The 55,957-nt window shown below is 68.5% G+C and carries 52 protein-coding genes, 8 tRNA genes, 1 other RNA gene and 1 pseudogene (1 of these 62 cut by a window edge); 35 read left to right on the top strand and 27 right to left on the bottom strand.

What is annotated here, in order from left to right:
• Positions 1 to 693, top strand: the 3' portion of a protein-coding gene (locus ACFQ7F_RS19810) for a toll/interleukin-1 receptor domain-containing protein (RefSeq protein ID WP_383272041.1). Its footprint begins 126 nt before the window's first position; 693 of the gene's 819 nt are visible here — the last part of the coding sequence; the start codon falls outside the window, past its left edge; its stop codon occupies positions 691 to 693.
• 39 nt (positions 694 to 732) lie between these two features.
• Here the strand turns inward: ACFQ7F_RS19810 and ACFQ7F_RS19805 are convergent, their stop codons facing one another.
• The 6 genes from ACFQ7F_RS19805 to ACFQ7F_RS19780 all read right to left on the bottom strand — a co-directional run bounded on the left by ACFQ7F_RS19805 (position 733) and on the right by ACFQ7F_RS19780 (position 5,076).
• The gene (locus ACFQ7F_RS19805) at positions 733 to 1,164 is read right to left on the bottom strand and encodes an HIT family protein (protein ID WP_383272039.1); all 432 of its coding nucleotides are present in this window, start codon (positions 1,162 to 1,164) and stop codon (positions 733 to 735) included.
• A 2-nt stretch (positions 1,165 to 1,166) separates the two neighbouring features.
• A complete protein-coding gene (locus tag ACFQ7F_RS19800; protein WP_383272037.1) occupies positions 1,167 to 2,021 on the bottom strand; it encodes a macro domain-containing protein in 855 nt (284 codons plus the stop codon).
• Between the two features lie 2 nt (positions 2,022 to 2,023).
• Positions 2,024 to 2,527, bottom strand: a complete 504-nt coding sequence (locus ACFQ7F_RS19795; protein ID WP_383272035.1) for a TIR domain-containing protein — start codon at positions 2,525 to 2,527, stop codon at positions 2,024 to 2,026.
• Positions 2,528 to 3,208: 681 nt separating this feature from the next.
• Positions 3,209 to 3,796 (bottom strand): hypothetical protein, encoded by a 588-nt coding sequence (locus ACFQ7F_RS19790; protein ID WP_383272033.1) that lies wholly within the window; start codon positions 3,794 to 3,796, stop codon positions 3,209 to 3,211.
• 397 nt (positions 3,797 to 4,193) lie between these two features.
• Complete coding sequence (locus tag ACFQ7F_RS19785; protein WP_383272031.1) at positions 4,194 to 4,622, bottom strand: ATP-binding protein; 429 nt, start codon at positions 4,620 to 4,622, stop codon at positions 4,194 to 4,196.
• A 46-nt stretch (positions 4,623 to 4,668) separates the two neighbouring features.
• Positions 4,669 to 5,076: an NUDIX hydrolase gene (locus tag ACFQ7F_RS19780; RefSeq protein WP_383272055.1), complete on the bottom strand. Its 408-nt coding sequence runs from the start codon at positions 5,074 to 5,076 to the stop codon at positions 4,669 to 4,671.
• A gap of 107 nt (positions 5,077 to 5,183) precedes the next feature.
• Between ACFQ7F_RS19780 and ACFQ7F_RS19775 the strand changes: the two genes are divergently transcribed.
• From ACFQ7F_RS19775 to ACFQ7F_RS19730, 10 genes are all read left to right on the top strand, one after another.
• Positions 5,184 to 5,969, top strand: a complete 786-nt coding sequence (locus ACFQ7F_RS19775) for a GntR family transcriptional regulator (protein WP_383272029.1) — start codon at positions 5,184 to 5,186, stop codon at positions 5,967 to 5,969.
• Positions 5,970 to 6,134: 165 nt separating this feature from the next.
• Positions 6,135 to 6,491, top strand: a complete 357-nt coding sequence (locus tag ACFQ7F_RS19770) for a hypothetical protein (protein ID WP_383272053.1) — start codon at positions 6,135 to 6,137, stop codon at positions 6,489 to 6,491.
• Positions 6,491 to 7,867, top strand: coding sequence for an FtsK/SpoIIIE domain-containing protein (locus ACFQ7F_RS19765; RefSeq protein WP_383272027.1), 1,377 nt, complete (start codon positions 6,491 to 6,493; stop codon positions 7,865 to 7,867). The genes ACFQ7F_RS19770 and ACFQ7F_RS19765 overlap by 1 nt, the downstream gene beginning before the upstream one ends.
• An 80-nt stretch (positions 7,868 to 7,947) precedes the next feature.
• Positions 7,948 to 8,598: a DUF2637 domain-containing protein gene (locus ACFQ7F_RS19760; protein ID WP_383272025.1), complete on the top strand. Its 651-nt coding sequence runs from the start codon at positions 7,948 to 7,950 to the stop codon at positions 8,596 to 8,598.
• Between the two features lie 12 nt (positions 8,599 to 8,610).
• Complete coding sequence (locus ACFQ7F_RS19755; RefSeq protein WP_383272023.1) at positions 8,611 to 8,802, top strand: mobile element transfer protein; 192 nt, start codon at positions 8,611 to 8,613, stop codon at positions 8,800 to 8,802.
• 14 nt (positions 8,803 to 8,816) lie between these two features.
• The gene (locus tag ACFQ7F_RS19750; RefSeq protein WP_383272021.1) at positions 8,817 to 9,011 is read left to right on the top strand and encodes a hypothetical protein; all 195 of its coding nucleotides are present in this window, start codon (positions 8,817 to 8,819) and stop codon (positions 9,009 to 9,011) included.
• A gap of 25 nt (positions 9,012 to 9,036) precedes the next feature.
• Positions 9,037 to 9,282 carry a SpdD protein gene (locus ACFQ7F_RS19745; RefSeq protein WP_383272051.1) on the top strand — a complete coding sequence of 82 codons (246 nt, stop codon included), beginning with the start codon at positions 9,037 to 9,039 and terminating at the stop codon, positions 9,280 to 9,282.
• A 162-nt stretch (positions 9,283 to 9,444) separates the two neighbouring features.
• Positions 9,445 to 10,761, top strand: coding sequence for a replication initiator (locus tag ACFQ7F_RS19740; RefSeq protein WP_383272019.1), 1,317 nt, complete (start codon positions 9,445 to 9,447; stop codon positions 10,759 to 10,761).
• Entirely contained in the window at positions 10,754 to 10,987 is a 234-nt protein-coding gene (locus ACFQ7F_RS19735; protein WP_383272017.1) for an excisionase family DNA-binding protein, read from the top strand. The genes ACFQ7F_RS19740 and ACFQ7F_RS19735 overlap by 8 nt, the downstream gene beginning before the upstream one ends.
• Before the next feature lie 11 nt (positions 10,988 to 10,998).
• A complete protein-coding gene (locus ACFQ7F_RS19730; protein ID WP_383272015.1) occupies positions 10,999 to 12,249 on the top strand; it encodes a tyrosine-type recombinase/integrase in 1,251 nt (416 codons plus the stop codon).
• A gap of 79 nt (positions 12,250 to 12,328) precedes the next feature.
• Here the strand turns inward: ACFQ7F_RS19730 and ACFQ7F_RS19725 are convergent.
• Positions 12,329 to 12,416 (bottom strand) — tRNA-Ser (locus ACFQ7F_RS19725).
• Between the two features lie 164 nt (positions 12,417 to 12,580).
• Between ACFQ7F_RS19725 and ffs the strand changes: the two genes are divergently transcribed.
• The 6 genes from ffs to ACFQ7F_RS19695 all read left to right on the top strand — a co-directional run bounded on the left by ffs (position 12,581) and on the right by ACFQ7F_RS19695 (position 21,544).
• Positions 12,581 to 12,679, top strand: an RNA gene (gene ffs / locus ACFQ7F_RS19720) — signal recognition particle sRNA small type.
• 42 nt (positions 12,680 to 12,721) lie between these two features.
• Positions 12,722 to 15,070, top strand: coding sequence for a DNA polymerase III subunit gamma and tau (locus tag ACFQ7F_RS19715; RefSeq protein ID WP_383272013.1), 2,349 nt, complete (start codon positions 12,722 to 12,724; stop codon positions 15,068 to 15,070).
• 149 nt (positions 15,071 to 15,219) lie between these two features.
• Positions 15,220 to 16,473, top strand: a complete 1,254-nt coding sequence (purD, locus tag ACFQ7F_RS19710; protein ID WP_383272011.1) for a phosphoribosylamine--glycine ligase — start codon at positions 15,220 to 15,222, stop codon at positions 16,471 to 16,473.
• A gap of 407 nt (positions 16,474 to 16,880) precedes the next feature.
• Positions 16,881 to 18,758 carry a hypothetical protein gene (locus ACFQ7F_RS19705; RefSeq protein ID WP_383272009.1) on the top strand — a complete coding sequence of 626 codons (1,878 nt, stop codon included), beginning with the start codon at positions 16,881 to 16,883 and terminating at the stop codon, positions 18,756 to 18,758.
• A 299-nt stretch (positions 18,759 to 19,057) separates the two neighbouring features.
• The gene (locus tag ACFQ7F_RS19700) at positions 19,058 to 20,551 is read left to right on the top strand and encodes a N,N-dimethylformamidase beta subunit family domain-containing protein (protein ID WP_383272007.1); all 1,494 of its coding nucleotides are present in this window, start codon (positions 19,058 to 19,060) and stop codon (positions 20,549 to 20,551) included.
• A gap of 96 nt (positions 20,552 to 20,647) precedes the next feature.
• Positions 20,648 to 21,544, top strand: coding sequence for a phosphoribosylaminoimidazolesuccinocarboxamide synthase (locus ACFQ7F_RS19695; protein WP_383272006.1), 897 nt, complete (start codon positions 20,648 to 20,650; stop codon positions 21,542 to 21,544).
• 69 nt (positions 21,545 to 21,613) lie between these two features.
• On the opposite strand, the gene ACFQ7F_RS19690 is transcribed toward ACFQ7F_RS19695, so the two are convergent.
• The 8 genes from ACFQ7F_RS19690 to ACFQ7F_RS19655 form a co-directional block, all read right to left on the bottom strand.
• A tRNA-Gly gene (locus tag ACFQ7F_RS19690) sits at positions 21,614 to 21,689 on the bottom strand.
• 23 nt (positions 21,690 to 21,712) lie between these two features.
• On the bottom strand, positions 21,713 to 22,321 hold the full coding sequence (locus ACFQ7F_RS19685; RefSeq protein ID WP_383272005.1) for a response regulator: 609 nt from the start codon (positions 22,319 to 22,321) through the stop codon (positions 21,713 to 21,715).
• The gene (locus ACFQ7F_RS19680; protein WP_383272003.1) at positions 22,318 to 23,670 is read right to left on the bottom strand and encodes a sensor histidine kinase; all 1,353 of its coding nucleotides are present in this window, start codon (positions 23,668 to 23,670) and stop codon (positions 22,318 to 22,320) included. The genes ACFQ7F_RS19685 and ACFQ7F_RS19680 overlap by 4 nt, the downstream gene beginning before the upstream one ends.
• On the bottom strand, positions 23,667 to 24,470 hold the full coding sequence (locus tag ACFQ7F_RS19675; protein WP_383272001.1) for an ABC transporter permease: 804 nt from the start codon (positions 24,468 to 24,470) through the stop codon (positions 23,667 to 23,669). The genes ACFQ7F_RS19680 and ACFQ7F_RS19675 overlap by 4 nt, the downstream gene beginning before the upstream one ends.
• Positions 24,467 to 25,432 (bottom strand): ABC transporter ATP-binding protein, encoded by a 966-nt coding sequence (locus ACFQ7F_RS19670; RefSeq protein WP_383271999.1) that lies wholly within the window; start codon positions 25,430 to 25,432, stop codon positions 24,467 to 24,469. The genes ACFQ7F_RS19675 and ACFQ7F_RS19670 overlap by 4 nt, the downstream gene beginning before the upstream one ends.
• A 145-nt stretch (positions 25,433 to 25,577) precedes the next feature.
• Positions 25,578 to 25,653, bottom strand: a tRNA-Gly gene (locus ACFQ7F_RS19665).
• 79 nt (positions 25,654 to 25,732) lie between these two features.
• Positions 25,733 to 25,804 (bottom strand) — tRNA-Gly (locus ACFQ7F_RS19660).
• 146 nt (positions 25,805 to 25,950) lie between these two features.
• Positions 25,951 to 26,268, bottom strand: coding sequence for an Lsr2 family protein (locus tag ACFQ7F_RS19655; RefSeq protein WP_383271997.1), 318 nt, complete (start codon positions 26,266 to 26,268; stop codon positions 25,951 to 25,953).
• A 345-nt stretch (positions 26,269 to 26,613) separates the two neighbouring features.
• On the opposite strand from ACFQ7F_RS19655, the gene purS reads away from it, so the two are divergent.
• The 3 genes from purS to purL are packed head-to-tail and all read left to right on the top strand — an operon-like array spanning position 26,614 to position 29,806.
• On the top strand, positions 26,614 to 26,865 hold the full coding sequence (gene purS, locus ACFQ7F_RS19650) for a phosphoribosylformylglycinamidine synthase subunit PurS (RefSeq protein ID WP_135332092.1): 252 nt from the start codon (positions 26,614 to 26,616) through the stop codon (positions 26,863 to 26,865).
• Positions 26,862 to 27,542, top strand: coding sequence for a phosphoribosylformylglycinamidine synthase subunit PurQ (gene purQ / locus ACFQ7F_RS19645; protein WP_383271994.1), 681 nt, complete (start codon positions 26,862 to 26,864; stop codon positions 27,540 to 27,542). The genes purS and purQ overlap by 4 nt, the downstream gene beginning before the upstream one ends.
• Positions 27,542 to 29,806: a phosphoribosylformylglycinamidine synthase subunit PurL gene (gene purL / locus ACFQ7F_RS19640; RefSeq protein WP_383271992.1), complete on the top strand. Its 2,265-nt coding sequence runs from the start codon at positions 27,542 to 27,544 to the stop codon at positions 29,804 to 29,806. Before purQ ends, purL begins: the two co-directional genes overlap by 1 nt.
• Positions 29,807 to 29,881: 75 nt before the next feature.
• On the opposite strand, the gene ACFQ7F_RS19635 is transcribed toward purL, so the two are convergent.
• Entirely contained in the window at positions 29,882 to 30,478 is a 597-nt protein-coding gene (locus tag ACFQ7F_RS19635; RefSeq protein WP_383271990.1) for a Uma2 family endonuclease, read from the bottom strand.
• Between the two features lie 217 nt (positions 30,479 to 30,695).
• Between ACFQ7F_RS19635 and ACFQ7F_RS19630 the strand changes: the two are divergent.
• From ACFQ7F_RS19630 to ACFQ7F_RS19615, 4 genes and pseudogenes are all read left to right on the top strand, one after another.
• Positions 30,696 to 30,941 (top strand): annotated as a pseudogene (locus tag ACFQ7F_RS19630) (M23 family metallopeptidase); the annotation flags it as partial.
• Between the two features lie 5 nt (positions 30,942 to 30,946).
• The gene (locus tag ACFQ7F_RS19625) at positions 30,947 to 31,585 is read left to right on the top strand and encodes a TetR/AcrR family transcriptional regulator (protein ID WP_383271988.1); all 639 of its coding nucleotides are present in this window, start codon (positions 30,947 to 30,949) and stop codon (positions 31,583 to 31,585) included.
• A gap of 9 nt (positions 31,586 to 31,594) precedes the next feature.
• On the top strand, positions 31,595 to 32,389 hold the full coding sequence (locus ACFQ7F_RS19620) for a sterol carrier family protein (RefSeq protein WP_383271986.1): 795 nt from the start codon (positions 31,595 to 31,597) through the stop codon (positions 32,387 to 32,389).
• A gap of 60 nt (positions 32,390 to 32,449) precedes the next feature.
• Positions 32,450 to 33,274 carry an META domain-containing protein gene (locus ACFQ7F_RS19615; protein ID WP_383271984.1) on the top strand — a complete coding sequence of 275 codons (825 nt, stop codon included), beginning with the start codon at positions 32,450 to 32,452 and terminating at the stop codon, positions 33,272 to 33,274.
• Between the two features lie 51 nt (positions 33,275 to 33,325).
• Here ACFQ7F_RS19615 and ACFQ7F_RS19610 read toward each other — a convergent pair whose 3' ends face one another.
• Positions 33,326 to 34,765, bottom strand: coding sequence for a sulfatase (locus ACFQ7F_RS19610; RefSeq protein WP_383271982.1), 1,440 nt, complete (start codon positions 34,763 to 34,765; stop codon positions 33,326 to 33,328).
• Between the two features lie 88 nt (positions 34,766 to 34,853).
• The gene (locus ACFQ7F_RS19605; protein ID WP_383271980.1) at positions 34,854 to 34,955 is read right to left on the bottom strand and encodes a putative leader peptide; all 102 of its coding nucleotides are present in this window, start codon (positions 34,953 to 34,955) and stop codon (positions 34,854 to 34,856) included.
• A 175-nt stretch (positions 34,956 to 35,130) separates the two neighbouring features.
• On the opposite strand from ACFQ7F_RS19605, the gene purF reads away from it, so the two are divergent.
• Both purF and purM read left to right on the top strand, forming a co-directional pair.
• Positions 35,131 to 36,657, top strand: a complete 1,527-nt coding sequence (gene purF, locus ACFQ7F_RS19600; RefSeq protein WP_383271978.1) for an amidophosphoribosyltransferase — start codon at positions 35,131 to 35,133, stop codon at positions 36,655 to 36,657.
• A gap of 35 nt (positions 36,658 to 36,692) precedes the next feature.
• Positions 36,693 to 37,781 carry a phosphoribosylformylglycinamidine cyclo-ligase gene (purM, locus tag ACFQ7F_RS19595; RefSeq protein ID WP_383271976.1) on the top strand — a complete coding sequence of 363 codons (1,089 nt, stop codon included), beginning with the start codon at positions 36,693 to 36,695 and terminating at the stop codon, positions 37,779 to 37,781.
• Between the two features lie 132 nt (positions 37,782 to 37,913).
• On the opposite strand, the gene ACFQ7F_RS19590 is transcribed toward purM, so the two are convergent.
• Positions 37,914 to 38,174, bottom strand: a complete 261-nt coding sequence (locus ACFQ7F_RS19590) for a DUF3073 domain-containing protein (RefSeq protein ID WP_383271974.1) — start codon at positions 38,172 to 38,174, stop codon at positions 37,914 to 37,916.
• Between the two features lie 290 nt (positions 38,175 to 38,464).
• Complete coding sequence (locus tag ACFQ7F_RS19585; protein WP_383271972.1) at positions 38,465 to 39,547, bottom strand: Leu/Phe/Val dehydrogenase; 1,083 nt, start codon at positions 39,545 to 39,547, stop codon at positions 38,465 to 38,467.
• Between the two features lie 209 nt (positions 39,548 to 39,756).
• On the opposite strand from ACFQ7F_RS19585, the gene ACFQ7F_RS19580 reads away from it, so the two are divergent.
• Both ACFQ7F_RS19580 and bldC read left to right on the top strand, forming a co-directional pair.
• Complete coding sequence (locus ACFQ7F_RS19580) at positions 39,757 to 40,635, top strand: hypothetical protein (protein ID WP_383271970.1); 879 nt, start codon at positions 39,757 to 39,759, stop codon at positions 40,633 to 40,635.
• 501 nt (positions 40,636 to 41,136) lie between these two features.
• Positions 41,137 to 41,343: a developmental transcriptional regulator BldC gene (gene bldC / locus ACFQ7F_RS19575; RefSeq protein WP_003949541.1), complete on the top strand. Its 207-nt coding sequence runs from the start codon at positions 41,137 to 41,139 to the stop codon at positions 41,341 to 41,343.
• Positions 41,344 to 41,922: 579 nt separating this feature from the next.
• On the opposite strand, the gene ACFQ7F_RS19570 is transcribed toward bldC, so the two are convergent.
• The 3 genes from ACFQ7F_RS19570 to hrpA all read right to left on the bottom strand — a co-directional run bounded on the left by ACFQ7F_RS19570 (position 41,923) and on the right by hrpA (position 46,663).
• Complete coding sequence (locus ACFQ7F_RS19570; protein WP_383271968.1) at positions 41,923 to 42,132, bottom strand: DUF6274 family protein; 210 nt, start codon at positions 42,130 to 42,132, stop codon at positions 41,923 to 41,925.
• 392 nt (positions 42,133 to 42,524) lie between these two features.
• Positions 42,525 to 42,599, bottom strand: a tRNA-Asp gene (locus ACFQ7F_RS19565).
• Between the two features lie 95 nt (positions 42,600 to 42,694).
• On the bottom strand, positions 42,695 to 46,663 hold the full coding sequence (gene hrpA / locus ACFQ7F_RS19560; protein ID WP_383271966.1) for an ATP-dependent RNA helicase HrpA: 3,969 nt from the start codon (positions 46,661 to 46,663) through the stop codon (positions 42,695 to 42,697).
• An 83-nt stretch (positions 46,664 to 46,746) separates the two neighbouring features.
• On the opposite strand from hrpA, the gene ACFQ7F_RS19555 reads away from it, so the two are divergent.
• The 4 genes from ACFQ7F_RS19555 to ACFQ7F_RS19540 are packed head-to-tail and all read left to right on the top strand — an operon-like array spanning position 46,747 to position 49,984.
• Positions 46,747 to 47,124, top strand: coding sequence for a hypothetical protein (locus tag ACFQ7F_RS19555; RefSeq protein WP_383271964.1), 378 nt, complete (start codon positions 46,747 to 46,749; stop codon positions 47,122 to 47,124).
• 54 nt (positions 47,125 to 47,178) lie between these two features.
• A complete protein-coding gene (locus ACFQ7F_RS19550) occupies positions 47,179 to 47,940 on the top strand; it encodes a DsbA family protein (protein ID WP_383271962.1) in 762 nt (253 codons plus the stop codon).
• Complete coding sequence (locus ACFQ7F_RS19545) at positions 47,937 to 48,785, top strand: cytochrome c biogenesis CcdA family protein (RefSeq protein WP_383271960.1); 849 nt, start codon at positions 47,937 to 47,939, stop codon at positions 48,783 to 48,785. The genes ACFQ7F_RS19550 and ACFQ7F_RS19545 overlap by 4 nt, the downstream gene beginning before the upstream one ends.
• A gap of 29 nt (positions 48,786 to 48,814) precedes the next feature.
• Positions 48,815 to 49,984, top strand: a complete 1,170-nt coding sequence (locus ACFQ7F_RS19540; RefSeq protein WP_383271958.1) for an ABC transporter permease — start codon at positions 48,815 to 48,817, stop codon at positions 49,982 to 49,984.
• Between the two features lie 101 nt (positions 49,985 to 50,085).
• On the opposite strand, the gene ACFQ7F_RS19535 is transcribed toward ACFQ7F_RS19540, so the two are convergent.
• The 4 genes from ACFQ7F_RS19535 to ACFQ7F_RS19520 form a co-directional block, all read right to left on the bottom strand.
• Positions 50,086 to 50,159, bottom strand: a tRNA-Phe gene (locus ACFQ7F_RS19535).
• A gap of 22 nt (positions 50,160 to 50,181) precedes the next feature.
• Positions 50,182 to 50,256 (bottom strand) — tRNA-Asp (locus ACFQ7F_RS19530).
• A gap of 39 nt (positions 50,257 to 50,295) precedes the next feature.
• A tRNA-Glu gene (locus ACFQ7F_RS19525) sits at positions 50,296 to 50,368 on the bottom strand.
• Positions 50,369 to 50,447: 79 nt separating this feature from the next.
• Positions 50,448 to 51,998, bottom strand: a complete 1,551-nt coding sequence (locus ACFQ7F_RS19520) for a metallophosphoesterase (RefSeq protein ID WP_383271956.1) — start codon at positions 51,996 to 51,998, stop codon at positions 50,448 to 50,450.
• Positions 51,999 to 52,057: 59 nt separating this feature from the next.
• Between ACFQ7F_RS19520 and ACFQ7F_RS19515 the strand changes: the two genes are divergently transcribed.
• The 3 genes from ACFQ7F_RS19515 (at position 52,058) to ACFQ7F_RS19505 (ending at position 55,786) form a co-directional block, all read left to right on the top strand.
• The gene (locus ACFQ7F_RS19515) at positions 52,058 to 52,408 is read left to right on the top strand and encodes a metallopeptidase family protein (RefSeq protein ID WP_361828642.1); all 351 of its coding nucleotides are present in this window, start codon (positions 52,058 to 52,060) and stop codon (positions 52,406 to 52,408) included.
• Between the two features lie 100 nt (positions 52,409 to 52,508).
• Positions 52,509 to 53,081, top strand: a complete 573-nt coding sequence (locus ACFQ7F_RS19510) for a hypothetical protein (protein ID WP_383271954.1) — start codon at positions 52,509 to 52,511, stop codon at positions 53,079 to 53,081.
• A gap of 308 nt (positions 53,082 to 53,389) precedes the next feature.
• A complete protein-coding gene (locus ACFQ7F_RS19505) occupies positions 53,390 to 55,786 on the top strand; it encodes a DEAD/DEAH box helicase (protein ID WP_383271952.1) in 2,397 nt (798 codons plus the stop codon).
• Positions 55,787 to 55,957: the final 171 nt, after the last annotated feature.

The raw sequence follows: 55,957 nt of genomic DNA, 5'->3' as shown, positions 1-55,957 counted from the left end.
CGGATGGCCAGCAAGAAATCTAAGATCAATTCTGCGATCCGAGCGGCCGAGACGCAGGGAAGAATCGATCTAGTCCTGAGTGCCGCAGTAGATCGTTTCCGGCTGACACTAGATGGATATTCGGCACAGAGTGCCGCGGAATTCGCTGCCGTTCCACCATCAAGCAACGAGATGAATTCCGGAAAGTCTATCTTCATTAGCCATGCATCGGCAGACCGCGACTTGGCTTCTGCTTTGAAGGATCATCTAATTCTCGGCGGCGTCCCAAACGGCAAAATCTTCTTCTCTTCAGAAAACTCTACCGGAATTCCAGCTGGTCAAAATGTGCATCATCACCTTCAACAAACTTTGGCTAATTCGGCCGTGGTGATTGAGTTAATCAGCGAGACCTTCTTGACTAGACCGTACTGCCTAATGGAACTTGGCGCAGCATGGGTACTGAACAAGCCCACATACCCTTTGGTAGTCCCCCCACTAAGCATCCTTGATGCCACTAGGGCAGTCGGAAACGTAAAAATGCGTCTACTTGGGACAGATGCCGAAGCGGATGCTGTCTTCGATGAGCTACACGAAATGCTTTCCGACGTCGGCCTGATTCTCCCCTTGCGCTTTTGGAATGAAGCGGTGCAAAAATTTAATAAGACCACGCGTGGAATGTTTCAGGCAGCTGATATTGGAGAGGCGCGAGCCTAATCTGCTCACGAGTCATCCCCGATCCGTTGCCAGCAGCGCCTAGAACTTCAAGCGCAACCGCTCGGCGATGCGATCTGTTTCAGCGATGCTCAGTTCAGGGACCTTATTCCAGTTGGTGCTGCCACCTTCCACTGTGCCAGCCACATGAAAGTGGAAATGTGGAATTGCCTGGTGCGCGTCCACTCCGTTATTTTGCCACACGCTGATCCCTGGGCGCCGATCAGTCGAATCAATGGCCCTAGATGCTCTCTGGAGCAAATCCATGACTGCGTGCGCCTCGGCCTCATAAAGGTCGAGAAGCGTTGGAGCGTGACGCGTCGTTACCACCAGCAAGTGGGAAATGCCGCGCTGTTCTCGCGGGACAAGGATAGCGGCCATGCTTTCTCGATGGAGAATTGTGAACGGGCGATTACCTGTCAGGTAATCGCAGAATGCGCATGGATATGTGTCAGGAACTACAAGATGGCTCATCTTTAGGACCTTTTCAGCGATTGCAGAAAGTCCTGTATCTCTAGCATGTCAATCCGTTTCTCGTCCTGCGGGCGAATGACAATAATCAACTCTTCGCATACTCTCTGATGCCGAGATGCGAACATGAATGAAAGAATGAGGAATCGGATAGCGTCCTGAATTGGCAAAATTGCAGACATGCCGGATTGGCCAAGACCGATGATCGGTGCGGCGACAGCTTCGCCGTTGGAGCGCGACCGCACGTCGCTCCATAGTTTTTCCAACGCCTCCCAAAGGGTGCCGATGGAAGTCGAGACATTGTTATTTTGATCCATGGCCGTGTAAGCAACACAGAAGTAGTGCGTACGATTGCGGCGAATGCAGGCTACGGTGCCGAGCGGGTACCGGGTTGACTTACCTGGTTTTACAACACCCGTATCTGCTGGTGTCTTGCCGGCCAGAGCCGAATCTAGGTCGGAGTTGAGTGCTGACACGTCATGCCGGTACACATGAGCAAGGAGCTGCCCCTGCACGCTGTTCTCGGCGATAATGTGTGGAGTCTCGACATCAAAGAAATCTGACATCCCGATGACGAGATTTGTGTCCTGTTCAAACAGATTACCTGTGATCAGCCTAACCTTCGTATCTGGAGAGGAATAGTGCTGCTCTACCGGGTGCGGCCAGGACTTCCAGATAGCGTAAACAAGAGCTACTGCTGGCAGAATTAGGATTTCCGGCAGATTGAGCTTTCCTAGCGTGTTCGGCGAGAAAAGATCAAACAAGCTCAACCCGACGGAGAAAAATCCGAGGGAGGCGAGACCGCTAGTTGCCAGACCGCGCCAGAATCGAGGATTGCGAAGATCTCGTGTTGGCTGCATCGCTAAAGCCTGTCGTAGATGCTCTGCTTGTACTGATGCGGGCCGCTTTTGTCGCTTGACGCAAAATCAACCGCATAATTGTCCAGGGCGTACCTGATAATTGCTGGGCTAAATGCAACTGAGAGAGTGTAGTAATCTGCGTCGAGAAGTGGCTTGGGAATGAAGCTCTGGTCGACTGTTTTGTCGCCATCGTGGTTTGCGATGACGATCGGAAGGTTGAACTCTAGCGTTACTGCGATTTCGTAAGCCAAAAATGAACTTCCATCTCCTCCCTTTCTTTTAGCATCCGGGGTGCCGATCAGAACAATCTGCTTGGCGTTGCTCATCCGCTGGCGAAGATTGCGCTTAATTGTCGTAGGTAGGCTAGTGTCACGTGAAATGTAGAGGTCGTGTGCGTCGTAGAAGTTGAAGTCGATGTTCTTGTTCTCGCGCCATGCTTCCATGAGGCGATACAACTCGATATTTTCGCTGGCGAACGCCACGTATGTTTTGTTGCGATAGCTCACGGTTCTCCTTAGCCCCAACGAGCAAGTGTGCGGATTCTAGGCACAGCTACGACCCCGACACGGCTGAATCGGGAAAAATTTCTTGGTGACGCCACGCGGACGGTTTCACTATGCCCGCCGCTGTGGCTGCGATTCTTCCGCCTCAACCACTCGAGGCCCCGGCTCCCATCCCGTCCGCCGTCGACCCACACACCGTGGAGCGGGCGTGGTTCATGGCGTCCAGGTGGAGCGCGCCACTGTACGAACGACCTGGACGCCATGGGCCGCGTCTGCTCGGCTCTGCCTGGGTCGATGGTGGTCGGGATGGGAGCCCCCAACGCTCGCCACGATGGGCCCGCAGTCGCGCCCGGCGCCCCCTCCATCCCAGAGTCAGAGCGCCCCCGCCGGAGGCATTGCCTTGTCCCGGCCGGATTCGTGCGGTGCTCTACTGTCGGGCCGTGACTTGCTTGCGGCCACTGGGTCGGGCCCTGCGCCGAAGGCGTGTGGGGCCCGGCCCAAGGGGCCAGCCCGCGCTTGCGCGGGCCCTTGAACCAGTAGAGAAAGTTGTAACTCACTGGGTGGCATAGGCCTTTGTCATGTCTCGGTTGATGCTTGGTTGCGCCCGTCCCCTCGGTAGGAGGGTTGGGGAACTGACCACTGAACGACGGGTCTGGAGTGTCCAGGGGCGACGTGGAAAAGAACCTAAAGGTAGGGCCCGAAGTTACCGGACCTTATTGATTCGGGCGGCGAATCTGGATTGGTGCCCTGGACGTCCAGCGGGGTCGCGCCCAAACCTGTTGGAGAGATCTGCAAAGCCACTTCGAGTTGACCTGCGAAAATGGCTCTCCTCTTTCTTAATAACTCTTCGAGGGCAGATTTCATGAGTTCCGAGTTGCTGTACGCGTACTGAGCGGCTGCAAGATGCGCGTCTGCTTCCAATACGCGCCAGGCACTCTTGTGCATGTTGTTGCCTATCGCGCGAATATCGCAACGCAGGAATGTTGATGTGGCTGTCAACGCTGCTGAAATGAGCGCTAGTAGGGCAGCGGGGATGCGAGCCTGGTCAGAGGCTAGTCCTGTTGCCCCAGAAACTGCGGCAAGGAGCGCGGTAGGTAGACCTAAAGAAAGATAGGCCGCGTTCCAAAAGAGAGCCAGCTTGCGAGCATGTCTGGCCTGCTCATCAGCCTCGACAGCCACTTCTGCAATCTCGTTGCGTAGATGCTTTCCCTCGGCGTCAGTGGCGTCGTCCATGAACTCTATGCGCCGACGGTAGCCCCCGTTGGTTGCCATAGCCCAATAATGCCGGAAGCTGAGTTTCTGTGTCTTCCATTGAAGTTGTATCTGCAGGTGGGGAGTTCGGCGTCCTTGCAGTGCGCGAGAGGAAGGAAAAGTACGGGATGAATCGTCCAGGTGATGCGGGTGCTGGCCCGGGTGACTGATGCCTCGCACGGGTCGGCGCACATGAGGGCCTTCCTCGTTGCTACGCGGCCGTCGTACAGCCAGGTCCATGCTTCCTGGGGCGCTTCGGCGTCGAGTGCTGGTGAGAGGGTGCGGAGCGCTACAGCGATCCAACGGTCTTCCTGGGCGGCGTTGTACGCATCGAACGATGCTCGGACTGCCGGCCGCGTCTCGTCGGTGAGGCCTTCAGTCCAGCATTTGCACCAGTAGGCCCACTGTGGCTTGTCCATCAGCACGGGTAGCCTCCCGGTCGCTGGTCCGTGAAGAGCTCCACGGTGACGGTGTGGCCGTTGTCGCTGTCGTGGACCAAGACCCGATGAGCAATGACGCTGACCATGCCCAACCCTCTGCCGTGCTCCGCCTCCTGGTCCTGGTGCTCGACCTTCGGGGCCGTGTTCGTGTCTCCCTCGTCCGTCACCGACAGGGCAATCACCCGCGAGGAGATCGCGAGTTTCAGGTGGAAGCTGCCGCAGCCCCGGCCGCTGGCCGTATGCAGGATCGCGTTCGCGCTCAGCTCGCTCACGATCAGTTCGGCGTCCTCCACCAGGGGCGAGCCCCGGAGGATGTCCCGCGTCCAGCGTCGGGCCCGGCTGACCTCTTCAGGGAAACCTGGGCAAGTGAGGCCCCAGACTCGGATAGTGCTCGTATACTCGTGCATACAAGTTCCTTCATGCTGGTAGGCCGCCATGTGCAGCGGGTTCGAGCTAGACGAGTTTCACGCCGTCGTGGGCGCGGATGGCCGGTGGGGAAGCCGCGTCGAGTGCGTCCAGGACGCGGATCGCGTATGCCTCGTCGGCGAGTTCTGCGACTTCGTCGCGGGTGGCCCAGCGCAGAGCTCGGGTCTCGTCGCCGGTAGTGGGCGTGCCGTCGGCGGCCTCGCAGCGGAAGACCATGGAGACGATCAAGCCCGTCATGTTCTTGTAGATGCCGGTGAGAGTCGCGGGAAGCGCGATCTTGATGCCGGTTTCTTCGAGGACTTCGCGTTGCAGGGCCTCGGGGATGGTTTCCTCACGTTCGAGGATGCCGCCCGGGGGTTCCCAATGGCCGTTGTCGCGGCGCTTGATCAGAAGGGCCCGGCCCTGGTCGTCGACGATGACTCCGGCAACGCTCACGGAGTGCGGACGGTCAGTGCTCAAGGTCCTCGGCCCTCCCGGATGGCTAGGCTTTCCACCGTAGCAACAACACTCGCCCACTCGTCTAGATACCTAAAGGAGTACACGTGACGTCTCTCCCGAGCCTGCTCGGCGACATCGACCCCACGAGCGATCGTGCGGTCTTTCGACAGATCGCCGACCAGCTGCGCGAGGCCATCGACCGTGGGCGATTCAAGGAAGGCGAGAAGCTGCCCTCCGAAGCTGAACTCGTCGAGCATTACGGCGTCTCTCGGATGACCGTTCGGAACTCCTTCTCGGTGCTCACGGGCGAGGGCCTGGTCCATGCCGAGCACGGAAAAGGCGTCTTCGTGCGACCACGGCCACCCGTCCGCCGCCTGGCCTCCGACCGCTTCGCCCGGCGCCACCGTGATCAAGGTAAGTCCGCCTTCATCGTCGAGGCTGACGCTGCGGGCAGTCATCCCCAGGTCGACAGCCTGGAGGTCAAGGAGGAGAAGGCCAGTCAGGACATCTCCACCCGTCTCGGCTCTGTACGGCGCGTGCTCGCTCGTCGGCGCCGGTACCTGCTCGACGGTCGGCCGGTCGAGTTCGCCACCTCTTATCTCCCGCTCGACATCGCGCGCGGAACGCAGATCGCCGAACCCAACCCCGGTCCCGGCGGCATTTACGCCCGCCTCGAAGAGCTGGGGCATCACCTCGACCACTTCGAAGAGGAGATCCGGGCCCGGATGCCCGCGCCGCCAGAAGTGAAGACTCTCCGGCTGGCCTCTGGTGTGCCCGTGATCCACCTGATCCGCACCGCGTATGACACCGAAGGGCGGGCCGTGGAGGTGTGCGACACCGTCATGGCGGCGGACGCGTACGTCCTGTCGTACCAGCTCCCGGCCACGTAAGGGCCTGACGGCCGTGGTGTGCGGTGGTCCGCTCCCCCGAACTCGTACATCCCAACAGGCATACTCGTATAGACGAGTGGGCAAGTTGTGTGGCAACGTGGTCGTCGTTCCCGAAGATCGGGTTCGAAGACTGCATCTTGTATAGACGAGTAGATGGGAAGAATTTTGCGAACCATCCGTGTGGAGGCCTCCGCCGCGACGATCCTGCTCACCGAGGCGCCCGTGCCCAAGGTCCGCGACCGGCAGACGGGCGAGATCGCCAAGGACGTCAACAGCGGCGAAGCCCTGATGACGATCGGCGTCGTCTACATCGAGGAGGGGGAGTCGTCCCTGATCAAGGTGACCATCCCGGAGAGCGGAGTGTCTGAGGGGCTGACGCTCGGTGCGCCGGTCTCGCTTCCGGGGCTCGTGGCCCGGCCGTGGGAGAGCGTGTTCAACGGCCAGCAGCGCCACGGAATCGCTTACCGCTGCGCCGCCGTTACTCCGGCAGCCTTCCCGGCCGCCGTGGGGGCCTCGGCCTGATGACCGACCTGACGACGCTTCTGGAGGTGGGTGGTCCTGTCGCCGCACTCGGCGGCGGGGCTGCCTACACCCGGGCCAAGCACCCGGGGGTCTACTGGTCTGCGGTCGGCCTGCCGATGTCCACGGCCCGACTGCTCAGCTCGTACGGCTCGGTCATGGAGGCCTGCGGTCTGACCGTGACGCCGTCTCGACTGCGGGTCCTGGCGGTCAAGGCCACCACCCGTGGGGAGATCCGGCCCGTACCGCCTCGTCGCGGGATCATCCGCCCGACCACGACCGGATTGCGGCTCCGTCTGCGGCTCGCGCCGGGCCAAGAACCCGCCGATGTGGCGGCCTCGGCCGAACGCCTGCGGCATGCCTGGGGAGTCCACGCTGTCTACGTGACCACGGTCAAGCCTGGTGTGGTCGACCTGCGACTCGTCGGCTATGACGTGCTGCGCAAGGTCCGTATGCCGCGCAAACCGGTGGGCGGGTTCCTGCAAGTGCCCGTAGCGCTGCGGGAAGACGCGACGCCTTTCGTACGTGACTACCGCGTCGTACCGCACGGCCTCTGCCTTGGTGCCACCCTGTCGGGCAAGTCCATGTACCTGCGGCACCTCGTTGCCGGACTCGCGCGGCAGTCCGTCGCTCTGGTCGGCATCGACTGCAAACGTGGTGTGGAGTTGGCGCCCTTCGCCTCGCGACTGTCAGCGCTCGCCACTGACCCCGATCAGGCCGCCGAGTTGTTGCCCGTGCTCATCAAGGAGATGGAGGACCGGTACGACCTGATCAAGGCGCGCCAGGGGGTCGCCCCGAGCACACCGGACGAGGAGATCACCTCCGACATATGGGGGCTCCCCGAGCAGGAACGACCTGTTCCCGTGGTGCTGTTCGTCGACGAGGTGGCGGAACTCTTCCTCGTCGCCACGAAGAAGGAGGAAGAGCGGCGGGACGAGATGGTCACTCAGCTCATCCGGCTTGCTCAGCTCGGCCGCGCGGCCGGTATCTACCTGGAGGTGTGCGGGCAGCGATTCGGCGCCGAGCTCGGCAAGGGCGCCACGATGCTCCGAGCCCAGCTGACCGGTCGCGTCTGCCACCGCGTGAACGACGAAGCCTCCGCGAAAATGGCGCTTGGCGACATCGCCCCCGAAGCGGTCTCCGCCGCCTGCGCCGTCCCTGCGGAACAACCCGGTCTCGCCGTTGCCGGTGACACCTCCGGCGGCTGGTCCCGTATCCGAACGCCGTATCTCTCCCTGGCCGACGCCGCCGAGACCTGCCGCGCGACGGCCCACATGGTCCCCGACCTGCCCGCGCTGAAGCCCTTCCGGCCCTCCGTGACCGAGCAGCCGGTCGAGTCCCCGGCCCCGGCCGTACGGCCGCGACCGGTAACTGGCTGATCCTCCCCACCCCGGTCGGCGTGACCGCCTCGCGCCAAGCCCCTACCCCTCCCATGCCTGAATCCGGAAGGAGCCGCAGCATGCGCGCCCAACTGGCCCGTATCGATGCGGTACTCGTCCAAGCCGTCATCGCCGCCGCCCTGTCCTTCGCCCACCTGCACGACGTCGCCTCGGCGGCAGGACAGGACGGGTGGAAAGCGTGGGCCTATCCGATCTCGGTCGACCTGCTGCTCGTCGCCGCCTGGCGTCGACTGCGGACCGGTGACGCCAAAGCCGCGGGCTGGTGCTGGTTCGTCATCGCGCTCGCGGCCTCTCTGGGCGCGAATGTCGCCACCGCCGGTCTGCTCGACCTGAACCATGTGCCGGCCTGGCTCCGCATCCTCGTCGCGGGATGGCCTGCGGTCGCCTTCCTCGGCGGAACTCTCCTCGCTCACTCGGCACCGACCCGGCACGTGGCGACCGAGGAGGACAGCCGAGAACCCGAGCACATCGACGACCAGGAGGACGCGCCCGATCCCGTGCCGGAGCTCCCGCCGACACCGGCCACCGAGCCCGCGCCCACCTCGACTCCTCCAACTGCCGTCTCCATCCCGGCGGCCCTGGTCGAGCACGCCCGCAAAGTCGCCACCGAGCACCACACCCGCACCGGAACAGCCATCGACACCACGACCCTGCGCGCCCGCCTCGGCGTCCCGATGCCGATGGCCGACGCCATCGCCGCTCAGCTCTGAAGGGAGATCCACATGAGCGCCAACCGCCGATTCCGCTCCGTCGCCCGCATCGGTCCCGTCCAGGTCGGTACGTCGTACGGCGGCCGTGGCCGCGAGGAGCACACCGCTGCCTGCACGGCCCCGCGCTGCGGCTTCTCCGCCGACTACGACAGCCGTGCCGCCGCCGAGCTGGCTGCCCGTACCCACCGCTGCCCCGTCCGCTGAAAGGACCCGCCTCCGTGACCGTCAGCCTGCCGCTCGTGCTCGTCCTCGGCCTCATCGCCTGGGGAGCGATCAAGTTTCTCGGCGTCCGCACGTGGATCGTCGTGGTGATCGCCCTGTTCGGCTTCTGGCTCTCGCACACCTTCATGGCCCCGGCCATCGAATCCGGCACGCGCTCCGGCGTGGACGTCGTAAACGGCTCACATGACTAGACGAGTAGGTAAGGAGAGCTTCGCCGTGTTCCTGCCCAAGTACCCCGACAGCCCGACGCCGCCGCCCGTACACGCCCACACCGTGGCCAACCCGGCCCCCGTGCAGCGCCCGGCGCCTCAGATATCCGTCACCACCGGGGCGGTCGCGGCCGTCCTCGTCGGCGGCGTCGTGCTGACCGCACTCCTGGCCGCCGTCGCCGTCACGGCCATCTCCGTCGCGGTGTGCGCCGTGGTCATTCGCTCGATGCTCCGCGACCAGCGGCGGCGCTAGGCGCCAGCACTGCCAGACCCCCGGGGCGGCCCTGATACCGCCAAGCATCCGCCGCCCCGGGGGCCCTGTCCCTCCTAGCCGAAGCCAGAAGGAGAACCCATCATTACGCGCGCCACCCCGCCCCCGCTCCGCGAACTCGGTCAACTGGCCGCCCTTGGCACGATGCCCGCGCTCCTGCGGCAACTCTCCGGACTCGGCGGCTGTACGCACCCGATCCGCCTCGACGGCCACCGCACCGAGCACGCCGTGAACACCCGTACCGGCGAGATCGGCAACGTCCTCCACCACCTCGACTCCGCAGGCCTCCCGGCCGGTCACCTGCTCGTCCGCTGCAACAACCGCCGTACGACCCGCTGTGCGGCCTGCGCAGAGGTCTACCGCCGCGACACCTTTCACCTGATCACCTCCGGCCTGCGCGGCGGCAAGGGCGTCCCCGAACAGGTCGTCGCACACCCTCGCGTCTTCGCCACCTTCACCGCCCCGGGCTTCGGCCCGGTCCACAACCGCCCCACCGGCCCGGCTCGAACAGTCCGCCCCTGCCGCTGCGGCATCGTCCACGACCAGGAGGACACCGATCTCGGCACTCCGTTGAACCCCGACGCGTACGACTACGAAGCGGCCGTGCTCTGGAACGCGCATGCCGGGGCGCTGTGGAGGCGCTTCTCCACGTACCTCCGCCGGGAAGTCGCCAAGCGCGCCGGACTCTCACAGCGAGTCTTCCGCGAGTACGCCCGGGTGTCCTTCGCCAAGGTCGCCGAGTATCAGAAGCGCGGTGCGGTCCACTTCCACGCGGTCATCCGTATCGACGGCCCGGCGGGTGGTGACACCCCGCCTCCCGCCTGGGCGACCGCCGAGCTGCTGACCGATGCCATTCGAGCCGCCGCGACCGCCGCCCGCGTGGACGGCCCGGTCATCGACGGACGCGCCCACGCCTTCACCTTCGGCCGCCAGCTCGACGTACGTACGATCCGCTCGGCCGATTTCGACGGTGGCCAGGAGCTGACCGAACGGGCTGTCGCCGCGTACATCGCCAAGTACGCGACCAAGGGCGCGGAGACTGCCACGGGAGCTCTGGACCGCCCCCTCAAGTTCATCGCCGAACTCGCCCAGCTCGACATCAGCGACCACGCCCGCCGCATGATCCGCACCGCCTGGGCCCTCGGCGCCCGCAAGGACCTGGCGGAACTCCGGCTCCGGGCATGGGCCCACATGCTCGGCTTCCGCGGCCACTTCTCGACGAAGTCCCGCCGCTACTCGACCACCCTTGGCGCGCTCCGCGACGCCCGTGCCGAATGGCGCGCAGCCCAAGCCGCATCGGTCACCAGCGGCCAGACCACCTCCGAAATTTTCGGGAGCGCCCCAACCCTCGTCCTCGCCCACTGGGTCTACGCCGGAACCGGCCTCACCGACACCGAAGCGTGGCTTGCCGAAACCATCGAACCCGCCCTGGGAACGGAAGGAGAACCGACCCGTGACTGAGTCCAGTTCCGCTGTCGCCGTCCTGGAGGCGGTCGATTCCGCTTTGGTGCTGCTGACTGTCGAGGAGGCGGCTCGGCGACTGCGTATCGGACGCACGACGGCCTTCCGGCTCGTCCTGGCGGGAGAGATCGAATCGGTGACCGTTGGACGGCTGCGCAGGGTTCCCGCCGACGCTCTGCCCGCCTTCGTGGCGAAGCTGCGTCACCGCTCCGCAGAAGCGGCCTGAGGAGGGGCGACATGGCAGAGCAGAAGCGCAGTCGTCAGCCCAACGGGGCCTCGTCCATCTACTTCGGCAAGGACGGGAAATGGCACGGCCGAGTCACCGTCGGGGTCCGTGACAACGGCAAGCCGGATCGCCGTCACATCGAGCGGAAGACCCGCCCCGAAGTCACCAAGGCAGTACGCCAGATGGAGCGGGACCGCGACGCCAAGAAGCTCCGGAAGCCGGGGCAGAGCTGGACCGTGCAGAGCTGGCTTGAGCACTGGGTCGAGAACATCGCCAAGCCGTACGTCTCCGAGAACACGTACGACGGGTACGAGGTCGACGTCCGCGTCCACATCGTCCCCGGCCTGGGTGCCCACAAGCTCGGCAAGGTGGAGCCCGAGCACCTGGAGCGCTTCTACCGGAAGATGCAGCAATCCGGGAGCTCGGCCGGCACCGCCCACCACGTTCACCGGACCGTCCGGGTCGCCCTCGGCGAGGCCGTGAGGCGCGGGCACGTCGCTACGAACGTCGCCGAGATCGCCAAGGCCCCTCGCCTCGAAGAGGAGGACATCGAACCGTTCACCATCGAAGAGGTGCAGAGCCTGCTGGTGGAGGCGGCCAAGCTGCGCAACAGCTCCCGTTGGGTCGTCGCCCTGGCGCTCGGCCTCCGGCAAGGAGAAGCGCTTGGGCTGCACTGGGAGGACGTCGACCTGGACGCGGGCTACGCCCGTATCCGTAAGAACCGGCTGCGGCCGAAGTACGCGCACGGCTGCGGCGCCAAGCCTTGTGGCCGGAAGCCTGGCTACTGCCCGCACCGCGAACAGATCCGCCGTGAGCACAAGAGCACCAAGTCGCGCGCCGGACGGCGCACGATCGGACTGCCCGATCCGCTCATCAAGCTCTTGCGCCAGCACCAGGAGGAGCAGGACAGGGAGCGGACCGTCGCAGGGTCCGACTGGGAGGGCAAGGGGTACGTGTTCGCGTCTCCGCTCGGTGGACCGCTGAACCCCAACACCGACTTCCACGTGTGGAAGCGGCTGCTTCGGGACGCGGGCGTACGAGACGGCCGACTGCATGACGCACGCCACACGGCCGCGACCGTGCTCCTGCTCCTCGGCGTCCCGGATGTCGTCGTCGACTCGATCATGGGATGGGAGCCCGGGGGAGCGGCCCGGATGCGGGCTCGGTACATGCACATCACCGGTCCGATGCTGCGGAAGGTCGCGCAGCAGGTTGGCGATGCCCTCTGGGAGCCGCCTCCGGCAGCCCCGGAACCCAACTGAGACGGAAACTGAGACGGACAACGGAGAAGGGCCCCACCGCAAGCGGTGGGGCCCTTCAACATCGTGCCCGGTGAGGCACTGGCGGAGGATACGAGATTCGAACTCGTGAGGGGTTGCCCCCAACACGCTTTCCAAGCGTGCGCCCTAGGCCACTAGGCGAATCCTCCGCCGCAAACAATACAAGACGTTGGGGAGTGCTCGCGAACATGATCCGGCTCCGGACGCCTCCGGACCCGAGATCGCTTCCGAGTTCGTCCGGAGATCGATCCGAGGCGGGTGCCCGGGGCCGGACCGACGTGGCTTCCGGTCCTGGGGATCCGCTAAGGTGGGCGTCAGCCCCTCACGTGGCGCTATCTGACTGAACTCCCCCAGGGCCGGAAGGCAGCAAGGGTAGGTTGGCTCTGGCGGGTGCGTGGGGGGCGCTTTGCGTTCGCGGTATGTGTTGTCAGTGGGCGCCTATAACCTCGTATGTGTGTCGTCTCTCGCGTTGTACCGCCGCTATCGCCCGGAGTCGTTCGCCGAGGTCATCGGGCAGGAGCATGTAACCGACCCGCTGCAGCAGGCGCTGCGCAACAACCGGGTCAATCACGCCTACCTGTTCAGTGGTCCGCGCGGCTGCGGCAAGACGACCAGCGCGCGCATCCTGGCCCGCTGTCTCAACTGTGAGCAAGGTCCCACTCCGACGCCCTGCGGCGAGTGCCAGTCCTGCCAGGACCTGGCGAGGAACGGCCCGGGGTCGATCGACGTCATCGAGATCGACGCCGCTTCGCACGGTGGCGTGGACGATGCGCGTGACCTGCGTGAGAAGGCCTTCTTCGGCCCGGCCAGCAGTCGCTACAAGATCTACATCATCGACGAGGCGCACATGGTCACCTCGGCGGGCTTCAACGCCCTGCTGAAGGTGGTCGAGGAGCCGCCGGAGCATCTCAAGTTCATCTTCGCGACCACGGAGCCCGAGAAGGTCATCGGGACGATCCGCTCGCGTACGCACCACTATCCGTTCAGGCTCGTGCCGCCGGGGACGCTCCGGGAGTATCTGGCGGACGTGTGCGGCCGTGAGGAGATGGCGGTCGAGGACGGCGTCTTTCCGCTGGTGGTGCGCGCCGGTGCCGGGTCCGTGCGTGACTCGATGTCCGTCATGGACCAGCTCCTCGCCAGCGCGAAGGAGGACGGTGTCACGTATGCCATGGCGACCTCCCTCCTCGGTTACACGGACGGGTCGCTGCTCGACTCCGTGGTGGAGGCCTTCGCCTCGGGGGACGGGGCTGCGGCCTTCGAAATCGTCGACACCGTCATCGAGCGCGGCAACGACCCGCGGCGCTTCGTCGCCGACCTCCTGGAGCGGCTGCGGGACCTGGTGATCCTCGCGGCGGTTCCGGACGCGGCGGAGAAGGGGCTCATCGACGCCCCGTCGGACGTCGTGGAGCGGATGCAGGCGCAGGCGGGCGTCTTCGGCGGCGCCGAGCTCAGCCGCGCGGCCGACCTCGTCAACGAGGGCCTCACAGAGATGCGGGGGGCGACATCGCCCCGGCTGCAGCTGGAGCTGATCTGCGCCCGCGTGCTGCTTCCGGCCGCGTACGACGACGAGCGTTCGCTCATGGCCCGCCTCGACCGGCTCGAGCGCGGCGGCAACTTCATGGCAGGCCCGCAGGGCGGTGGCCCCGGTCCCGCTATGGCGTACGTTCCTGGGCCCGAGGCTCATGCCGGGGGGCAGCAGCCGGGGGCGTCGATGCCGCCGAGCCCTGCTGAGCAGCAGGTTTCGCCTGGGGGCGGGGCTGCGGCGGCGCGGGCGGCTGTGCGGGGTGGGGGGCAGGGGCCCGTTTCTCCGGGGCCTGCTTCTCCGGGGCCTGCATCTTCGGGTCCCGAGCCCTCTGCTCCGGCTTCTCCTGCCTCTCCTGCTTCTCCGGCTCCTGAGCCTGCGGCTCCGGCAGCTCCGCAGGCCGCCCCGCCGGTGCAGGCGGCTCCGGCACCGGCTCCGGCGGCTGCTTCCGCGCCGTCCGGCGAGCGCCGTCCCGGTGGGTGGCCCACGGCTTCGGCGCCGGGCAGCGGCCCTGCGCAGCCCGCGGCTCCCGGCGCTTCTGCTTCTGCTTCCGCTTCCCATCCCGCTTCTGCTCCTCCGGAGGCTCCTCGCCCGGGTGGCTGGCCCACGGCCGCGTCCGCGGGTGGCGGTGCCCCGGCTCCGCAGCAGCCCGCGCAGGCGGCGCCCGCTCCAGCGGCCACTCCGACCCCGGCTCAGGCCCCGGCCCAGGCGGCTGCGGTGGGCGGGCCCGACCCGCGTTCCCTGTGGCCGAACATCCTCGACGCGGTGAAGGGCCGCCGCCGCTTCACCTGGATCCTGCTGAGCCAGAACGCCCAGGTGGCGGGCTTCGACGGGACGACACTGCAGATCGGCTTCGTCAACGCGGGGGCGCGGGACAACTTCGCCAGCAGCGGCAGTGAGGATGTGCTGCGGCAGGCGCTGTCCGAGCAGTTCGGGGTGCAGTGGAAGGTCGAGGCGATCGTCGATCCCTCGGGCGGTTCGGCGCCGCCGCCTGCGGCGGGCAACTTCGGGGGCAGTGCGCCGCCTCCGCCGTCACGCCAGGCTCCGCCGCCGCAGCAGCAGTCGCCGACCCCGCCGTCGGCACCGTCGGCACCGAGCCCGACTCCCACCCCGGCCCCGGCTCCCACCCCGGAACGTCGTGTTCCGGATCACGTCTCGCCGGAGGACGACACCTGGGCGGACGATGACCCCGAGCTGGTCGAGTCGGCCCTGTCAGGCCATGACCTGATCGTCCGCGAGCTGGGCGCGACGATCGTCGAGGAATACAACAACGAACCCTGAGCCATCGGCCCTGGTCGCCAGCCCGGCCCGGGGCCAAGGCCAGGGAGAGGAGAAGAGCCCTCGGCCTGGAGGAACGTACAACCGCCGGAGGCCCCGCCTCTGGGGCTCCCGTACGAACGCACCGGCCCGCGCCAGCTAGGCTGGCGCCCGTGAAGGTCCTCGTCATCGGCAGTGGTGCCCGCGAACACGCCCTGTGCCGCTCTCTGTCCCTCGACCCCGACGTCTCCGCCCTGTACTGCGCCCCCGGCAACGCCGGCATCGCGGACGTGGCCGAGCTGTACCCGGTCGACGCCCTCGACGGCAGCGCGGTGGCCGCCCTCGCCACCACCCTCGGCGCCGGTCTGGTGATCGTGGGCCCCGAGGCGCCCCTGGTCGCCGGAGTCGCCGATGCCGTACGCGGCGCCGGAATCCCCTGCTTCGGGCCCTCCGAGGAGGCCGCCCAGCTTGAGGGCTCCAAGGCCTTCGCCAAGGACGTGATGGCGGGCGCCCAGGTGCCCACCGCGCGGTCCTACGTCTGCACGGCCGCGGAGGAGATCGACAAGGCGCTCGACGCCTTCGGAGCGCCGTACGTCGTCAAGGACGACGGGCTCGCCGCCGGCAAGGGCGTCGTCGTGACCGACGACATCGAGGCCGCCCGCGCCCACGCCCTCGCCTGCGACCGCGTCGTCATCGAGGAGTTCCTCGACGGCCCCGAGGTCTCCCTCTTCGCCATCACGGACGGCGTCACCGTCGTCCCGCTCCAGCCCGCGCAGGACTTCAAGCGCGCGCTCGACGGCGACGAAGGCCCGAACACGGGCGGCATGGGCGCGTACTCGCCCCTCCCCTGGGCCGACCCGAAGCTGGTCGACGAGGTCATGCAGAGCGTGCTCCAGCCGACCGTCGACGAGCTGCGGCGGCGCGGCACCCCGTTCGCGGGGCTGCTGTACGCGGGCCTGGCGATCACCAGCCGTGGCGTACGCGTCATCGAGTTCAACGCCCGCTTCGGCGACCCCGAGACGCAGGTCGTCCTCGCCCGCCTGAAGACCCCGCTCGCCGGAGTCCTGCTGGCCGCCGCGAACGGCACCCTCATCGACCTGCCCCCGCTGCGCTGGAGCGACGACGCCGCGGTGACCGTGGTCATCGCCTCGCACAACTATCCGGAGACGCCGCGCACCGGCGACCCGATCGAGGGACTCGGCGACGTCGCGGCACAGGATGCCCCGGATGCGTACGTCCTGCATGCGGGGACGAAGCGCGACGGCGACGCCGTGGTGAGCGCGGGCGGCCGTGTGCTCTCCGTGACGGCCACCGGCACGGATCTGACCGCGGCGCGCGAGCGCGCGTACGCGGCGCTGTCCCGCATCCGCCTCGACGGCTCCCAGCACCGCACGGACATCGCGGCGAAGGCGGCATCGGAGGCGTAACCAAGGCCTCGGCCAAGGTCATGGCCAAGGCCCCGGCCGAGGTCATCGCCATGGTCACCTTCGCGCCGCCCACGAACGGCTCACGAACGGCTCACGAACGGCTCACAGGCCCCGGATCCGACACTGGATCCGGGGCCTGACCGTCTTGCAACCGCCATACACCTCTACCCAAAGCCATTCGATCGAGTGACCGCTGGCCCATCCGGCTGACGATGCCCTGCGCCCCAACTAGGGTGCGGCGCAAGCGGTTCAGGTGCCCAGAGCCAAACAGACCACCGGCATTGCGATGTCGGTGGCGGGTGCCACAGTGGGGGAGTGAGCAAATCCATCGGCGGCTGCCGTCCGCCCACCGTCCCGGCCCATGGCCGGACAGTAGGCGGCACAGGCAGCAGGGGGTGACATCGGTCGTGTCAGGTACGGGTGTGGAAGTGGGCGTGCAGTCCGCACGTTCCCAGGCGCTCGCCGTGCTGCGCATCCGCAGCAGGGCCCTTGCCGTCGCACTGCTGCCCGCGGCCGTCGCCGTCGTACTGATAGCGGGCGGTGCCACGGGCCATATGACCGGCGGGAGTTGGGACGTCGTGCGCGTCGTCGTGACCGCCGTCGCCGCCGCCGTGCTGCTCGCAGCCGCGGCCATCGCGCTCGTGGTCGCGCGCTCCAGGCCCGCCGTCAGCCCGACCGTCCCGATCACCGAGAGCTCGGCCCCCGATCTGTACCGCCTGGTGCGGGACCTCGCCGACCGCCTCGATGTGCCGGCGCCGTCGGCGATAGCGCTCACCCCGGACTGCGACAGCTGGCTCGAGGACCGCACACATCCGGCGCACGGCCCGCCCGCCGAGGCCTCCGCCCCGGAATCGGCGGACGCCAAGAGCAATGACGCCAAGAGCAATGGCGTACGGGACGGCGGCCCCGCCCCGCGCCGCCAGGCCCCCGTGGCTCCGGTGCTCGTCATCGGCTCCCCGTTCCTGTGGTGGATGCGGGTCGGCGAGCTGCGCGCGGTGCTCGCCCCGGTCGTGGCAGGCACAGGCCCATCGGCGCATCCGGACATAGCTGCGGCCCGGCGCTTCATCCGCGGCCTCGACGCCGCGGTCGCGGTCACGTCCGCTCAGGGACGCGGTCCGCTCGTGCGCGCGGCCCTGAGCGGCGCCGGCTGGGTGACGCGGCTGCTCCTGCGCAGCTGCCGTGGGCATGCCGGTGAGATGGAGCGCGGGGTGGCGGCAGCCGCCGCCGAGCGCGCCCAGGCCGTGGACTACGGCGTACGGATCGTCGCCCAGGAGCAGGTGGGCCTGGCGTATGCCGGGTGGGACCGGCTCCTGACCAAGGTCGCGCTGCCCGCGTGGCGGATGGGGCGCTGGCCCTCGCGCCTTGACGCGGGTGTCGTCTCCGCCCTCACCGAGCTCTCCCGCAGGGACCGACTTGCCGAGGGCTTCACGTCCCGCCTGGGGGAGCGCCCCGCCTGTGACCTCCTGGAGGAGCCGGGTTCGGTGGACGAGGCGGCTTCGCTGCTCGCCGCCCGTCTCTTCCACGGCGGCCCCGCCGAGCAGGGTCCGGACTGGGCGCCGGTGGCGTGGCAGGACTATCCGGACGAGGTGGTCGACCGCAGGTGGCGCATGGACGCCGCCCGTCTCCACCGCGTCCTGGACTCCCTGGGCGTCAGCCACTCCGCCGACCCGACGCGCCCCGACTCCAAGGGGCCGACGCTGGGCCGCGTACTGGACCATCTGACGACGGAGGCCACCGGCTTCGACGGGACGCCCCCCATCGATCCCACTGACCTCACCGTCGCCCACACCGAGGCCGGCCTCGAAGCCGGCCCCGACGGCATCCCCGCCCAGGCCCACGAGCCGGACCTCACCCCCGACGAGAGCGACGAGGAAGAAGAGTCCATCGACGGCCCCGGCGGACTCCTCGCCGCGGGCCTCACCGCGGAGCTCGCCCGCGAGGAAGCCGCCGCCCCGCCACGCCCCGCACCCACGGGACAGGGCCCGGACGACGCGCTCTGGGACGACGGCATGCTGCCGCTGTTCCCGCTCCAGCCGCCGCGTACGGGGCGGGAGTTGCTCGCCGACCACGTCACGGCCCTGGTCTGCTGCGCGGCCGTGGACACGGCGGGCGCGGCCCCCGGCCTCGACTGGCTGGACGGCCCCTCCCTCCTGGTCGACGGCGAGCGCGCGAAGGACCTCACGCCGCACGTCCTGAGCCTCGTGGAGGACGGCGACCCCATCCCGCTGCGCGGCTGGCTGGCCCGCCTCGGTGTCCGCCCGGAGAAGCCGGTCCGGCTGGTCTGAGTCGCCCCCTCAGCCTCACCCTGCGCTCGGCCCCCACCCGTCCGCCCCCCACTACCCGGAACGCTTCCTTCCGTTCTCGTCGATTAGCGACGAACGGTGACGGAGTGCGTGCGTAATGTGATGTGCTGGGACCGGCCGCCGTACGGGACATGCCAGCAGCGCCCCCATACGGGCAACGCGCAACGACACACAGGCAACTCGGGCAACAGGGCAACGCACCAGCACACACGGGCATCGGAGCAACCCGCACCGCACAGCGCAGAGCAATCTCGGGGGAGCAGCAAGGGAGGGGTACACACATGGGGTCGGAGCAGATCCGCAGATGGGAATCGGGCGCCTTGGCGCACGCCGTGACCGACCCCTTCGGGCAGGGGCCCCTGCCCTGGCTCCGAGGCGCCGAGCACTACTTCGACGACACCGGCCAGGTCGTCCCCTGGTACGTCGATCAGGCCTCGGCCCCCGGCGCGCAGAACATCCCCGCGCCCCGCCATCGGGTCCGTACGAACGGCCCCCGCACCGCCGACGACGTGCACGGTCAGATCAAGGGCTTCGCCTCCACCGGCGCCGCGGCTCCCGGCGAGGCGATCGACTTCCACGTGACGGTGGACCCGCCCCAGCAGTTCAGCGTCGACATCTACCGCATCGGGCACTACGGCGGCGACGGCGCCAGCAAGATCAGCACAAGCCCCCGTCTCTCCGGCATCGTCCAGCCGCCCCCGCTCACCGCCGACCGCACGGTCTCCTGCCACCACTGGTGGCTCTCCTGGCGTCTGCAGATCCCGAGTTTCTGGAGCGTCGGGGCGTACGTGGCGGTCCTCACCACGGTCGACGGCTACCGCTCGCACGTCCCGTTCACGGTCCGCGACGACAACCGCGCCGACCTGCTCCTGCTCCTGCCGGACATCACCTGGCAGGCCTACAACCTCTACCCCGAGGACGGCCGCACGGGCGCCAGCCTCTACCACGCGTGGGACGAGAAGGGCCGCCTCCTGGGCGAGAGTGAGGCCGCACACACGGTCTCCTTCGACCGTCCGTACGCGGGCGCGGGCCTGCCCCTGCACGTCGGCCACGCCTACGACTTCATCCGCTGGGCCGAGCGGTACGGCTACGACCTCGCGTACGCCGACACCCGCGACCTGCACGCGGGACGCATCGATCCGACTCGCTACCGAGGCCTGGTCTTCCCCGGCCACGACGAGTACTGGTCGTCGAACATGCGCCGCACCACGGAGGAGGCCCGCGAGCACGGCACATCGCTCGTCTTCCTCTCGGCCAACACCATGTACTGGCAGGTGGAGTTGAGCCCTTCCCCCTCCGGCGTGGAGGACCGCCTGCTCACCTGCCGCAAGCGGCAGGGCCCCGGCAAACCGGCCCTCTGGCGGGAGCAGGACAGGGCCGAGCAGCAACTCCTCGGCATCCAGTACGCGGGCCGGGTCCCGGAGCCCGCCCCCCTCGTCGTGCGCAACGCCGACCACTGGCTGTGGGAGGCGACCGGCGCGCACGAAGGGGACGAGCTGGAGGGCCTCGTCGCGGGCGAGGCGGACCGCTATTTCCCGCGCACCGCGCTTCCGGAGCACCAGGACCGCATGCTCCTCGCCCACTCCCCGTACGAGGACTCCGAGGGCGTCAAACGCCACCAGGAGTCGTCCCTCTACCGCGCCCCGTCCGGCGCCCTGGTCTTCGCCTCGGGCACCTTCGCCTGGTCCCCGGCGCTCGACCGCCCCGGCCATGTGGACACCCGCGTCCAACGCGCCACGGCCAACCTCCTGGACCGCATCTGCAAACGGGACTGAGGGCGGCCCGCCCGCTTTCGGGACAACCCCTGGCCAAAAGCTGCCTCCCCATGCGGGAGAATCAGCAGCACTCAGTCAGAACCACGGGGAGGAACCGTGTCCGGATTCGTAGAAAAGCCCGAGCCGCTTCAGGTGCCGGGCCTGGTGCATGTGCACACCGGAAAGGTGCGCGACCTGTATCAGAACGAGGCGGGCGACCTCGTGATGGTCGCGAGCGACCGTATGTCCGCCTACGACTGGGTGCTGCCCACGGAGATCCCTGACAAGGGCAGGGTCCTCACGCAGCTCTCCCTGTGGTGGTTCGACCAGCTCGCCGACCTCGTCCCCAACCACGTCATCTCCACCGACCTGCCGCCCGGCGCCCCCGCCGACTGGGAGGGCCGCACCACGGTCTGCAAGTCCCTGCAGATGGTTCCGGTCGAGTGCGTCGCCCGCGGCTATCTCACGGGCTCGGGCCTGGTCGAGTACAACGAGTCGCGCACCGTCTGCGGCCTCGCCCTGCCCGACGGCCTGAGCGACGGCTCGGAGCTGCCCGCGGCGATCTTCACGCCCGCCACGAAGGCGGAGGTCGGCGAACACGACGAGAACGTGAACTACGAGGAAGTGGCCCGCCAGGTGGGCGCCGACACGGCGGCCCAGCTGCGTCAGGCGACCCTCGCGGTCTACAGCCGGGCCCGTGACATCGCCCGCGACCGGGGCGTCATCCTCGCCGACACGAAGTTCGAGTTCGGCTTCGACGGCGATGACCTCGTCATCGCGGACGAGGTCCTGACCCCGGACTCGTCCCGCTTCTGGCCTGCGGACAGCTGGCAGCCGGGCCGCTCCCAGCCGTCGTTCGACAAGCAGTTCGTCCGCGACTGGCTGACCTCGCCGGCCTCCGGCTGGGACCGCAAGAGCGAGCAGCCGCCGCCCCCGCTCCCGCAGGACGTGGTGGACGCCACCCGCGCCAAGTACATCGAGGCGTACGAGCGTCTGACGGGCCTGCCCTGGTAGCGGAACCGCAGAACTGCACAGCGACAGACGGAAGAACCCCCGGCGCCGAGGCACCGGGGGTTCTTTCTGTGGAGCGGACGACCAGGTTCGAACTGGCGACCTCAACCTTGGCAAGGTTGCGCTCTACCAACTGAGCTACGTCCGCGCTGCGCCGAAGCGCGACGCCAACTATACCCAACCTCGCTCGCGTGCGAGACGCACCGCGGCATGACGGTTCTCCGCCCCGGTCTTCGTGACGGCCGAAGAGAGGTAGTTGCGGACGGTCCCCTGGGACAGCGCTGCCCGCTCGGCGATCTCCGCGACGGGCGCCCCGTCGGCGGCCAGTTCGAGCACTTCGGCCTCGCGAGCGGTCAGCGGCGAGTCTCCGGCGGAGATCGCGTCGGCGGCCAACTCCGGGTCCACATAGCGGTTACCTGCGTGAACGGTTCGGATGATCTCGGCGAGGCGCTGCGCGCTCACGGTCTTCGGCACGAAGCCCCGTACCCCCACCGCGAGTGCCCGTTTGAGATGCCCCGGTCTGCCATGACTCGTCACGATCATGGTGCGGCAGAGCGGCAGTTCGTCCCGAAGGGATGTGGCGACACTCACACCGTCGGCACCCGGCATCTCTAGATCGAGCACGGCCACATCGGGCCGGTGCGCCCGTGCCATGGCGAGCGCCTCGGGCCCCGTGGCGGCCTCGGCGACCACGACAAGATCGTCCTCGAGCGCGAGGAGCGCGGCGAGAGCGCCGCGGATGAGGTGCTCGTCATCGGCGAGCAGCACACGCAGGCTCATGGGGTGACCCTTTCGGTGTCCTGCTGCTGATACTGATGACCGCCCTGCTGATGCTGCTGACGGTCGTCCTGTTGATCGTCGTCCCGCGGGTGCCCGCGGTCGTCCCGCGGGACGACCAGCGGTACCTCCGCGGCAAGGCGGAAGTGCCCGTCCTTGGACGCGAAGTCCAGCGTCCCGTCCACCGCGGCGAGCCGCTCCCGGAGCCCGGCGAGGCCGGAGCCCTTCCTGCCCTCCGGCGGGGCGTCGGGCACCCCGTCGTTCTCGACGACAAGGGACGTACGTTCATCGGTGATCGTCAAGGTGATGTCGCACCGTTGCGCATCCCCGTGCCGCAGCACATTGGTGGTCGCCTCCCGTACGACCCACCCCAGCGCCGACTGCACGGGAATGGAAAGGCCTGCCGACGACCCGCTCACCCGGCAGTCGATACCCGCCGCCTCGAGGACTCCTTGCGCACCGGCGAGTTCCACCGCGAGGTCGGCCTCCCGATACCCCCGGACCACTTCCCGCACCTCCCGCTGCGACTCCTGCGCGATCCGCTGCACCTCGACCATCTGGTCGACCGCCTCGGGCCGCCCGCGCCTCGCCAACTGCACCGCCAACTCGCTCTTCAGCGCGATGACCGCGAGATTGCGCCCCATCACGTCGTGCAGGTCCCGCCCGAACCGCAGCCGCTCCTCGGCCACCGCGAGCCGTGCCTCGACCTCCCGGGCCCGGACGGACTCCCACATCACGGAGAGCGTCCAGGCGCCGCAGCGCGAGGACATCAGGGTCAGGAGGCCGGCGAAGGCGATGACCACGGCGAGCCCGACGAGCTGTACGCCGCGTAGCCCGGCGGCGGCGTACGCCCCCACGACCACGACGTCCAGTACGGCGAAATGGACGAGGAAGGAGCGGACCGGCACGGCGAAGGCGAGCGCCTGGCCGTACGGGACGGCGAAGAAAAGCGTCGCGAAGCTGAGCATCTCCTCCTTGGCGCCGCCGATCGCGGCCAGCGCGATGGCGAGAGCCACCGCGGTGCCCATGAGGGCGCGCGCCACGGCCAGATCGCGGCGTGGCATCTCCGCGCGCTTCAGGTAGTGGTCGACCGACCGCCGCACCGTGCGGTTGGCGTGCACGCACTGTGCGGCGGCCACCGCGATCAGGGACCAGCCCAGGACCAGCGGCACGGGCTCGTGCCGCAGGGTCAGGCCCAGCGGCAGCGAACCCCAGCTGAGGAAGAAGATCCACGGCATGACGTGCCACATGACCATGCTCTGGAGCTCGACCTTCTCGATCTTGCTCCCCTCACGCCACTTCCGCTGCCACCCCCGCACCCGGCCGCCGATCACGCCTGACCCCTTCCTCAACGCCGCGGCTCCCAGCGGAACCACCGGCGTACAGCAAACACCGAGACCACGGTCCAGGCCACCGCGGTGGCGAGGGTGCCCAGGGTCTCGGCCCCGGAGAGATCCCCGGTCCAGCCGCCGCGCACCAGCTCGATCACCGGTGAGAGCGGAAGGAACTCGCAGATCGAGGCGACCTTGTCGGGCATGACCTCGAAGGGGATGAAGAGGCCCGAGCCGAACATCGAAGCGAACGTCAGGGGCAGCGCTATGACCTGCGCGGACTCCACCGACCTGCTGAAGCTCGCGGTGACCGCGGCGAGGGCGGTGAACATCACCAGGCCGAGCAGTACGCCGAGCACGGCGAGATGGGGTGCGCTCGGCGCCCCGGCGTCGAGGAGCACCGTGCAGCCGATCGTGAGGACGACGCACTGCGTCAGACCGATGGCGACCGAGGGCAGCGCGGCCCCGGCGAGGATCTCCGGGTCCCGCAGCTCTCCGGTGCGCAGCCGCTTGAGGACCAGTTCCTCGCGGCGGGCGGCGAAGACCGTGGTCAGCGCCGAGTAGACGGCGAAGAGCAGGGAGATGCCGATGGCGCCGGGCACCACGACGGCGCCGATCGAGAGACCGTTGGCCTTCAGATCCATGCCGCCCGCGACCTGGCGCAGGCTGAACGGCATCACGAGCGGCACGAAGAGCGCCCCGAGCAACGTTCCCTTGCTGCGCCCGAGCAACGTCAGCTCGGCCCGCGCGAGCGCGCGCATCCGCCCCGCGGGGGTCGTCGTCGCGGCCCTGGTCACCGTCGCCGTACTGATGCCGCTCATGCCACCGTCTCCTTCTGCGCCGCAACAGCGGCTCCACCAGCCGCACCTTCGGCGTGCCGCGCGATACGCAGGAACGCCTCCTCCAACGAAGCCGCGCGCACGTCGAGCCTGCCGAGCGAGATGTCGGCGTCCCGCGCCCACAGCAGCAGCCCCGTGGCCGCCCGCTGCAACTCATGCGTACGCAGGTGGATCCGGCCGCCGACCACCTCGTGCTCGCTCACCCCGAGCTCGCCGAGCGGCGGCAGATCCCCGACGAAGTAGCCGGAGGGCAGTTCGAAGGAGACCTGCGACGGCTGCTCGGCCACCACGTCGGCGACCCGTCCTTCGGCGGCGATCCGCCCCTCGTGCATGATCGCGAGTCGGTCGGCGAGGTTCTCGGCCTCTTCGAGGTAGTGCGTGGTGAGCAGTACGGTCGTGCCGTTGTCGCGCAGGGCCCGCACCAACTCCCAGGTCTCGCGGCGCCCTTCGGCGTCGAGCCCGGTCGTCGGCTCGTCAAGGAAGAGCACCTCGGGCCGCCCGATGAGGGCCGTCGCCAGGTCGAGCCGCCGCTTCTCACCGCCGGACAGCATCTTCACGCGCACCCCGGCGCGCTTGCCGAGGCCCACGGTGTTCAGGGTTTCGCCGACGGGCTGCGCGCCACTGGTGCACGCCGCCCACATCCGCAGGGTCTCGTCGACCGTCAGTTCGGAGGGAAAGCCGCCCTCCTGGAGCATCACGCCGATCCTGTGGCGCACGGCGCCACGTTCGGCGTACGGATCGTGTCCGAGCACCCGCACCCGCCCCCCGGCGGGTGCGGCGAGCCCTTCGAGGAGTTCGAGGGTCGAGGTCTTGCCCGCACCGTTCGTCCCGAGCAGTGCGAAGAGCTCGCCTCGTCCGACGGAGAACGAGACTCCCCGGACCGCCTCGAAACCGCCCCCGTACACGCGCCGCAGATCGGTCACGTCGATCACTTGGTCAGTCATGACTAGAGCGTCCCCCGGCCCCGGGCGCCGGAGCAGTGCGCGCTGTCACCGGCTCACATGACAAATGTCAGAAGCGGAGGTAGCCACACCTCAAGAGGGCACACACGAAGAAGGCCCCGGTCGCGATGACCGGGGCCTTCTTCGATGGAGCGAACGACGAGGTTCGAACTCGCGACCTCAACCTTGGCAAGGTTGCGCTCTACCAACTGAGCTACGTTCGCATTGCCTCCGACCAGCTCTCACTGATCGGCGCGAGCACCAGCCTACCGCACTCGAAAGAGTGCCTGATCGGCGATGCAGAGCGGGTGACAGGAATTGCACACTGCGCCTTCCCCCTGGAAGGGGGATGTTCTACTACTGAACTACACCCGCAAGACTCCGTGAGGTTCGGGCCTTTCGGCCTTGCCCCTCGGCGTGTTCCAAACTCTAGCCGACCGGCGGGGGTGCAGGTCAAGTCGGTTGCCGAGGGGCCCTCCTGGCAAGGTGCCGGCGAGGCGCCGGCCAGGCGTCGGCCGAGGTCAGTTCGCGGCCTCGAAGGCCTCGTAGACCTTCTTCGGGATGCGGCCGCGCGGCGGCACGTCCATCTGGTGCGAGCGGGCCCAGGCGCGGACGGCCGCCGGGTTCGCGGCCACCGTCGTGTGCTTGAAGGCCTTGCCGGACTTCGACTGCTTGCGGGCCGCGTCCAGGAACGGGGCAAGTGCCTTGCGCAGTTTCTTGGCATTGGTTTGATTGAGGTCGATCTCGTACGACTTGCCGTCAAGACCGAAGGCGATCGTCTCCGCCGCATCCCCGCCGTCGATGTCGTCAGAGAGAGTGACCACGACACGCTGCGCCACGAATATCGGTCCCTTCGTGCGGCTCTACCGCGTTGACGTGCGGTGATGCCGACTGTCCGGCTGTTATGGGCACTGTAATGTGCAAAGCATCGGCTAATGCCATTTCCTTTGTACAGTGCCTGGCATTGCATTGTGAAGCCCGACTAAATCCCCCCGCGTGTCCGGACGCAATGGTGAAGCGTGATCTTTTCCGGGATTTTTCGCGAAGGTGCCCTGTTCGATACGTGAGTATGAGCAGGAACGTGACCGTCCTCACGTAGGTTTCTACGAATCTACGCGAGTAGAATTTTTGTGCGGGTAGTCTGAAGGGACCGCTCAGCCAGCACCACAACACCGGGAGTGCCAGTGGCACGCGTCGTAGTCGACGTCATGCTCAAGCCGGAGATCCTCGACCCCCAGGGCCAGGCGGTGCAGCGTGCACTTCCGCGCCTCGGTTTCAAGGGGATCGCCGACGTACGTCAGGGAAAGCGCTTCGAACTCGAGGTGGACGGGCCCGTCGATGACGCCGCCCTCGCCCGTATCCACGAGATGGCGGAAACCTTCCTCGCCAACACCGTGATCGAAGACTTCTTCGTAAAGGTGGAGGAAGAGAAGTGACTGCTCGAATCGGAGTCGTCACTTTCCCCGGAACCCTCGACGACCGCGACACCCAGCGCGCCGTCCGCGTCGCCGGCGCCGAAGCCGTGCCGCTCTGGCACCGGGACAAGGACCTGAAGCAGGTCGACGCCGTGGTGCTTCCCGGCGGATTCTCGTACGGCGACTATCTGCGGGCCGGGGCCATTTCACGGTTTTCGCCCGTCATGGAGTCGGTCATCGAGCAGGCGAAGGCCGGGATGCCGATTCTCGGTATCTGCAACGGCTTCCAGGTGCTCACCGAGTCGCACCTGCTGCCCGGCGCGATGCTGAAGAACAACCACCTGCACTTCATCTGCCGCGACCAGAAGCTGCGCGTGGAGACGGCCGACACCGCCTGGACCGCCGATTACGAGGCCGGTCAGGAGATCTCCGTACCGCTGAAGAACATCGACGGCCGGTACGTCGCCGATGAGCGCACCCTGGACATGCTCGAGGCCGAGGGGCGGGTCGTCTTCCGCTACCTCGACGTGAATCCCAACGGCTCGCTGCGCGACATCGCCGGTGTCTCGAACGCCGCGGGCAACGTCGTGGGCCTCATGCCGCACCCCGAGCACGCCGTCGAGCCGCTGGTCGGGACCGGTGGCACCGACGGCCTGGGATTCTTCACCTCGATCCTGAAGAAGCTGGTCAACGTCTGATGACTCTGGACACCGTCAAGCACGCCGCCGAGACCCCCGAGGTCAAGCTGCCCTGGGCCGAACTGGGCCTGAAGGAAGACGAGTACGCCCGCGTACGCGAGATCCTGGGCCGCCGTCCCACCGGCGCCGAGCTCGCCATGTACTCCGTCATGTGGTCCGAGCACTGTTCGTACAAGAGCAGCAAGGTCCACCTGCGCCAGTTCGGCGAGAAGGCCCCCGAGGCTGACACACCGGGAGGGGGCGCCATGCTCGTCGGCATCGGCGAGAACGCCGGTGTCGTCGACGTCGGCAACGGTTACGCGGTCACCTTCAAGGTCGAGTCGCACAACCACCCCTCGTACGTCGAGCCCTACCAGGGCGCGGCCACCGGTGTCGGCGGCATCGTCCGCGACATCATCGCGATGGGCGCGCGCCCGGTCGCGGTCGTGGACCCGCTGCGGATGGGCGCCGCCGACCACCCCGACACGAAGCGTGTCCTGCCGGGTGTCGTCGCGGGCATCGGCGGCTACGGCAACTGCCTGGGCCTGCCGAACATCGGCGGCGAGCTCGTCTTCGACGCCTGCTACCAGGGCAACCCGCTCGTCAACGCCGGTGCCATCGGCGTCATGCGGCACGAGGACATCCACCTCGCCAAGGCGAGCGGCCCCGGCAACAAGGTCATCCTCTACGGGGCCCGGACCGGCGGCGACGGCATCGGCGGCGCCTCGATCCTGGCGAGTGAGACCTTCGACGACACGAAGCCGTCGAAGCGTCCGGCCGTGCAGGTCGGCGACCCCTTCCAGGAGAAGCTCCTCATCGAGTGCACCCTGGAGGCCTTCGCCGAGAAGCTGGTCGTCGGCATCCAGGACCTGGGCGCCGCCGGACTCTCCTGCGCGACCTCGGAGCTGGCGTCGAACGGCTCCGGCGGTATGCGCGTCGAGCTCGACGACGTACCGCTTCGCGACTCCACGCTCACTCCCGAGGAAATCCTCATGAGTGAGTCGCAGGAGCGTATGTGCGCGGTCGTCGAGCCGGAGAAGGTCGAGCGCTTCCTCGCGATCTGCGAGAAGTGGGACGTCATCGCCACCGTCGTCGGTGAGGTCACCGACGGCGACCGGCTTGAGATCTTCTGGCACGGCGAGAAGATCGTCGACCTCGACCCGCGCACCGTCGCCCACGACGGCCCGGTCTACGAGCGGCCCTACGCACGGCCGAAGTGGCAGGACGCCCTCCAGGCGGACGACGCCAACAAGCTGGCACGGCCTGCGACTTCGCAGGAGCTGCGCGACCAGGTTCTCGCGGTCGTCGCATCCCCGAACCAGGCCTCCAAGGCGTGGGTGACGGATCAGTACGACCGTTTCGTGCAGGGCAACACGGTGCTCGCGCAGCCCGAGGACTCCGGCATGGTCCGCATCGACGAGGAGACCGGCCTCGGTGTCGCCCTCGCCAACGACGGCAACGGCCGCTACTCGAAGCTCGACCCGTACGCCGGTGCGCAGCTCGCCCTCTCGGAGGCGTACCGCAACGTCGCCGCGACCGGCGCCAAGCCGCTCGCCGTGTCGGACTGCCTGAACTTCGGTTCGCCCGAGGACCCGGACGTCATGTGGCAGTTCGCCGAGACCACCCGTGGCCTCGCCGACGCCTGCCAGATCCTGGGCACCCCGGTGACCGGCGGCAACGTGTCCCTCTACAACCAGACCGGTGAGGCGGCGATCCACCCGACGCCCGTCGTCTCCGTCCTCGGTGTGATCGACGACGTCGCACGGCGCACACCGATCGCCTTCGCCGAAGAGGGCCAGCTGCTCTACCTCCTCGGTGACACCACCGAGGAGTTCGGCGGCTCGGCCTGGTCGCAGGTCGTCCACGACCACCTCGGCGGGCTTCCCCCGAAGGTCGACCTGGAGCGCGAGCGGCTGCTCGCCGAGATCCTGATCTCGGGATCGCGCGACGGCATGATCGACGCGGCGCACGACCTCTCCGACGGCGGCTTCGCGCAGGCCGTCGCCGAGTCCTGCCTCCGCGGCGGGAAGGGCGCGCGCCTGGTCGTCCCGGACGGCCTTGACGCGTTCACCCTGCTCTTCAGTGAGTCGGCAGGGCGGGCGGTCGTCTCCGTCCCCCGCTCCGAGGAGCTGCGCTTCACCGACATGTGCGGGGCGCGCGGTCTTCCCGCGACGCGGATCGGTGTGGTCGACGGCGACGCGGTGGAACTGCAGGGCGAGTTCACGCTGACGCTGACCGAGATCCGTGAGGCGCACGAGGGGACCCTTCCGGGGCTCTTCGCCTGAGCGGCTGGTTCGTACGACGCCGAAGGCCCCGCCCGACGATCTGAAGTCGGGCGGGGCCTTCGGTGTCGGCGTCGGTCAGCGGAGGAAGTCGAGGAGTTCTGCGGTGTCGAGCTTGAAGCCGACCGGGTCCGGCAGGTCCACGGCGGATCCCAGTCGCAGCTCGTGGACATCGGTGTAGGCGCCGGTCTCGGCGTCGGGACCGCTGTGGACCACCAGCTTGCCGAACTCGCGGTCGATGAGCAGGTACACCGGGATCCCGGCCGCCGCGTAGGCGGCGGGCTTCTCCTCACGGTCCCGACGGTGCGTGTCGGTGTCGTACGAGGTGACCTCGACCGTCATGAGCACACCACTGGCGTCGGCCCAGTCGCGGCGGCCCTTGAAATATCCCTTCGGCGCCAGCGAGCTGTCCGGGCGCGCACGGCCCTTGCGGTACGTCTGGATCGTCAGCCCGTGCTCCGCGCTGTAAAGGCGCAGGTCCGGCCGGTGCTGCATGCACTGCTCCTGTAGCCACGTCACGATTTCGACGTGATCCCCGTCCGGCACGTGCTTGACCCCGATCCGTCCGTTGACGAACTCCAGCCTGACGCCCTCAAGCTGCTTTTCGGCGAGGCGGGAGAGCTCCTCGAACTCCTCCACCGACATCTGAGACGTGTGCTCGGCCATGGCTGTCATGTTGCACTCCTCCCTCGGCAACGGCCAGTGTTGTCCGCTGCCCAGCAGGGCGGGGGTGTTCGGGGATCGTTCACCCGTATGAGGGGGTTCACGCACCACGTCTGTACGTCAGTGCGCATTCGCCGTCCGGTTCCAGTACCTGCTGGTGCTGTACGTCGTCGGCCAAGTGATCTCCGGGTTCCGCGATGAACGGCCCCGTCGACAAGGTGCCGAGCCAGCCGTGTACGCCCATGTCCAGCAGGGTTCGCTCGCGGTCCGTGCCGGGGACAAGGTCGCGGCAGGGCAGGTCATGGCCCGCTGCGGCAACTCCGGCAACTCCACTGAACCCCACGTGCACTTCCAGCTGATGGACGGCCCCGACCTGGACACCGCACGGGGCGTGCCGTTCCGCTGGAGCGGCGTCGGGGTGCCCGCGGGCGGCGAGACGTTCACGGTGGGGGAAGAAGTCGTCCCGGTACCGTGACCTGCATGACTGACGAGCTGGGGCTGCGTGCGCGCAAGAAGAAGCAGACGGCCTCACGGATCTGGCGGGCAGCGGTGGATCTCTGCTCGGAGCGGGGCTTCGACCACGTCTCCGTGGCGGAGATCGCCGAGGCCGCCGAGGTGTCGAAGATGACCGTCTTCAACTACTTCGGCACCAAGGAAGGCATCATCGTCAGCCCGATGGAGGAGCACGTCGGCGACGCGGCCCGCGCCGTGCGTGAGCGGCAGCCGGGGGAGTCCGCGGTCGCCGCGATGCGCGGGCAGTTCCTGGAGCAGATCGCCGGGCGCGACCCTTCGATCGGCCTCAGCGGCGACCCGAGCGCCCTCAAGGTGCGCCAGCTCATCGGCGACACACCGACCCTCGCGCACCGCATGGTGAGCTTCCACATGAGCAGCGTCCAGCTCCTCACGAACGCGCTCGCCGAGGAGACGGGCGACACGCTCCTCGCACGCGTCGCCGCCTCGCAGCTGCTCGGCGCCCGCAACGCGCTCATCATGGAGAACCACCGGCGCACGCTCGACGGTGACCCGATGGACGAGATCGCCAAGGACTGCGTGGCGGCCACCGAGCGCGTCTTCGGCCAGGTCGAAAAGGGTCTCCAGGGGTACCCCGGGAAGAATTAGGCTCGGCCCATGCCACCGGCCAAGAAGCGCACGCGTTCGTACGACTCCGCCAAGATCCGCACCGCGGTGCTCGCCCAGTTCGGGAACGTACGAGAAGCGGTCGGCACGCTGGAGCCCGAGCAGCTGGCCCTGCCGACACGGCTCGGCGGCTGGACCGTCCGCGAGCTGGCCGCGCACCTCACGATGGCGCTCGGCGGCGCCACCCGCTTCCTCGCCATGCCGGAGCCGCCGGCGCGCGAAGTGGCCCTGCTCGACTGGCCGTTCGCGACCGCTTCGGCCGCGGGGCAGGTGGACGATGCGGTGCGGGCGTTCGCCGCGCAGGAGGATCTCGGCGAGCTGTACTCGCGCACGCTCGCCGGTTTCGAGGAGGCGCTGCCCGACGTCACGGCCGGCCGGCTCATGCCCACCCGGTTCGGCGCGATGACCCTCGACGACTTCCTGGTCACCCGCACGGTCGAACTCATCGTCCACACCGACGACTTGAACGACGCGGTGCCGGGTCTGGATGTTCCGTACGACCGTCAGGCCCTGGCCGCCTGCACCCGGCTGCTCGCCGACGCCCTCGCGGTGAAGGCCCCCGGCGGCGCAGTCGAGGTCCGGATCCCGCCGTTCGCCGTGGTCCAGTGTGTGGAAGGCCCCCGGCACACCCGCGGCACCCCGCCGAACGTCGTCGAGACCGATCCGCTCACCTGGATCCGCCTCGCGACCGGGCGCAGCGACTGGAAGACGGCGCTCGACGGGGCGAAGGTCAGCGCGAGCGGGGAGCGGGCAGATCTTGCGGCGCTGCTGCCGGTCATGAGCTAGCCAGGGCCTGCTCGACAGGGCGAGGGGAACCAGATCACCCACTTGTCCCGTCACAGCTGCATGCGCAATCAACGACTGACTCCGACCGTCATGGCCCTGGCCGCCGCGGGACTGCTCACCGCGTGCGGTACGCAAACCGGCTCGGGCAGTGGCTCTGACGGCGGGTCCGTCGGGTCCGAACCGGCCATCACCGGCGTCCACTGGAACGTCGAAAGCCTCACCGTGAACGGCAAGAAACAGCAGGCCCCGAGCGGCGCCCACGTCAAGATCGACGACAAGGGCAAGGCCGAGGGCAACTACGGCTGCAACGGCTTCTCCGCGGATGTGTCGCTGGACGGCGAGACCGTCGACTTCGCCAACGCCATCTCCACCAAGAGGGCCTGCGACAAGCAGGACTTCGAGGAGACCTTCAAGTCCGCCATCGCCAAGGGCGACCTGAAGGCCGCGGTCGACGGTGACAAGCTGACGCTCACCACCGACAAGGGAGACCGCGTGGCCCTCACCTCGGAGCCGGACGTCCCGCTGACGGGCACCAAGTGGAACGTGAACGCCATCGGCGACGGCAAGGTCTCGGCGTCCCTGCCGAAGGAAGTGGACGGCAAGGCCCATCTGACCTTCGGCAAGGACGGCACCGTCCGCGGCAAGCTCGGCTGCAACAACGTCACCGCCAAGGCCGAGGTGAAGGGCGACAGCATCACCCTGGGCGCTCCCCGGAGTACCCGGATGATGTGCCAGGGAGCCGCGGCCGACACCGAGAAGAAGCTCCTCAAGCTCTTCGACGGCAAGGTGAGTTACAAGCTGACCCACCAGGGGCTCTCGCTCACCGCCGCCGACGGCACGGTCGTCAGCGCGAACGCCGATCTGAAGCAGGAGAAGCAGAAGTAGCGGTGGGCCAGGCGGCCAGGCGGTTCAGGCGGTCAGGAGAGGCCAGGCGGTTCAGGCAGCCGGATACGGCAGCAGCCCCTTGTCCGTCTTCTCCCACGCCGCCTTCAGCTCCGCGAGCCGCTTCGGCTCGTCCGCGGCAGGGTCGGCCTGCTCCCGCTGATCCGCGGCGAGGTTGAAGAGCTGGTCGTCGCCGCCCTTGCCCCGGTAGTACTTCCACTCCCCGCGCCGCAGCGCACGCTCCCCGCGCACCCGCCAGAACAGCTCACGCTCCGCGAGCTTCTCGCCCTTCAGGAGATAGGGCGCGAGGCTGGTCCCGTCGAGCTTGTACGCGGGGCTCGGCCGGGCCCCGCCGATCTCGAGGAGCGTCGCCGTCCAGTCCGGGGTGAACACGGGCTCATGGCTGACCTGCCCGCCGTCGAGCCGCGCGGGCCAGCGCACGATGGTCGGCACGCGGATGCCGCCCTCCTGGAGCGAGGCCTTGTTGCCCGAAAGCGGCCAGTTGTACGAGAAACGCTCGCCGCCGTTGTCGGAGGCGAAGAAGACCAGGGTGTCCTTCTCCTGACCGGACTTCTTCAGGGCCGCAAGGACCTCACCGACCGACCGGTCCAGGTCCTGCACCAGCTCCGTGTACTTCTCCACGGAGCCGCCGTCCTGATGCCAGAGCGCACCCTTCTCGCCCGCCTTGATCCTCCGTACGATCTCGGCGCTCTCTTCCGTGTCCCCGTCGGCTATCCACGGCCAGTGCGGGGTGGTGAAGTTGAGGTTGAGCAGCCAGGGCTTGTCCCCGTGGTCCCGCCGGACGTACTCACTGGCCCGCTCGGTCAGGATGCGCGTGTAGTAGCGCAGGTCCTTGTACTCCGCGTCGCCCTCCCGGACGTCCCCTTCGTAGAGGTCGTACTCACCGCCGAGCCCCAGCTTCGAGTAGTACTCCAGGGCCCCGCCGAAGTTCCCGAAGAACTCGTCCCAGCCCGACTTGGTGGGCGAGTACTCCGGCAGGTAGCCGCAGTGCCACTTGCCGATGAGCGCGGTCGCGTACCCGGCGTCCTTCAGCAGCGAGGCCAGCGTGGGATGCGTCGGCTCAAGGCCCACGGACTTGTCCGCGATCGGCTCCGCGAGCCCGCCCTTCGTACGGCCGGGGAAGCGCCCGGTGTAGAGGCTGAAGCGGGTGGGCGAGCAGGTCGCGGAGCCGGAGTAGGCGTCGGTGAACCGCACGCCCTGGCGCGCGAGGCGGTCCAGGTTCGGGGTCTTGATGTGCGGCGCCCCGTAGGAGGAGAGGTCGGCCCAGCCCAGGTCGTCGCCGAGGATGAAGAGGATGTTCGGCCGCTTGGCGCTGCGGCGATGGGCGGCGCGGAAGGGCCGCTCCTGCGCCTCGGCGGCAGCGGGCAGACTCACCGCGGCTGCGGCACCGGCTCCCACAGCGCCCCCGAAGGCACGTCGGGACAGACGACGGGACAGAGCGGACTGGTCCTGGTCCTGGTCGTACGAAGACATGGCTGCGCTCCTGAAAGGGGCACGGCGCGGCTGAGGGCACGTACCCGAAGTCGGGAAAAGTGAGACGGAGAGTGAGCTCAGGCCGAGCTCAGGCAGCGTGGCGACAGATCGCGCTCGCGACACGGACCAGGTCTACGTGGCGGCGCTCCACAAGGATGACCGTGGGGTCGGCGAGGGGCTGCAGGGGCATGGACCAGGAGCTTCACGGGACCCGCCCGCCCCTGTCAACGCTCGCGCCCACCTGTTCACAAGCACGTCGTACTCCACGTGTGTACCGACGTACGCACCGGCACCGTCATTACGCTCCGTGCGGGGTCCGTATCCCCAATTCGGACCAGTGGTCGATCTCGCCTACACTCGATGTCGTGCCACGTGGTGACGGTCGACTCAATCATGATCTGCTCCCCGGCGAGAAAGGCCCCCAGGACGCTTGCGGCGTCTTCGGTGTCTGGGCTCCGGGTGAAGAGGTCGCCAAGCTCACTTACTTCGGGCTGTACGCCCTCCAGCATCGAGGCCAGGAGTCCGCGGGAATCGCGGTCAGCAACGGCTCCCAGATCCTTGTCTTCAAGGACATGGGGCTCGTTTCCCAGGTCTTTGACGAAACCTCTCTCAGCTCGCTCCGGGGTCATATCGCGGTCGGTCACGCCCGCTACTCGACCACCGGTGCTTCCGTCTGGGAGAACGCCCAGCCGACGTTCCGTGCCACCGCGCACGGCTCCATCGCGCTCGGGCACAACGGCAACCTCGTCAACACGGCCCAGCTCGCCGAGCTCGTCGCCGAACTGCCCAAGGAGAACGGCCGCGCGACCCAGGTCGCGGCGACCAACGACACCGACCTGGTGACGGCTCTCCTCGCGGGCCAGACGGACGACGACGGCAAGCCGCTGAGCATCGAAGACGCCGCCATGAAGGTCCTCCCGGACGTACAGGGCGCCTTCTCCCTCGTCTTCATGGACGAGGGCACGCTGTACGCGGCACGCGACCCGCAGGGCATCCGCCCGCTGGTGCTCGGCCGCCTGGAACGCGGCTGGGTCGTCGCGTCGGAGTCCGCGGCGCTCGACATCTGCGGCGCCAGCTACGTCCGCGAGGTCGAGCCCGGCGAGTTCATCGCGGTCGACGAGAACGGACTGCGAACGTCCCGATTCGCGGAAGCGAAGCCCAAGGGCTGTGTCTTCGAGTACGTCTATCTGGCGCGCCCCGACACCGACATCGCCGGCCGGAACGTCTACCTCTCGCGGGTCGAGATGGGGAGAAAACTCGCCGAGGAAGCTCCGGCCGAAGCCGACCTCGTCATAGCGACACCGGAGTCCGGAACGCCCGCCGCGGTCGGTTACGCGGAAGCCTCCGGCATCCCCTTCGGCGTCGGCCTCGTCAAGAACGCCTACGTCGGCCGGACCTTCATCCAGCCCTCGCAGACGATCCGCCAGCTCGGCATCCGTCTCAAGCTGAACCCCCTCAAGGAAGTCATCAAGGGCAAGCGTCTTGTCGTCGTCGACGACTCGATCGTGCGCGGCAACACCCAGCGCGCCCTGGTCAAGATGCTCCGCGAGGCCGGAGCCGCCGAGATCCACATCCGGATCTCGTCCCCGCCCGTGAAGTGGCCCTGCTTCTTCGGCATCGACTTCGCGACCCGCGCCGAGCTCATCGCCAACGGCATGACGATCGACGAGATCGCCAAGTCCATGGGCGCCGACTCGCTCTCTTACATCTCCATCGACGGCATGATCGAGGCCACGACCATCGACAAGCCGAACCTCTGCCGCGCCTGCTTCGACGGCGTGTACCCGATGGACCTTCCCGACCCCGAGCTGCTCGGCAAGCAGCTCCTGGAGACGGAGCTGGCCGCCGGACCGGCGTCCACGGCAGCGGCCGACGCGATCCGTCGCCCGTAAGCCCCGTAGTAACGACACGAAAGTTCTCACCCCACATGTCTGAGACCACTGGTGCCAGCTACGCCTCCGCAGGCGTCGACATCGAGGCGGGCGACCGCGCCGTCGAGCTGATGAAGGAGTGGGTGAAGAAGACGAAGCGCCCCGAGGTCCTCGGTGGCATCGGCGGCTTCGCCGGACTCTTCGACGCCTCCGCCCTCAAGCGCTTCGAGCGCCCCCTGCTCGCCTCCGCCACCGACGGTGTGGGCACGAAGGTCGACCTCGCCCGCCAGCTCGGCGTGTACGACACCATCGGGCACGACCTGGTCGCGATGGTCATGGACGACATCGTGGTGTGCGGCGCCGAGCCGCTCTTCATGACCGACTACATCTGTGTCGGCAAGGTCCACCCCGAGCGTGTCGCCGCCATCGTGAAGGGCATCGCCGAGGGCTGCGTGCTCGCCGGCTGTGCCCTCATCGGCGGCGAGACGGCCGAGCACCCGGGCCTCCTGGGCCCGGACGACTTCGACGTGGCGGGCGCCGGTACGGGCGCGGTGGAGGCCGACCGTGTGCTCGGCCCCGATCGCATTCGTGAGGGCGACGCGGTGATCGCCATGGCGTCCTCCGGACTTCACTCGAACGGGTACTCGCTCGTCCGGCACGTGGTCTTCGACCGCGCGGGCTGGTCCCTGGACCGTCAGGTGGAGGAGTTCGGCCGCACGCTCGGCGAGGAGCTCCTGGAGCCCACCAAGATCTACTCCCTGGACTGCCTGGCGCTCACCCGCACCACGGACGTCCACGCCTTCAGCCACATCACGGGCGGCGGCCTCGCGGCGAACCTCGGCCGGGTCATCCCGGACGGTCTGCACGCGATCGTCGACCGCGAGACCTGGACGCCCGGCGCGGTCTTCGACGTGGTCGGCAAGGCGGGACAGGTCGAGCGCCTGGAGCTGGAGAAGACGCTGAACATGGGCGTCGGCATGATGGCGATCGTCCCCGAGGAGTCCGCCGACGCGGCCCTCGCGACCCTCGCGGACCGCGGTGTGGACGCCTGGATCGCCGGTGCCATCGTTGATCGAAATGAATACAGCACCGAGCGCGGCGACCACGCGACGGGCGCTGAGCTCATCGGTGACTACGCAAAGTAGGCAGCGAAGTAAGCGCCGCAGGGCAGCACAAAACCCGGTCCGGTGTGGTGACCACCCCGGACCGGGTGAAGTGCAGTTGCTACGAGAACTGCAAAAACTGCGAATGCTGCAAGTGCTGCGAATGCAACGAGGTCAAGCGCCGCGGCGCTGCGGCGAAGAACCGGACTCGTCGGAAGAGTCCTCGTCATCGTCGTCGTTATAGCGATCCGCGTACTGGGCGTACGGGTCGTCTTCCTCGTCGTCGTCGTCCTCGAACGGCTCGCCATTCGGCGGCTGTTGCGAAGTCGAAGCGCCCAGCTCATTGGCCAGACGCGAGAGGTCAGTCCCGCCGCTGCTGTACTTCAGCTGGCGGGCGACCTTCGTCTGCTTGGCCTTTGCCCGGCCGCGCCCCATGGCTCGACCCCCTCGGATATGGGGCTTGGTGACCCCAGAGTCTTGACACGCGTTCATGATCAGGAACGGGCTCTCCGTGGAGAGGCCGGTCCGTAGGGCTTCCACGGTACCTGCTCCTGCGGCCATACGGTACGTCGCCCGCAGGACGCGCCTCGGCGCAGAACCCGCGAGGAGCCCTGTCCTCGCTGGTCAACTGCGATTTTAACCTCTTCTTGTCGGGCGACCCGCCGACGGGGGTGAGTCTTGTCTCTCGCGCACGTCGACGGGGCCCTTCCGTGGTGCCCGCGGGGTCAGGGGCGGCGGGCCTCCGCCATCCGCTGCTCGGCGATCCTGTCGGCTGCGGCGGCCGGCGGAATGCCATCTACCTTTGCGCGAGCGAATATGGCAAGAGTGGTGTCGAAGATCTTGGACGCCTTCGCCTTGCAGCGGTCGAAGTCGAAGCCGTGCAGCTCGTCGGCGACCTGGATCACGCCGCCCGCGTTCACCACGTAGTCGGGCGCGTAGAGGATCCCGCGATCGGCCAGATCCTTCTCCACACCGGGGTGCGCGAGCTGGTTGTTGGCGGCGCCGCAGACGACCTTCGCGGTGAGCACCGGCACGGAGTCGTCGCTCAGGGCGCCGCCGAGCGCGCAGGGGGCGTACACGTCGAGGCCCTCGACCCGGATCAGCGCCTCGGTGTCGGCGACGGCCGTCACGGACGGGTGCTTGTGGGTGACGCGACGCACGGACTCCTCCCGTACATCCGTGATCACGACCTCGGCGCCGTCCGCAAGGAGGTGCTCCACCAGGTGGTGGCCGACCTTGCCGACGCCCGCGACACCGACCTTGCGGCCGCGCAGTGACGGGTCGCCCCACAGGTGGTCGGCCGATGCGCGCATGCCCTGGAAGACACCGAAGGCGGTGAGTACGGAGGAGTCGCCCGCGCCGCCGTTCTCCGGGGAACGTCCGGTCGTCCAGCGGCACTCGCGCGCGACGACGTCCATGTCAGCGACGTACGTACCGACATCGCACGCCGTCACATAGCGACCGCCGAGCGAGGCCACGAAGCGGCCGTAGGCGAGCAGCAGCTCATCGCTCTTGATCTTCTCCGGGTCGCCGATGATCACGGCCTTGCCGCCGCCGTGGTCGAGACCGGCCATGGCGTTCTTGTACGACATCCCGCGCGCGAGGTTCAGCGCGTCGGCGACGGCGGCTTCCTCGCTCGCGTACGGATAGAAGCGGGTGCCGCCGAGGGCCGGGCCCAGGGCGGTGGAGTGGATGGCGATGACGGCCTTGAGGCCGCTGGCACGGTCCTGGCAGAGCACTACTTGCTCATGGCCCCCCTGGTCCGAGTGGAACAGGGTGTGCAGGGCGCCGTTGTCTGCTTCGGTCACTGTGGTGACTCCCGGTCAAGTGGCGGCGGTTGGGCGGGCACCCGTGCGGGTGGCGGGGCCCGATGGGCATGAGACTAGAGCCTGTGAGAACCCGCTGACCGCGCAGTGCCGAGGATCACCCTCTCCTGGCGCACCAGCACGTACGGCGGAGTTCGGCCATGGCACGATTTGCAGTGTTTTCCAGCCGGTACGCGGGGGAGGGAGCAGCCGTGCCCAAGGTGTCTTCGTTGGTCGTCCCGTACGCGTCCTACTTGCGCGTTTATGAGCCACTCGCAGCTTTCCCGGAGCCCGAGCGCGGCCACTGGGCGCGCTACGCGCGCCGCGCCGACCGCCCCTCGTACCAGGACGAACTCCGGCGCTCCCTGGCCGATCTGCTGCCCACGCCGCCGGTCCCCGTGCCGGTGCACGAGAGCAGCGACGCGTTCGTGGTGGAGGCCGACGGGGTGGTGTGCGTCTGCCCCTGGCGGACCCGGCTCCGCGGCTGGCAGGCCCTGGGGGAGCTGTCCGGGCAGTTGCCCGCGCCGGTCCTCGACGCGGTCCTGCCGCCGGTGGTGCGCCGCCAGACGGCCGCGGACTACGAACAGTGGCTCGCCCGCAACCCCGACGCGCGCCCCTGGATCCGTACGTCGACGTGGCAGGTGCCGCTGAACTGGTTCGTGCTCGTCTCGGACGAGGAGCGTCAGTTCGAGAAGGGGTACGGCGAGGGACACGAGGGGCGTGCGGAGGGCGAGACGGCGGCCTGCGCGCCCGTCCTGCGCTACCGGACGCCGATGGTGCAGGCGCGGCGCCGGGTGGCCCGCGGGCTCAGGACGCTGCGGGACACGATCGAGGAGGGTCCGCTCGTCGACGGGCTCATGGACGTGGGCCGCTGGCTTGAGGAGTTCCATCCGCGCTCCCTGGTCGAGCTCGACTACGGCGGGCTCGTGCACGCCCTGTCCGAGGACCAGCTCGACGAGGACCACTCGGCGGCGGATGTGGCGGAAGGAATCGAGGCGCTGCGCGACGGCGACGGCGAGGGGGCCGGCGAGGCGTATGCGAGGCTCATGGAGCGATGGAGGGCGGTCCGGGACCGTCAGTTTTCGAACTGACGTCAGCGGGGCGTTCGTAGGTCATCCCTACGGGGCGTTCCTACGCTGCGCCTACACGGGACGTAGGTCCTGATCCGGGCTTTTGTCTCAAGCGTGACGGACCGCACTTACTGCCCCCTTGCGCCCATCACCCCTCCTCGTGCCAAAATAGGACAAGGAGTCCGGGGAGGGCTCCTTCCGTCCATGTAAGGGCGGATTACTCGGTATTGCACGCTATGGGAAGTCTGTTGACTCCTGATCGCTCTGTGACTGATCGTCACTGTGGCGTGACTGTCCGCTATGGCATGGTCCATCGGCTTCCGTCGCTGATAGACACCTGGGAGGGCAATTCCATCGGTTTGGCCGACGTGGCTGGACGGATGGTGTAGTTGTAGTGCCGAAGACAAGCCGTTCGTCCTATAACCGACTCGACCCGCGTCCGCCATTTCGGGCAACGCGGGTCAAGGTGCAGAATTTAGAGGAATGAACCGAGAAGGTTCGGTTCTCCCGAGGAGGCCGCTCATGACCGCTCGCACCCCTGATGCCGAGCCGCTGCTGACCCCGGCTGAGGTTGCCACGATGTTCCGCGTCGACCCCAAGACGGTGACGCGCTGGGCCAAGGCTGGCAAGCTCACGTCGATTCGCACGCTCGGCGGCCATCGCCGTTACCGCGAGGCCGAGGTTCGCGCACTGCTCGCGGGTATCCCGCAGCAGCGCAGCGAGGCCTGATTTACCGCATAACCGCAGTACCCGGACGAAGAGTACGACCGCTGCTGGGTCCCCCAATCCAGCCGCAACGTCCGACTTTTAGCTACACGCGACGCGGGTCCCGCCCCAACGGGTCCCACGCCTGAGCCTCATGGGTGAGTCGTATCGATCGCGCTGGACTCCGCCGGGTCCAGCGCGATCTTTTTTGTGCGCCCGGGAAGCCCTGGTGAGCACCGCTGTGAGCGGGCTTGTTGGTCTCTGAGGGGTGCTGGGGCCGCGCTGCGGGGAGGCTGTGGTGCCACCCTTCCGCCGTCGTTCCGTCGACCTTGTGGCGCCTGGGCGGGCGCCGTGCGGACGCCGTCCGGAGTGGCTACGGGGCGGTGCAATTGCACATATTAAATTGACTGGTTGTAAGACGGGTGTAAGTTCGAGGGTTTCCAAAACAAGTTCGGTGACACCCGTCACACGCCGGGGACCTTGTTGCCTGCGATACCTCTGAGCTAGAGGAGATCCCGGCCGGCGCAGGGGAGTTGGTTCCGCGCGCCCGAGGTCCTACCCCTCACCCTCCCATCACCGGGGTGGGTCGCGGGTCGGCTTTGGTCACGCGTTCGGGGGACTTTCGTCCTCGCCCTGCTCCCAGCCGCCCTCGCAGTCGCCTTGAGCGGCCGAAGGGGCCTCCAGGGCGAGGCGTTCGAGCCGGTGACAGATCGGGCAGTGCCGGGTCACATGGCGATAGCTCATCGCAGCGGACAGGTGGGCGCGCAACAGAGCGCGTGTCTCGTGCCGTGCGGACGCCGCCGAAGCCGTCATGCGACACCTCCAGATGGGGAACCGGTCCCGCCCCGACTCCCTGCTGTCTGATTACCGGCGGAATGTGACGCGGTCAAGGTGCGAGCACGGGAACGGGCCGTGTGCGGAGGGGGCGTGGCCCGTCGTCGCACAAGAAGAAGGGGCCGCATCCAGCGCGGATGCGGCCCCTTCACCTGTGGGGCGGGGCGTGTTGGCGCACGTGAAGAGGGTCCGCATCCTTGTCGGATGTGGACCTTCGTCTTGCTGCGGTCCTGACGGGATTTGCTGTGTCTGATTGCGGCTGCGCCGCGGGCGCGGCCTCCACCTCGACAGGGTGGGGTGTGGGGCGGGGTGTGTTGGCGCATGCGAAGAGGGTCCGCATCCTTGTCGGATGCGGACCCTCTTCTTTACTGCGGTCCTGACGGGATTTGAACCCGCGGCCTCCACCTTGACAGGGTGGCGAGCACTCCAAACTGCTCCACAGGACCTTGCTTTGCGGCGCTTATTGCTTCGTTGCGCTGCGAGACGAAACTCTACAGCAGCGCAGGCCCGGCGGTCGAACTCACCCAGGGTGGGCGGGTGATCACGGTGCGGCCGCGTCGATCGCCTTCACGATCCGCTTGTCCGAGACGGGGTACGCCGTGCCAAGGGCGTGCGCGAAGTAGCTGACCCGGAGCTCCTCCAGCATCCAGCGGATGTCCAGAACCTCCTGGGGGACAGGGCGGCCCTGCGGGAGCTGTTCCAGGAGCCAGGCGTACTCGTCCTGCATCTCCTGGACCTTCTCCATGCGTGACGTGTCCCGCTGGACGTTCGTCGGCATCTGCTGCAGGCGCCGGTCGGCGGCCACCATGTAGCGCATCAGGTCCGCGAGGCGGCGGATCCCCGTGGCCGTGACGAAGCCGGGGCCGACGAGGGCGTCCAACTGCGCCCGTACGTCCGTGAGGTTGGCCAGGAGCGTCGGGCTCTTCGTCGACTTCAGGCGGCGCTCGCAGGCCTGCCAGGCGGCGAGGACCTGCTGGACCTGGCTCACCGTGCGGACCGTCGTGTCGACGATCTCGGCGCGCACCTTCTCGTACAGCTTGCGGTAGGACTCCTCGTCCCAGGCGGGACCGCCGAAGTCACCGATGAGCTTGTCCGCCGCGGCCATCGCGCAGTCGGCGAAGAGCGCCTGGATGGAGCCGTGCGGGTTCGCGGACAGGGCGATCTTCTGGGCGTTGGTCAGCTTGTCCGACGCGAACTTGGCCGGATTTACGGGGATGTTGCGCAGGATGAGGCGACGCGTGCCCTTCCACATCGCCTGCTGCTGCTCGGCCTCCGTGTCGAAGAGGCGTACGGAGACGGTGTCGCCGTCGTCCACGAGGGCCGGGTACGCCTTCACCGGCTGGCCCGCGCGACGCGTCTCGAAGACGCGGCTGAGGGGGCCGATGGACCAGTCCGTGAGACCGGAGTGCTCGACCGCCGAGCCGCCCGTCTTCTCCGCCGTCGCGGCGGCGGCCTGCGAGAGGGCCTTGCGGGCCTTCGGGCGGAGCTGGAGCTTCAGCGCCTCCAGGTCCTTGTCCTCGGAGAGATTCTTGCGCCGCTCGTCGGTGATCCGGAAGGTGATCTTCAGGTGGTCCGGTACGCGGGTGAGGTCGAAGTCGTCCGGTGAGACGGGGACGCCGACCATCCGCTGCAGCTCGCGGGCGAGCGTCACGTGCAGTGGCTCCTGGAGAGGCACGGCCCGCTCCAGGAACGCCTTCGCGTAGTTGGGCGCGGGGACGTAGTGCCGGCGGATCGGCTTGGGCAGGGAGCGGATCAGCTCGATCACGACTTCCTCGCGCAGGCCCGGGATCTGCCAGTCGAAGCCGTCCGCCGTGACCTGGTTCAGGACCTGGAGCGGGATGTGGACCGTGACGCCGTCCGCGTCCGCGCCCGGCTCGAACTGGTACGTCACCTTGAACTTGAGCGGCCCCTGCCGCCACGTGTCGGGATAGTCGTCCTTCGACACGTCGCCCGCGCGCTCGTTGATGAGCATCGACCGCTCGAAGTCGAGCAGCTCGGGCTCATCGCGCTGCTTCTTCTTCCACCAGGAGTCGAAGTGCGCGCCGGACACGACGTCCGCGGGCACCCGCTGGTCGTAGAAGTCGAAGAGCGTCTCGTCGTCCACGAGGATGTCGCGGCGCCGCGCGCGGTGCTCGAGCTCCTCCACCTCGGTCAGGAGGCGGCGGTTGGCGGCGAAGAACTTGTGGTGCGTGCGCCAGTCGCCCTCGACGAGCGCGTTGCGGATGAACAGGTCGCGGGAGACCTCGGGGTCGATGCGGCCGTAGTTCACCTTGCGGTCGGTGACGAGCGGGATGCCGTACAGCGTGACCTTCTCGACCGCCATCACCGCGGCCTGGTCCTTCTCCCAGTGCGGCTCGCTGTACGTGCGCTTGAGGAGGTGCTGGGCGAGCGGCTCGACCCACTCCGGCTCGATGCGCGCGTTGACCCGGGCCCACAGCCGGGAGGTCTCGACGAGCTCGGCGGACATGATGAAGCGCGGCGGCTTCTTGAAGAGCGCGGAACCCGGGAAGACCGCGAACTTGGCGTTGCGGGCGCCCAGATACTCGCCACGGCCGCCGCGCTGCTTGGGGTCGCTGTCCTTGGACTCCTTCACGTCCTTCATCCCGATGTGGGAGAGAAGGCCGGCGAGCAGGGAGATGTGCACCTGCTGCTCGGGGGCGTCGTCCTCGTTGAGATGGATCCCCATCTGCTTGGCGACCGTACGCAGCTGCGTGTAGATGTCCTGCCACTCGCGGATCCGCAGGAAGTTCAGGTACTCCGACTTGCACATCCGGCGGAACGAGGACGAGCCGCGCTCCTTCTGCTGCTCGCGGATGTACCGCCACATGTTGAGGAAGGCCAGGAAGTCGGACGTCTCGTCCTTGAAGCGCGCGTGCTGCTGGTCGGCCTGCGTCTGCTTCTCCGCGGGGCGCTCACGCGGGTCCTGGATGGAGAGCGCCGCGGCGATCACCATGACCTCGCGTACGCAGCCGTTCTTGTCGGCCTCGAGAACCATGCGGGCCAGACGCGGGTCCACCGGCAGCTGGGCCAGCTTGCGGCCCTCCTGGGTGAGGCGCTTCTTCGGGTCCTTCTGCGTCGGGTCCAGGGCGCCGAGCTCCTGGAGGAGTTGGACGCCGTCGCGGATGTTGCGGTGGTCCGGCGGGTCGATGAAGGGGAACTTCTCGATCTCGCCGAGCCCGGCCGCCGTCATCTGGAGGATGACCGAAGCGAGGTTGGTGCGCAGGATCTCCGCGTCCGTGAACTCGGCGCGGGAGACGAAGTCGTCCTCCGAGTACAGCCGGATGCAGATGCCGTCCGACGTACGGCCGCAGCGGCCCTTGCGCTGGTTGGCGCTCGCCTGGCTGATCGCCTCGATGGGCAGCCGCTGCACCTTCGTACGGTGGCTGTAGCGGGAGATGCGGGCCGTGCCCGGGTCGATGACGTACTTGATGCCCGGGACGGTCAGGGAGGTCTCGGCGACGTTCGTCGCAAGAACGATGCGTCTGCCTGTGTGCTGCTGGAAGACGCGGTGCTGCTCGGCGTGCGAGAGGCGTGCGTAGAGGGGGAGGACTTCCGTGAACTTGTAGGCCTTCTTGTTCAGCGCGTCCGCCGTGTCCCGGATCTCGCGCTCTCCGGAGAGGAAGACGAGGATGTCGCCCTTGCCCTCGCCCTGGAGCTCCTCGACGGCCTCGGTGATCGCGGTGATCTGATCACGGTCGCTGTCCTCGGAGTCCTCTTCAAGAAGCGGCCGATAGCGCACCTCGACCGGATACGTACGGCCGCTGACCTCGACGATCGGGGCGTCCCCGAAATGTCTGGAGAACCGCTGCGGGTCGATGGTCGCCGAGGTGATGACGACCTTCAGGTCAGGGCGCTTGGGCAGGAGCTGGGCCAGATACCCGAGCAGGAAGTCGATGTTCAGCGACCGCTCGTGGGCCTCGTCGATGATGATCGTGTCGTACGCGCGCAGCTCGCGGTCCGTCTGGATCTCGGCCAGCAGGATGCCGTCCGTCATCAGCTTCACGTACGTGTCGGCGCCCACCTGGTCCGTGAAGCGGACCTTCCAGCCGACGGCCTCGCCGAGCGGGGTGTTCAGCTCGTCGGCCACGCGCTCGGCGACCGTGCGGGCCGCGATACGGCGGGGCTGCGTATGGCCGATCATGCCTCTCAGGCCGCGGCCGAGCTCCATGCAGATCTTGGGGATCTGCGTCGTCTTGCCGGAGCCCGTCTCGCCCGCGACGATCACGACCTGGTGGTCGCGGATCGCCGCGGCGATGTCGTCCTTCTTCTGGCTGACCGGGAGCTGTTCGGGATACGTGATCTTGGGCAGACGGCTGCCCCGCTCGGCCATCCGCGCCGCGGCCTTGTCGACTTCCGCCGCGAGTTCGGCGATGACGGAGGCCCGGGCGTCGGGCTTGCGGATCCGGCGCGCACCCTCGAGCCGGCGGCCGATCCGGTGCTCGTCGCGCAGCGAAAGATCGGCCAGACGGGGGGCGAGGGCGTCGAGGGTGAGGGCAGGCTGCGTAGACATACGGCGTCCAGGATCTCACCCGCCGCTCGAAGGTGGCGAACCGATTTATCTGGCGGGGCGCCCAGGGACGTACGATTCCGGGCATGTTGTCCCGTGCGCGTCTGTCGTGGTGCCCCTTGCTCGGGGTGCTGCTCGTCGTGCTCGGGGCGTTCTGCGGGCCCGCGGTGGCCGCGGAGCCGGCGGCTGCGAAGCCCAAGGTGTCGGTGCAGGCGTCGGAGCGGACCGAGGTGTCCGCCGGTGTGCCCGGCTGCGGCAAGGGCGGTCAGCAGGACGCCGGTCAGGCTCCCGCCGCCCCACCGCGCTCCAGTTCCGCGTACGAGCTGCTGCCCGCCCTGCATCAGGCCCATGCCGCGTCCGGTGCCTGGGGCATCGGCCAGCCGGTGCCTGCTCTGACGCCGGAGCGCGGACCGCCGCCGCTCACACCGCTTTCTCCGGTGGATCTCTCGATCCTGCGCGTGTAGAGGCCCCTGTTCCGGGCCCCTTTCATCACGTACAGGAACAGAGAGAACTCCCTGATGCCCAAGAACAACAACAAAAAGAAGAACATCGCCATCGGGGCCGGAGTGGCCGTCGCCGCGCTGCTGCTCGGCGCCGCTTCCTACAGCGCCACCAGGCCCGACGAGCCCTCCTCCGTCACCGCGAAGGAGGAGTCGCCCGCGGACGTCTCCGCCGACCCGCAGGCCGGGGTCTACCCGGAGCTGGCCAAGCTCGCCAGGCGCGATGCCAAGGACCCGCTCGCACAGGGCCGCGCGAACGCGCCGGTCGTGCTCATCGAGTACGCCGACTTCAAGTGCGGCTACTGCGGCAAGTTCGCCCGCGACACCGAGCCCGACCTGGTGAAGAAGTACGTCGACGAGGGCACCCTGCGCATCGAGTGGCGCAACTTCCCGATCTTCGGCGCGGACTCCGAGTCGGCCGCGCGGGGCGCGTGGGCCGCGGGGCAGCAGGGGCGCTTCTGGCAGTTCCATGAGGCCGCGTACGCGGAGGGCTCCAAGGAGAAGGGGTTCGGGGGCGACCGGCTCAAGGCACTCGCGAAGGAGGCCGGGGTCAAGGACATCGGCCGCTTCTCGGACGACGCGGGAAGTGCTGGCGCCAAGGCCGCGGTGAAGAGGGACCAGGAGGAGGCGTACGGCCTGGGGGCCACGTCGACCCCGTCCTTCCTGGTCAATGGGCGGCCCATCTCCGGTGCGCAGCCGGACGAGGTCTTCCACCAGGCGATCGAGCAGGCCGCGAAGACGGCGAAGACGGCGAAGTCGTCCGGGTCGGGGGAGAAGTGACCGCCGATGTGGGGTACTTCGCGGCGTTCCTGGGCGGTCTTCTCGCCCTGGTGAGCCCGTGCAGCGCACTGCTCCTGCCCGCCTTCTTCGCGTACTCGATCGACTCGACCTCACGGCTGCTCGCCCGCACCGGTATCTTCTACGCCGGTCTCGCGACGACCCTCGTACCGCTCGGCGCTGCGGGCTCGGTCGCCGGGCGGTTCTTCTTCGGGCACCGGGACCAGCTGGTGCTCGTCGCCGGGTGGCTGATCATCGCGCTCGGCGTGCTGCAGGTCGTGGGGATGGGGTTCGCCTCGCGGAAGATGGCCGAGCTCTCGGGTCGCATCCGGCCGACGACCGCGGTCTCCGTGTACGCGCTGGGGGCGGTGTACGGGCTCGCGGGCTTCTGCGCGGGGCCGATCCTCGGGAGTGTGCTGACCGTGGCGGCCGTGAGCGGCAGCCCCGTCTACGGGGGACTGCTGCTCGCCGTCTACGCGCTGGGGATGGCGGTGCCGCTGTTCGTGCTCGCGCTGCTCTGGGAGCGCTTCGATCTGGGGCGGCGGCGCTGGTTGCGGGGGCGCGCCTTCCGCATCGGCCGCTTCGAACTGCACACGACCTCGCTCCTGTCGGGCCTGTTCTTCGTGGCCCTCGGCGCGCTCTTCCTCGCGTACGACGGGACTACCGCGCTGCCGGGGCTGCTCGACGTCGATGACTCGTTCGCCGTGGAGCGCTGGGCAGGGAACGTGGGCCGGGCGGTCCCGGACTCGGTGCTGCTGATCGGGGTGGTGGCGCTGGTGGGCGTGGGGCTTGCGGTGCGGGGGTGGCGGCGGAGGGGGCGTGGCCCTGTGGAGGCCGAGCGAGGGTGAGTCCGCTTTGGGTGGTTTAGCGTACTTATATGTCTCACCCTCAGCAGGAGCCCGACCGGTCCGAGCGTGACCCTGACCGGTCCGAGCGTGACCCTGACCCTGACCGGTCCGAGCGTGAAGAGCACCAGCACGGCGCCCACGGGCGGGCTCCCACCCGGGGCGAGCAGTGGGAGGCGTTCAAGCGGTCGCCGTTCCTGCCGGCGATCGTGCTGGTGTTCATCCTGGCCGCGGCGGCGGGGCTCTTCGCAGGCTCGTACACGTACTCCATGGCGGACCCGACCCCGCACCGCATCCCCACGGCGGTGGTGGGGGCGCAGGACGCGACGCGGGGGAAGGCGTTCCTCGGCGGTATGGAGAAGGCGCTGAACGCTTCGCTGGAGATCCACGAGTACGACAGCGTCGCCGCGGCGCGGGACGCGGTGGAGGAGCAGAAGGTCTTCGCGATCCTCGCGGTGTCTCCGGGCGGCGGGGAGTCCGGCAGCAAGGTCACCTTCGACGTCTCGGGGGCCTCCGGGGCGTCGGTCGCCCAGGTGCTCGCGGAGACCGCGCCGAAGGTGGGCGAGAAGGTGGGGGTGCCGGTGACGGTGAAGGACATCAAGCCGCTCCAGGAGGGTGACCCACGGGGGCTCGCGATCTTCTACATCTCGCTGGCTGCGGTGATCATCGGCTTCGTCGGGGCGATCCAGCTGAGTGTGCACGCGCGGGGCCTCAACCCGGCCGAGCGGATCGGCTTCACGGTGCTCTACGCGCTGCTCGGCGGGTTCGTGATCGCGGCGGTGGTGGACTGGTGGCTCGGGGCGGTGGACCTGCCGTTCGTCGAGTCGTGGCTGATCCTGGCGCTGACGATGTTCACGTCGGGCATGGTGTTCTCGATGTTCAACACGCTGTTCGGGCGCTGGGCGATGATTCCCACGTGGGGCCTGATGGTGCTGCTCGGCAACCCGTCGTCGGGCGGGGCGGTCTCGTGGCCGCTGCTTCCGTCGGTGCTCGGCCACATCGGCCGCTGGCTTCCACCGGGCGCATCGGTGAACGCGCAGCACACGGCGGTGTACTTCGGCGGCCACCAGCATCCCTTCCCGTTCCTGGTGCTCGCGGGGTGGGCGGTCCTTGCGAGCGCGGTGTTCTGGGTATGGCGGCACCGGCATCCCGGGGGCAGGGAGAAGGCTGCGGCGCATGCGGCTGTTCCGGCTGCGGGGTGATCGGGTGGGTGGGAGAGGCCTGTTCTGCAGGGGGTGTCGCGGGGGCCCTGTCCGGGGAACGCCGAAAGCCCCGCCGGAGAGGCGGGGCTTTCGGGAAGAGGTGGCTGGGGCCGGGATCGAACCGGCGACCTATCGCTTTTCAGGCGATCGCTCGTACCAACTGAGCTACCCAGCCACGCGATTCAGAGAATCGCAAGCGGTCCTGACGGGATTTGAACCCGCGGCCTCCACCTTGACAGGGTGGCGAGCACTCCAAACTGCTCCACAGGACCAAGCATTGTGCGAGCACTAGTCTCGCACAAGGTGTTACGTGCCCCCAACGGGATTCGAACCCGTGCTACCGCCTTGAAAGGGCGGCGTCCTGGGCCACTAGACGATGAGGGCTAAGGGCCCACCTGGGCGCTTTGCAGCGCGTCGGGGACGTGAGAAGCATATGGGATGCGGGGAGCTATCGCCAAAACGGTTATCGGGGGGCCGCGGAACCGCCCCCGGGCGACCGGCTCGGAGGGGGCGGAGACGGGGTCGCCCCGGGCTGGTTCTCCTTGGGCAGATGGCGGCTGACCTCCGCCTTCGTCAGGCCGAGACCGCCCAGTTTGATTTCGTCCCACGCCTGGAGGCGCCGGGTCTCCCGGTCCAGGTAGAGGACCGACGCCTCGACGGGGTCCGGGAACTTGCCCTCCACCGCCCGCAGCCCGCTCCCACCCGTGGACCCCTCGATGCGCAGCCGCGTACCGCCCTCCATGACCTCCATCTCCTGGTGGTGCACATGCCCCGCGAGGACGAGCGGCACCTCGCCGTCCGTCTCCCGCGCGGCGTCGGGGTTGTGTGCGACGGCGATGTCGACGGGAGTGCCGGCCGCCTGCTGGTCCCGCAGGGCGGAGGCCAGGCGGATGCCCGCCATCTTCTCGACGGGTTCGCCCTCCGCCCGCACGGAGCGGTCCGGGGTGTACTGCGGATCGCCCGTCCCGGCGAACCGCAGCCCCGCGACCGACACGGCACTGCCCTCGTCCAGGACGTGGACGTTCTTCATCCGCTGCAGATAGCGCTGGGTGGTGGCCGAGTCGTGGTTGCCCCGGACCCAGACGTACGGGGCGCCCAGGTCCTCGATCGGGTCGAGGAACGCGTTCTCGGCCGCGCTGCCGTGGTCCATCGTGTCGCCGGAATCGACGATGGCGTTGATGTCGTACTGCTCCACGAGCGAGGCGATGATCTTCCAGCTCGCCGGATTGAGGTGGATGTCCGAGACGTGCAGGACGCGGATCGTGGACGGGTCCGGCTGGTACGCGGGGAGCGTCGACGTCGCGTCGTACAGCTTCGTCACGTTGGTGACCAGGCGCGCCAATTCCTGCTGATACACGTCGAATTCGCTCACGATGCTGCGGGCGTTGCCGACCACCGACGGGGCGCTGCTGAGCAGGCCGGAGAATTTTGGTTCCAGGACCGACTTCGGGTTCCACGTCGCGTACGCCGCCGCGCCCGACGCGGCGAGAAGGGCCAGCGCGAGGCCGCCCGCCGCCAGGGCCCGGCGCGGACGCCGGTAGACCGCGAGCCCCAGCGCCGTCGCGCCCGCGACGACGGCGGCGCAGGAGCGTACGGCCAGGTCGAGCGTGCCGTGCCCGACGTCCTGCGTCACCTCGTCCTGGAGCCCCGCGAGCCGCTCGGGGTGGTCGACCAGGGCCTGGGAGCGGACCGGGTCCAGGCGGTCCACGTCCACGTCGAGGCGGATGGGGGCGATGTGCGAGCGCAGCTCGAGGTCACCGAGCGGAGAGACGTTGATCTTCGTGCCGCCGGTGAGCGAGGGGCGCAGGGTCATGCGCGTGTCCATCGGACCGACCGGCGCGTGCACGCTGCCCACGATCAGCAGGCCCAGCCAGGCGCCGAACACGACGACCGCGATCAGGCCGGCGGCGCGGCCGTACGGATGGGGAGGGCTGACGAGCTCGCCGACCGGGTGAGGGTGGCGGGATCGGTAGTGGCGTACGAGGGCGGCGAGCGCACGGAAGTCGCGGGCCATTGGTCCGGTATGCCCATGGGGAGAGGCGGCTATGCGGGGCGGTGGCTGACAATGGGGGTGTGCTGGAGATGACGCGGGAAGAGTTCGAGGAACTGGTCGCCGAGGCGCTTGACCGGATTCCTCCCGAGTTGACGCGGTTGATGGACAACGTGGCGGTGTTCGTGGAGGACGAACCACCCGCCGAGGATCCCGAGCTGCTCGGGCTCTATGAAGGGACCCCGCTGACGGACCGGGGCGAGTGGTACGCGGGCGTGCTGCCCGACCGGATCACGATCTACCGGGGGCCGACGCTGCGCATGTGCGCGTCGCGCGAGGAGGTCGTCGCGGAGACCGAGATCACGGTGGTGCACGAAGTCGCACATCACTTCGGGATCGACGACGAGCGCCTGCACGCCCTGGGGTACGGCTGACGGTCGGTGTCACGGTACGTGTCATGGTCCGTGTCCTCTTGCACGGCAAGGGAGTTGGGTAGTACGTCCCCGCTTCTCAGCGCCTCGGAGGTGCTCGGCCGTGCGCCAGTTGTACGTTCCTGTCCGGTGGACCGCGGCGGCCGTGGCCGTCCTGGCGACCGCGGGCTGCATGAGCATCGGTGACGACGGGGGCGGCGGGCCCGGCCCCGCGCACTCCGCCGGCGGGCGCAGTGCGGCTGCCGCCCCGGACGGCGGCGGCGCCGCACCGGGCGGCGGATCGGCCGCGGGCGGCGACGCCAACCGCGGCGACGCCAAGGGTGGCAAGCACGGCAAGACCAAGGGCAAGGGCAAGCACAAGGGCGGAGACAAGGGGCGGGCGGACGAGCCGGGCGAGTCCGGTTCCGGTGCCGACCAGGCCTCGGCGTCCGCGTCCCGGGGCGGCGACGCCCCCGCCCCGCCGACGAAGGACGGGCGGCCATCGCCCACGCGGACCAAGCCCGACCCGCCGCGCCCCACGCCGACGCCCGATCCCCCGAAGCCGACCCCGACTCCTGAGCCCACTCCGGAGCCCTCGTCGTCGGCGCACGAGGAGCCGAACCCGGGCGCGCAGCTGGGGGAGCGGTCGCAGGGGCTCAGGTCGCGGGAGCCTTCACCGGAGGCCGGACCCGCTTAAGGCTCGGCCGGACGGGGAATAACCCCTGTACAGAACGGTCGAGCCCCTGTCCGAAACCCGCTTCGTCGCAGGTGAGACGAGCTGCGGGGGGCGGAATCCAAGGTGCCTCGGAGGGTGTGGTTTGCCTTCCGGGGGGTTGGGTGCGTATGGTGGTAGATCGTTTGATCCCATTTGCCCGGCGCCGAAAAAGAAGAGCGCCGCGTGGCGCGTACTCTCCCTTGCCGTGGCTGACCGCATAGAGGCGGTCCATTGCGAAATCACGGAGTTGACGGGCGCGTGCCGAGACTCCGGAAGGTTTCGCATTTCGCATGTCCATTTCTCATTCTGACCACGCCGTCCTGCCCGAGAACGAGACGACCGACGAGCTGACGGTGGAGCCCACCGTCGAAGCAGCAGAAGCAGTCGAGACCGTCGAGACCGTTCAGGCCGCGGACGTCGTGGAAGCCGCCGAGCAGGTCGTAGTCGAGACCGAGGCGGCTGCTGAGGCCGACGACCAGGCCGACGACAAGACCGTTCAGGCCGACGAGGCCGACAACAAGGCCGACCAGGCCGACAACAAGGCCGACCAGGCCGACGAAGACGCAGAGACGGGCCCCACCTTCGGCGACCTCGGTCTGCCCGAGAGCATCGTCCGCAAGCTCGCCCAGAACGGCGTGACCGCGCCCTTCCCGATCCAGGCCGCGACCATCCCGGACGCCCTGGCCGGCAAGGACATCCTCGGCCGTGGCCGCACCGGCTCCGGCAAGACCCTCTCCTTCGGTCTGCCGATGCTCACGACGCTCGCGTCCGAGGGCCGCACCGAGAAGAAGAAGCCCCGCGGCGTCATCCTGACCCCGACCCGTGAGCTCGCGATGCAGGTCGCGGACGCGCTCCAGCCGTACGGCGACGTGCTCGGCCTGAAGATGAAGGTCGTCTGCGGCGGTACGTCGATGGGCAACCAGATCTACGCCCTCGAGCGTGGCGTCGACATCCTCGTCGCCACCCCGGGCCGTCTGCGCGACATCATCAGCCGCGGCGCCTGCTCGCTCGAGAACACCCAGATCGCGGTGCTCGACGAGGCCGACCAGATGTCCGACCTGGGCTTCCTGCCCGAGGTCACCGAGCTGCTCGACCAGGTCCCGGCCGGCGGCCAGCGGATGCTGTTCTCGGCCACGATGGAGAACGAGATCTCCTCGCTGGTCAAGCGCTACCTGACCAACCCGGTGACGCACGAGGTCGACAGCGCCCAGGGCAACGTCACGACCATGACCCACCACATCCTGATCGTGAAGCCCCGCGACAAGGCGCCCGTCACGGCCGCCATCGCCGCGCGCAAGGGCCGCACGATCATCTTCGTCCGTACCCAGCTGGGCTGCGACCGCATCGCCGAGCAGCTCTGCGAGTCCGGTGTGAAGGCCGACGCACTGCACGGCGGCATGACGCAGGGCGCTCGTACGCGCGTTCTTGAGGACTTCAAGAAGGGCCACGTCAACGCGCTCGTCGCGACCGACGTCGCCGCCCGAGGCATCCACGTCGACGGCATCGACCTGGTCCTGAACGTGGACCCGGCCGGTGACCACAAGGACTACCTGCACCGTTCAGGGCGTACCGCTCGCGCGGGCCGCTCCGGCACGGTCGTCTCGCTGTCCCTGCCGCACCAGCGCCGTCAGATCTTCCGTCTGATGGAGGACGCGGGCGTCGACGCCTCGCGTCACATCATCAACGGCGGCGGCACCTTCGACCCGGAGGTCGCCGACATCACCGGCGCCCGTTCGATGACCGAGGTGCAGGCCGACTCCGCGGGCAACGCCGCGACCCAGGCCGAGCGTGAGGTCAAGGACCTCACCAAGGAGCTCGAGCGCGCCACCCGCCGCGCGTCCGAGCTGCGCGAGGAGGCCTCGCGCCTCACCGCGCGTGCCGCCCGCGAGCGTGGCGACGACCCGGAGACCGCGGTCGCCGAGGCCGCTGCCGCCGCCGAGGCCGCCGTCGAGGCCGCTGTCTCCGTCCCGGAGCAGCCCGTCGCGGCCGCCCGCGAGGAGCGCCGTCCGCAGCGCGACGACCGTGGCAACTACGAGCGTGAGCGCCGTGACGACCGCGGTGGCCGTTCCTTCGAGCGTCGTGACGACAACCGTGGCGGTGGCTCCGGCTTCCGTGGCGGCGACCGTCGCGAGGGTGGTGGCGGCTTCAACCGCGACCGTGGCAACGACAGCCGTGGTGGTGGCCGTTCCTTCGAGCGTCGTGACGACAACCGTGGCGGTGGCTCCGGCTTCCGCGGCGGCGACCGCCGTGAAGGTGGCCAGGGTGGCGGCTTCAACCGTGACCGCAACGACCGCGGTGGCTCCGGCTTCCGTCGTGACGACCGTCCGACCGGTGGTGACCGTGGCGGCTTCCGTGGCGGCGACCGTCGTGAGGGTGGCCAGGGTGGCGGCTTCAACCGTGACCGCAACGACCGTCCCTCGGGCGGCGACCGTGGCGGCTTCCGCGGCGGCGACCGCCGTGAGGGCGGCCAGAGCAGTGGCTCGGGCTTCCGTCGCGACGACCGCCCCTCCGGCGGCCACCGCGGCAGCGACCGTCCGTTCAACCGCGACCGCCGTGACGACCGTCCCGCCGGCGGCGCCCGCTCCGGTGGCCACGACCGCCCGGCGTTCAACCGCGACCGCTCCGGCACCGGCACCGGCTCCTTCGGCCGCCGCGACGACAAGCCGCGCTGGAAGCGCAACAGCTGACCCACGGTCGGTCTGACCTGACCGAAGGGCCCGCACGACGAATACGTCGTGCGGGCGTCCGCGCCGCCACCCAGTCCGGCCTCGGCTGCGCCATGCTCCCCATGGCCCTCGCCGCCTCCCACCAGGAGGCCGGGGGACTGCGCCCGCTTCCCGGCGTGCCCCGGATGCGCT

The organism is Streptomyces sp. NPDC056486 (assembly GCF_042795295.1).
Lineage (GTDB): Bacteria > Actinomycetota > Actinomycetes > Streptomycetales > Streptomycetaceae > Streptomyces.
This window is presented reverse-complemented; position numbering and strand designations above follow the sequence as displayed.

Coding starts and splice junctions, on each gene's coding strand:
- ACFQ7F_RS19700 (WP_383272007.1), top strand. CDS start 19,058: ATGGGGTCGGAGCAGATCCGCAGATGGGAATCGGGCGCCTTGGCGCAC.
- ACFQ7F_RS19540 (WP_383271958.1), top strand. CDS start 48,815: ATGTCTCACCCTCAGCAGGAGCCCGACCGGTCCGAGCGTGACCCTGAC.
- ACFQ7F_RS19605 (WP_383271980.1), bottom strand. CDS start 34,955: ATGCCCCTGCAGCCCCTCGCCGACCCCACGGTCATCCTTGTGGAGCGC.
- ACFQ7F_RS19765 (WP_383272027.1), top strand. CDS start 6,491: ATGACCGACCTGACGACGCTTCTGGAGGTGGGTGGTCCTGTCGCCGCA.
- bldC (WP_003949541.1), top strand. CDS start 41,137: ATGACCGCTCGCACCCCTGATGCCGAGCCGCTGCTGACCCCGGCTGAG.
- ACFQ7F_RS19785 (WP_383272031.1), bottom strand. CDS start 4,622: ATGCACGAGTATACGAGCACTATCCGAGTCTGGGGCCTCACTTGCCCA.
- ACFQ7F_RS19555 (WP_383271964.1), top strand. CDS start 46,747: ATGTTGTCCCGTGCGCGTCTGTCGTGGTGCCCCTTGCTCGGGGTGCTG.
- ACFQ7F_RS19800 (WP_383272037.1), bottom strand. CDS start 2,021: ATGCAGCCAACACGAGATCTTCGCAATCCTCGATTCTGGCGCGGTCTG.
- ACFQ7F_RS19740 (WP_383272019.1), top strand. CDS start 9,445: ATGCCCGCGCTCCTGCGGCAACTCTCCGGACTCGGCGGCTGTACGCAC.
- ACFQ7F_RS19610 (WP_383271982.1), bottom strand. CDS start 34,765: ATGTCTTCGTACGACCAGGACCAGGACCAGTCCGCTCTGTCCCGTCGT.
- ACFQ7F_RS19685 (WP_383272005.1), bottom strand. CDS start 22,321: ATGAGCCTGCGTGTGCTGCTCGCCGATGACGAGCACCTCATCCGCGGC.
- ACFQ7F_RS19755 (WP_383272023.1), top strand. CDS start 8,611: ATGAGCGCCAACCGCCGATTCCGCTCCGTCGCCCGCATCGGTCCCGTC.
- ACFQ7F_RS19620 (WP_383271986.1), top strand. CDS start 31,595: ATGCCACCGGCCAAGAAGCGCACGCGTTCGTACGACTCCGCCAAGATC.
- ACFQ7F_RS19805 (WP_383272039.1), bottom strand. CDS start 1,164: ATGAGCCATCTTGTAGTTCCTGACACATATCCATGCGCATTCTGCGAT.
- ACFQ7F_RS19625 (WP_383271988.1), top strand. CDS start 30,947: ATGACTGACGAGCTGGGGCTGCGTGCGCGCAAGAAGAAGCAGACGGCC.
- ACFQ7F_RS19505 (WP_383271952.1), top strand. CDS start 53,390: ATGTCCATTTCTCATTCTGACCACGCCGTCCTGCCCGAGAACGAGACG.
- ACFQ7F_RS19550 (WP_383271962.1), top strand. CDS start 47,179: ATGCCCAAGAACAACAACAAAAAGAAGAACATCGCCATCGGGGCCGGA.
- ACFQ7F_RS19760 (WP_383272025.1), top strand. CDS start 7,948: ATGCGCGCCCAACTGGCCCGTATCGATGCGGTACTCGTCCAAGCCGTC.
- ACFQ7F_RS19590 (WP_383271974.1), bottom strand. CDS start 38,174: ATGGGGCGCGGCCGGGCAAAGGCCAAGCAGACGAAGGTCGCCCGCCAG.
- hrpA (WP_383271966.1), bottom strand. CDS start 46,663: ATGTCTACGCAGCCTGCCCTCACCCTCGACGCCCTCGCCCCCCGTCTG.
- ACFQ7F_RS19670 (WP_383271999.1), bottom strand. CDS start 25,432: ATGACTGACCAAGTGATCGACGTGACCGATCTGCGGCGCGTGTACGGG.
- purL (WP_383271992.1), top strand. CDS start 27,542: ATGACTCTGGACACCGTCAAGCACGCCGCCGAGACCCCCGAGGTCAAG.
- ACFQ7F_RS19520 (WP_383271956.1), bottom strand. CDS start 51,998: ATGGCCCGCGACTTCCGTGCGCTCGCCGCCCTCGTACGCCACTACCGA.
- ACFQ7F_RS19615 (WP_383271984.1), top strand. CDS start 32,450: ATGCGCAATCAACGACTGACTCCGACCGTCATGGCCCTGGCCGCCGCG.
- purM (WP_383271976.1), top strand. CDS start 36,693: ATGTCTGAGACCACTGGTGCCAGCTACGCCTCCGCAGGCGTCGACATC.
- ACFQ7F_RS19790 (WP_383272033.1), bottom strand. CDS start 3,796: ATGGCAACCAACGGGGGCTACCGTCGGCGCATAGAGTTCATGGACGAC.
- ACFQ7F_RS19730 (WP_383272015.1), top strand. CDS start 10,999: ATGGCAGAGCAGAAGCGCAGTCGTCAGCCCAACGGGGCCTCGTCCATC.
- ACFQ7F_RS19675 (WP_383272001.1), bottom strand. CDS start 24,470: ATGAGCGGCATCAGTACGGCGACGGTGACCAGGGCCGCGACGACGACC.
- ACFQ7F_RS19635 (WP_383271990.1), bottom strand. CDS start 30,478: ATGACAGCCATGGCCGAGCACACGTCTCAGATGTCGGTGGAGGAGTTC.
- ACFQ7F_RS19570 (WP_383271968.1), bottom strand. CDS start 42,132: ATGACGGCTTCGGCGGCGTCCGCACGGCACGAGACACGCGCTCTGTTG.